Origin of the sequence: Vibrio sp., assembly GCF_050299255.1 — a bacterium.
GTDB lineage: Bacteria > Pseudomonadota > Gammaproteobacteria > Enterobacterales > Vibrionaceae > Vibrio.
The window spans coordinates 1-57,671 of the sequence record NZ_JBNKVP010000018.1; the positions used below are offsets into that span (position 1 = coordinate 1).

Below are 57,671 nucleotides of genomic sequence, written 5' to 3' on the forward strand. Positions count from 1 at the left end.
GATACAAAAAGTATCGAAATAAAATGAGAGGTGGTTTATGAGCCAATCTATTGTGTTACCTAAACGATTAGAAGTGGGAGAAGGTGCGATCAATGCTGCCGGCGCGGTGGCATCCGAGCTGGGCTGTCAGCGTGTACTGATCGTCTCGGATCCTGTGATGTCTGAACTCGGTCAGGTTGAGCGCCTGAAAACGATTATCCTTGAGGCTGGAATTGAAGCGGATGTGTTTACCGACACCATTCCCGAGCCCACGGAAGCCTCCATTCTTCCTGCGGTTAATAAGGCGATTGAAGGTCACTACGACGGCGTGGTGGCACTCGGTGGCGGCAGTGTCATCGACAGTGCAAAAGCCATTGCCCTACTGACCAACTCGCCCGGACGAATTCGCGATTACAGCGTACCGAATATTGTCACCAGCCCGATCATTCCTCTAATCGCCATCCCGACCACCGCGGGCACCGGTTCTGAAGTAACCAAAGTGACCATCATTACCGATGAGAGCAATGATGAAAAACTGCTTTGCATGGGACCTGGCTTGATCCCGTCTGCGGCCATCATCGACTACGAACTGACCATGACCGCACCGCAGCGGATTACTGCAGACACGGGAATCGATGCGCTGACCCATGCCATCGAAGCCTATGTCAGCGGTAAAGCCGGACTGTTTACCGACCAGCAGGCTCTGATGGCCATCAGGCTGATTGCCCCTAACCTGCGTGAAGCGGTCGGCAATCCCGATAACAGACAAGCCAAAGAACAGATCATGCTGGGGGCCACATTGGCCGGCGTGGCGTTTTCAAATGCCTCGGTCGCCTTGGTTCACGGCATGAGCCGGCCGATTGGCGCCCACTTTCATGTCCCACACGGTATGAGCAACGCCATGTTGTTACCGACAGTGACGGAGTATTCCATCCCGGCAGCCAAGGCCCGTTATGCCGACTGTGCCAGAGCGATGGGGCTGGTTGACGCCAAAGCGAGTGATGACACGGCGGTTGACGTGCTGCTTACCGAGCTTAAGCAGATCAACCTTGATTTGGGCGTGCCGTCGATGAGCGATTTCGGCATCGATAAGCAGGCGTACTGGACCAGCCTGGACGTGATGGCCGAGCAGGCGCTGGCCTCAGGTTCGCCGAACAACAACCCGCGGGTACCCGATAAAGAGACCATCGTCGAGCTGTACAAAGCTGCCTGGTAGCCAACAACCGGACCGAATCAATTTCAACACAAGGATGAAACCATGATTAGCAATTTTATTAATAACCAGTTGGTCGAGAGCCAATCAGGACGACAGTTACCTGTGTATGACCCAGCCACCGGCGAGGTGCAGAATCATGTGACTCTGTCTGACCGGGCTGAGGTAGCCGCGGCAATAGAACAAGCGGAGCAGGCGTTTAAGACCTGGTCGGTGACCACGCCACTAAACCGGGCCCGGGTGATGTTTAGATTTAAAGCGTTACTGGAACAGAATCGCAATGAGTTAGCTGAAATCATCAGCCGCGAACATGGCAAGGTATTCAGCGATGCGCTCGGCGAGATCACCCGCGGTTTAGAAGTGGTCGAATTTGCCTGCGGCATCCCGCACCTGCAGAAAGGTGAACACAGCCTGAATGTGGGCACGGATGTCGATTCACACTCGCAAATGATGCCTCTGGGTGTCGTGGCGGGCATTTCACCATTTAACTTCCCGGTGATGGTACCGATGTGGATGTTCCCGATCGCCATCGCCACCGGCAATACCTTTATTCTTAAACCTTCTGAGAAAAACCCGTCGGCACCTTTGTATGTTGCCGAGCTGCTGAAACAGGCCGGGCTTCCCGATGGCGTGTTCAATATCGTTCAGGGCGATAAAGAAGCGGTGGATACCCTGCTGCAGGACGAGCGAGTTCAGGCGATCAGTTTTGTCGGTTCTACGCCTATTGCCGAATATATCTATGCCGAAGGGGCTAAGCATGGTAAGCGCGTCCAGGCGTTGGGTGGGGCCAAAAACCATATGGTGGTGATGCCGGATGCCGACATCGATGGTGCGGTGAATGCCCTGATGGGGGCGGCGTATGGTGCTGCCGGTGAGCGATGCATGGCAATCTCAGTCGCGGTGGCGGTAGGTGAGGGCACTGGTGATGCGCTGGTTCGCCGCTTACAGGATAAGCTGGCCACTCTGAAAGTAGGGCCTGGTTATGGTCAGGAGATTGAAAATGATATGGGGCCGTTGATTACCGAGCAGCATAAGCAAAAGGTCTGTTCCTACATCGAAAAAGGGGTTGAGGAAGGGGCTCAGTTGGTGGTCGATGGCCGCAGCGTCGACATTGCCTCATCCAGTGCCGGCTATTTTGTTGGCGGTAGCCTGTTTGATGGTGTGACCGACCAGATGACCATTTACCGCGAGGAAATTTTCGGCCCTGTCTTGTGCGTGATGCGGGTCGATAACTACCAGCAGGCCCTGAACCTGATCAATAACCATGAATACGGCAACGGGACCGCAATATTTACCGCCGACGGCGACACCGCCAGAGACTTCGCCGCCAAAGTGCAGATAGGCATGGTGGGAGTCAACGTACCTATTCCCGTGCCAATGGCATTCCACAGTTTCGGCGGCTGGAAGCGGTCGTTATTTGGCCCATTGCATATGCATGGCCCAGACGGTGTGCGCTTCTTCACCCGCATGAAAACCATCACCACGCGTTGGCCTGAGTCGAACCTGAAAAGCGGCTCAACCTCAACACTGAAAGCAAACACGGAAGCTGAATTCGTCATGCCGACGATGAAATAGGAGATTGACGTGAGGAGGTGCGATGTCGGGTTGCTTTAGTTGGTAGCGGTAGGGTAAGTCATCCTGTCCTCTTCATGTTTTGTAGGTGCTCACTTTTGTTGCAAAAGTGAGCTTATTTTAATGACCACAAAAGCAAGGAGAAGGCGATGAAAGCCAATAGGTTGATAGAGTCGATAAAGACTTGGCGTCGCCCTGTGATAAGCAGTGTTATAGCGGGACTATGCGGTGCATCGTTTCTGTCGGCGGCAAATGCCGCCCAGGGCCCCGGATTGGGTAACCTCAACTACGGTTCTACAGAAGCATTCACCCATGTATCAAGCCCGTTAATTGATGATACGACCAATATACTGCCGCCGGATTACCCCGGGCGCAAGCACTATGGCGTGAATGTAATGACCATGCTCAATGGCTATATGGTGGGCGTTTTTGCCCCTGACAGTGGCGGTGGCCCTGGCGGATGGATCGCAATGGATGTGTCCAACCCCAAATCGATGCAACTGGTCAAAACGGTTTACGAGCCAGATCTGGCCGAGGCCACCCGCACGGGAGACGGGCTAAGGACGGCCGAGTTCAGAGAGCCACACTCGTTTGGTTTGGGTGAAAACAACACCATTGCCATTCAATCAGGTAAAGGTATTGAGATATGGGATTGGTCGGATGTGGCGAATCCCATTCGTTTGTCTAAGCTGGAAATTCCCGGCGTTAATTTTGGTGACTACAACAATGTCTCCTGGCAACTGTTCTGGCAGGCACCTTACCTGTATGTTTCCCGGGGCAACGCTGGTCTCAGCATCGTCGATACCTCGGACATGGCTAACCCGGCATTGGTGAAAACGGTACCGACCTCTACTCTGGGTGGGTTTAACGTCGGCCCGGTATTTGCGCTCGGTAACCGGATGTTTATTTCCAGCATGGAAGGGACGGCGGGCTTCTCAATTCTTAATATCGATGACCCGACCAATCCAACCGTCGTCCGTACGGTCAGTTCATTACCGGAAAAATATTACGCTTCTTGCTGGGACGGTAAGTATGCCTACTTTGGTGCGCGCAGCACCAGTGATTCGCTGCGAATTTACGATACCACCACTAACCCGATCAGTCTGGTAAACGACAAGCTCACCGGCTATCAGAACCTGTACTGTAACCTGCAAGACAATAAACTGTTTCTGGGTAATCAGGACGATATCGCTATTTTGGATGTAAGCGATATCAATAATATCAGCGAGTTAGGCCGTAGTTCACTCAATGCTGCCAGTACTAATACCGACCATGGCCAGGTGTTTCCATTTGGTAACCTGGTTTGGGTGGGTAACGACCATGGCTCAGGTAGCGGCTTGATAGCACATCAGAGCAGCCCCGATACAACCCCTCCTTATATATCGGCTGCGAACCCGGCATTTGATGCGACGTTACAGCCATTAACTACCCGGGTGGGGGTTGCACTGTCAGACAGTGTGTTGATGGAGTCGGTCAATGCGACCACATTTCGCGTAGCCAAACTCGGTAGCAGCAGTGCACTGCAGGGCGAATACAGTACCAACCTGGGTTTTGTCCATTTCACCCCCTCGCAACCGCTAGAGGCAGACAGTATTTATGTTGTTACCCTGGAAGGGGTGACAGACTTTGCCGGCAACGCTATGGCTCGTACCGAGTATCGGTTCGCGACCGGTTCTCAGGTCGGTCATGATGTGACCGTGACGGCCACAGACGAAGTACCTTTAGGCAGTGGTGCAACGTTTACAGCATCCACCTCGCCACTACTGGGCGGAACCATTGAGTACTCCTGGAACTTTGGTGATGGAAGTGCTTCAACACCATTTTCAACCAGTGGTGGCACAACCCATTCCTACAGTGAGCCTAACCATTGGTCTGCTGTCGTGACCATTCGGGAAACCACCTCTGACGGTGTGTTCGAAAGCAGTAAATCGGTGCCGATCACCGTCTATCGTCAACCTACCTCTACGGCACCAACCACGTCTTCGACGATTATCGAATCAGGCAGTCTGATCATTGCGGTCAATGAGGACAATGACAGCGTCAGTGCCCTCAGCAATGTCAGCCCGTTTGACAAACAATGGGAAACCCCAGTAGGCGATCAGCCGAGAACCGTGGCGGCGGCACCTGATGGTAACCTCTGGATTGCCAACCAGTCTGATGCCAGCATTACCATTCTGAATGCCAGCGGTCAGTTGGTGGACAGTATTGCCTTGCCACGAGGTAGCCAGCCTTACGGTGTGGTATTTGCCCCCGATGGCAGTGCCGCCTTCGTGTCCTTGCAGGCCAGTGGTCAGTTAGCCAAAATTGATCCGGTCAGCAAAACCGTGACCGCGACCGTTGATGTCGGCCATAGCGCCCGGGGTATTGCCATTGACAGCAGTTCTTCCCAGGCTCTGGTTACCCGGTTTATCTCACCGCAATCCTATGCGGAAGTGGTGGCGGTAGATGTCGCGAGTATGACCATCGACCAGCGCTATCAAATCGCCAAAGATACCACTACGCTGGACGGCCCGGATCGCAGTCGTGGAATTGCAAACTATCTCTCGTCAGTGACCATTTCGCCGGACGGGTACAGTGCCTGGTTACCTTCCAACAAGGCCAACGTTGACCGGGGGCCATATCTTGAAGGCGATAACACCAGAAAGCTGACATTTGAAACCACGGTGCGGGCGGTGGTGAATCGATTGGACCTGAATACGCAAACTGTGTCTGCGGGGGCTCTGGACCTCGATAACCGTGCTCAACCTAAAGCTGCAGTATTCAGTGAGCTGGGTGACTATGTGTTTGTTGCGATTGAAGGTCAAAACAGCATAGAAATCCGCAGTGCGTACAACTTAAACCGTGCCGGGGAGATATTTGATACCGGGTTGGCACCTCGTGGTCTGGTGTTATCCGGCAATACCTTGTTTGTTCATAACTTTATGTCGAGAACCGTTTCTGTCCATGATGTCAGCGAGTTCCTTGCCACCAAAGGGGACATTTCAACTCTGGCGCAGATCTCACTGGTCGACAGTGAAACTCTGCACCCAAGGGTACTCAAAGGTAAGCAAATCTTCTACAACGCGGCGGATGCGCGCATGACCCAGGATGGCTATATCTCCTGTGCCAGTTGTCATGCTGATGGTGACAGTGACCAACGGGTCTGGGATTTCACCGACCGGGGAGAAGGGCTGCGCAATACCATTTCGTTGCAGGGTAAGACAGGTACCGGTAACGGCCGTGTACACTGGACTGCCAACTTTGACGAAATTCAAGACTTCGAAAACGATATCCGTTATGCGTTCGGCGGCAGAGGGTTTATGGTCGATGCGCTGTTTACCTTGTCTGAAGATCCACTCGGTAGCCCGAAAACAGGTCGAAGTGAAGATCTGGACAACCTGGCGTTTTACGTAAGCAGCCTCAATCAGTTCCCGGAGAGTCCTAACCGGGACGCAAGCGGACAATTGACGGCAGAAGCGCAAACCGGTGAAGCGCTATTTAGCTCTAAGGGGTGTGATAGTTGCCACTCCGGTGCTTATTACACCGACATGCAAAGGCACGATGTAGGTACCATCACCGCGTCATCAGGTCTTGGTATCGGTGCGCCGCTAGCGGGAGTCGGGTTCGACACTCCTAGCCTGATTGGTGTCTGGAATAGTGCGCCATATTTCCACAATGGTCAGGCGGCAACCCTGGATGACGCGTTGCAGGTCGGTTCTGAACACTCAGTTACTGACAGCCAGGAAAGGGCAGCGCTGGTCGCATACCTGCAGCAGATAGAGTATGAAGGCCCGGAGATTGTCGTCACAGATCCACCGCAAGCTACCAGCTATGTTTACGTCAGTGATTTAACCGAAACGTCCTCTACCAACGGCTGGGGGCCGATAGAGAAAGACAGCAGCGTTGGCGAAAATTCAGCGGGTGATGGCCGGACCATATCGATTGGCGGTAGTCAGTTCGATAAGGGGCTGGGGGTGCATGCCTATTCTGAGGTGACCTATAACTTGGCTGATGCTGACTACAATCAGTTTACCGCGTTTGTCGGGGTCGATGATGAAACCAGTAACTCAGGATCGGTGGTATTTGAAGTCTGGCTGGATGACCTGATGGCGTATCAAAGCAGCGTACTTCGAGGCAGTGATGTGGCAGAGTATGTCGAGGTTAATATCAGCAGCAGTGCTCAGGAACTGAAGCTGATTGTCACCGATGCCGGCGACGGTGTCGGCAGTGACCATGGCTCATGGGGGGATGCGAAGTTAAGGATCCCGAGTGAAGGCGGTTCGTCTGCGGTTCCAGGACTGTTCTACGGGACTCTGTCGGGCAACATCAACGAAACCGATGCCAATCCAAAAACCACGATTACCACCAGTTTGAGTGAGACAGAAGATGCCATAGCGGGCAACACGACTGAGGTGTATTCCGGTTACATTTATGATGCCGACGGTCAGATCTCGTTTAGTGAAAACAACGATGACAAGACTCGCCTTTGGATCGATGGCCAGTTAGTGCTCAGCAGCGATCTCTGGAATGACCGGGTTTCGACCGCCAATCTGGATTTAACCCCAGGCTGGCATCAGTTTGAACTCAGAATGAGTAACGGCAATGGAGGCAGTGGGGCCCATACGGGTTATGCCTTTGCCTATGACCCTGATGGTGGGACTAACTGGATTCACCCGTCGGATAATGGTTCCGGTAATCTGTTTATGACCGAAGATCCGGGCAGTGCGCCCGACCCTTCCAGCAGTGTCTATCTCAGTGACTTACAGGAAGACTCTTCAACCAATGGTTGGGGTCCGATTGAAAAAGACACCAGCAACGGGGAACAGAGTGCAGGGGATGGTGTGGCGATCTCTATCGGCGGTCAGACGTTCGCTAAAGGCCTGGGGGTTCATGCTGCCTCCGCCGTGGTCTATTCGTTCTCTGCCGGCCAGTACCGTCAGTTTACTGCATCGGTTGGTGTGGATGATGAAGTGGGCAATGCTGGCTCGGTGGTATTTCAGGTTGAGTTGGATGGCCAGTTGTATTTCCAGAGTTCAACTTTAACAGGCAGTGACTCTGCGGAAGTCGTGTCGGTCGATATACCATCAGATAAAACGACCCTGACGCTGAAAGTGAACAATGCCGGTGATGGTAATGGCAACGATCACGCCAGTTGGGGAAATGCGCAGTTACATGGTAATTGATGCTAATAAGGGCTTGCAGGTGCAAGCCCTTACTTTATCTGCGCCAGCTAAAGTTGCGTTTGAACAGCAAAAACAATACGCTAACTCAGGTATGCCGTTATTTGATTCAGGGAAATAGACAACTCTATGGCAATTTCCAGTTCCACTAAAGGATCCACACTCGATCGGGTTTTACAGCTGCTGGCCATCGTCGCGCAAAAACGGGGTCAGTTAGACAGAGAGTTGATCGCGCAGCAGATGAATATGCCGATAGCCTCTGCCAACAAGCTGATCAATCAGCTCATCAAGTTGGGTCAGTTGCAGGAGAACATTGTCGGCCGGGTTATTGCCGGGCCTGAGCTGCAGTCTCTGTCGCACGATATTCTTAAGAACCAGCGCTTTTCAGAACAACGGTTGGCGGTTCTGCAGCGTTTGTCGGACTCTATCGGCGAAACCTGCGGGATATCGGTGCCAAACGGAATCGAGATGATCTATTTCGAACGGGTCAATTGCAATTGGCCGCTGCAAATCAACCTGGCGGAAGGAAGCCCAGTGCCTATTGCTGCATCGGCTTCGGGCAAGCTGTATTTGTCTTCGCTGGAAGAAGATATTCGCCGCAACGTGATTTCGCATATGGGGCTAAGTGAACTGACACCGAAAACCATCACCAATGAGCAGCAATTTCTGGACGAACTGGCACGGATTTACCAACAAGGGTTTGGTGAAGACAATGAAGAGTTCGTTGATGGTATGGTTGCCGTGTCCGTGCCAATCGGTACTAATGAGTTTAATTTTGGTTATCTGTTCTGCCATGCGCCCAGCTTTCGCACCTCAATGGAAAAGCTGCGCACCTTCGTTCCTGAGATGCGTTCAGCAGCTAATGACATCCTTCAGTTCACCTTGGGAGAACTTGGTGTAACGCCTTAACCAAACTGTTTTTTCATGTCTTGATAGACGGCTTCCAGGTTCTGCTGGGCTGAACGCAGGATAGGTAAGTAGTTTTCCAGATCAGAGACATTTTTACGGCTTTTCGGGCAATGACAGAATAGCGCCGCCATAAAATGACCGTACTGGTCAAACAGTGGCAGTGCGATAGCCACCATGCCGTCGATGAACTCTTCGTCGTCAACACTGTAACCGCGTCGTTGGATCTGGCTCAGCTCTTTTTTAAGCTGCTGCCGGTCTGTAATGGTATTTTTAGCGCATTGAGTGAGTTCTATTTTGCCCAACACCCGGCGCAGTTGTGGCGGGGTCAGAGTGCTTAAAAACAGCTTACCGCTTGCTGATGCCCATAAAGGCGTTGGAAAACCCACCGGGATAACAATCTGCAACGGCCAGTTGGTTTGAATGCGGTCGTAGTAGATCATGTGCGGGTTGGGGTCGTCTTTGGCCAGCGCCAGGCCACAGGTTTCTTCCAGTTTACGGGATAAACCGTGCAGTATCGCCTGCCTTTGCAACTTATGTTGATTGGTCCATTTGACATCCAGCGCGATGGACAACAGCTGAGAACCCGGAAAAAAGTGCCCGCGTTCATCGGTTTGTACATAGTGGGCGTCTTCTAACTGTTGCAATAACCGGTGGCAGGTCGGTTTAGGAATACCAGACTCAAAGATGATATCGGAAGCGGGGATGGGAGACTTCGCTTCGCCAATCTGTTTGATGATGCTGATCAGCCGATCAACCGAGTTTGCTTTTTCTGACACCTTTGATTCCTTGTAAAAGCGGCCCGGGGCACAGACGACGGTTACCGCCCGGGGAGCAAGGCCTATAATCCCAAACTCTTAATTGGGTTTCAACTGGTTAGAGGCTCAACGCTTGGTTGCCAATTATTGAGTAACGCAGAATTTACCCTGTTCTCTGGTTGACCTAGTGTCGGGGCATCCAGTATTAACAGCTCACCAGATTGTGGGTAGCACTTCGCTTCCTCATCGCTCAGTTCAAAGTCTGCGGTAGTGACAAACAGGGTTTTGAACTCCGGACCACCAAAGGTACAGCGAGTTGCATGTTTCACCGGCAAGTCTATCTGTCCGAGCATGTTGGCATCCCCAAGCAGATTGGTTGACGGCGCGTAGTAACTAATGATTCCCCCCTCCCAGTGGCAGACATACAGGTTGCCTGATGCATCGACACACAAGCCGTCGGGGAAGCCCAATGACTCGTCGAACTCAACAAAGACAGATTTGTCCAGAATCTGGCTCATGGTGTCATCTAACTGATATTCGTACACTTTCCTTTGAAACATATTCGAGCAGTAGGCCCGCTTAAGGGTTGGGTTGAACGCTATACCATTGGCAACACTAAAGCCACTATCCATAGTAAGGATGCCATTGTCGGTTAGCTGAAAAAATTGACCATCGGGTGCTTCCAGTTGCGCAAAATTCATTGAGCCGAACCACAATTGGCCGGTTGGCGACGCGACGGCATCATTGAGATGCAGCTGCTCTGTCTTGGCGCAGGGATCGGCTATCGCAGTGAATTGGTCAAACCGTGAAGAACAGTAGTATAAACCCTGCTTACTGGCGCAGAGCCAATGGCCATTGTCACACAAGGCGATGGCAGTGATGTCAAAAGGCACGCGAAAACGCTGTACAGTTTTATTTTCCAGAAAGTATTCAAACACTTCCTGTCCGGCGGCTTCAATCCATACTACGCTTTGAGTGTCATTCTTCCATATCGGTGATTCGCCAATTTTGGTGTTAATTCCAGTTAATGAAAACATAACAACTCCGACAATAAGTCAAATAATGATACCAATAGTATCAATATAAGGTATTTTGATTGTTGTGTTTGAAGGCAATGACAAAATTGTGAGCTTAAGCTGAGAGAGCTAGCCGAATTAAGCCAGTTCGGGAAATGCCAACATCAGTGACACGAAATAGAACAGGGATTGTTTTTTACCATATGGCGTTTATTGGACATAGGCTACTAGCGCTTTAGAGTAAGTTAGAATAGTCTTAATTATCAGGTCGTTAAAAAGAGCAACCAAGTTATGTCAGCTGCCGAAAAAGCTTCTAGAAAACTGAGTGTCGTTATTATTTCCGCTGTGCTTGCCATTTGGCTTTACAGCCTGTGGGCGGATCGCGTCGCGCCAATTACCGGTAACGCCCGGGTACATTCGTATTTAGTCAGAGTCGCGCCGGAAGTGTCGGGCAACATTATTGATGTGGGTGTTACCGATAACCAGGTGGTGGATGCCGGCGAAATGCTGTTTCAGATTGATCCCAGAAACTACCAGATCGCGCTAGATACGGCTCAGGCTAACCTTGCCATTGCCGGCCAGAATATTGGCGCCAGCACCGCCGCGGTTGAGGTTGCCCAGGCTCGCGTGGTCGATGCGTTGGCCGCGCGCAATAACGCCAGAGAGCAGGCGCGAAGAACGGCGGAGTTGGCGGCACGCGGGGTGCTTAGCCAGGCAGATTTAGATAACGCCAATGAAGCGAAAAATCGCACCCAGGCAAATTTTGAAGCAGCAGAAGCGTCACTGTTGCAGGCAAAACAGAACCTGGGCCCGACTGGCAGTAATAACCCCCATATTCTGGCGGCGATGGCAAACTTAGAGAAAGCTCAGCTTGATCTGCAGAAAACCAAAGTGCTGGCACCATCACGAGGAATTGTAACCAACTTACAGTTAACCATTGGTCAAACGGCGGCAGCGGGGTCACCACTGTTGACGTTTATCGACCCTCGCAGCGTCTGGATTTCCGCTCTGGCGAGGGAGAACTCCATTGAGCATATCCGCCCGGGGCAAACGGTGAAAATTGTCCTGGATGCCCTGCCAGGAAGAGTGCTGACCGGTAAAGTCGACAGCATTGGCTGGGGTACCGGCGGCAGTAACGACATTGACCCAACCACCGGTTTTCTGAATGCAAATTCCGCCAATATCAGCCCACAGCGCTACCCGGTTAATGTTGTGTTCGATGATACCTCCACGTTGTCCAACATCCGCTACGGCTCTCAGGCAACCGTGGCATTTTATACCGAGCAGAGTACGGTTGGTGAATGGCTGGCCGGTGTTTGGATGAGAATCTTGAGTATCTGGACTTATGTTTCGTAGTGCCGCGAACCCGATTATCCGTTTGGTCTTTGGCCCGACGTTATTGCTGTTTTATTTAATGTCGCAAGGGGCATTTATGCCTGTGCTGGCGCCGATGTTTGTGGTGATCCTATTGACCAGCATGCCTTCGAAGCCGCCACTCGATCTGATGCTGAAGCTGTTAGCGGTTATTGTGCTGGTCAGTCTTGTCATTACCTCTCTGGGTGAAGCACTGCTCGATACGCCCACCGGGTTCGGGCTGTTTTGCTGGTTGATGCTATTTTGGAGTTTCTACCGCAGTCATCAGGATCCCAGAGACATGCTGGCGACGTTTGTGATGATATTTGTGATCATTACCAGTGTGGTGAACATTCAGTATGGGGTGTCCATTTCTAGCTTGCCGTTGGTGATGCTGGAAACCTTTGTCACCGCGCTGGTGGTGACTTATGCCAGCTATCTGCTGTTTCCAGGCGACGAGCAGGACATATTGCCCGATGAACAGGCCATGGAGGGGGCACAACTCCATTTAGGCCTGATAGCGTTTAAGACCACAGCCTTACTGCTGGTGTTGTTCGCGTTAATCGGCACGGAAAGTTCCCAGTCACTGCTTATCGCGATTACCATTGCCAGTATGATTAAGATCCCTGTCTCCCGCGATCAACGCATATTCAGTAACAACCGCTTGGTGGCTACAACGCTCGGTATTCTGATGACCATTCCCATCATGCTGTTACACAGCGCAGGGCTACCCACCTGGGTATCTTAGGAGTTACCTGCTTTATGGGCCTGCGTCTGGCCGGTTTTGCCATTCGGCGCCAATGTCGCATCAGTATCTACCAGTTACTCTTTACCAATTTTATCGTGCTGGTGAATCAGATTATGACTTACCAGGGCAGTGAGCCATTATCGGCAGAAGTGACGCGTTTAGTGTCGATTAGCCTTGCGATTTTGGTCGGAACGGTAATCCTCAACCTGACCAGTACCCCGGCAACACTCGCCAAGACAGACTAGGATGACAGGCACACGGTCTGTTCGGCTTCCGCCACCATCTGTTCTTGTTGCTGCAACAGGTACATGGCGCGGTAGCGACCGTGGTCTATCGCCATCAGCTGGCGGTGGCTACCCTGTTCAACCAGGTGGCCTTTTTCCAGTACCAGAATGTTATCGGCGTGGTGGATGGTCGACAAACGGTGCGCCACCACAATCAACGTCACTTTTCCGCGCAGATCGTTAAGGGCGCGCTGCACCACTTGTTCCGTTTCGCTATCAATATTGGCTGTCGCTTCGTCCAGTAGCAGAATCTTAGGTGAACCGGCCAGTGCGCGGGCAATGATCAATTGCTGCCGCTGACCAGTTGAAAGCCGGAAACCCCCTTCACCAAGCTGGGTTTGATAGCCGTTGTTCATCGCGCTGATCACATCATGCAGATGCGCCTGCCGCGCTGCCTGTTCAACCGCTTGCTGGCTGAGCCCTCGTCCCATATCGATGTTATCGAACACTGTGGTTGCCAGCACAAATGGCTCCTGGGGAATAAAGCCAATTCCCTGGCGCAGAGTGTGCTGGTGGTACTGATCGATCTTGTGCCCGTCAATCCGGATGCTGCCGGACTCAGGCTGATAAAAGTTCAACAGCAGATTAAGCAGGGTCGACTTGCCGCTGCCGGTATGACCGACGATGGCATAGAACTGACCGGCATCCACCCGGGCATCGATTTCGTGCAGTACGGGTTTGTCTTTCTGGTAGCTGAACACCAGTTTTTCAATGCTCAGGTTGCCTTGCTCGATCTCGCTCCAACAGGCTTTGTCATGGTGAGTTGACGGCTCCTGCATCAGTTCATAGACCCGATCGCCGGCGACGATTGCCTGCTGATACATGCTGAAACGCTGGGTGATTTCGACTAACGGCTCACTGAATCGGCCCAGGTAGTTGAGGTAGGCATACAGCACGCCAACTTCGGCCACACCTTGCACCACCTGCAAACCAAAAAACCACACTACGCCACCCAACACCAGTATGCTGAGCAGGTTGATAGCCGGACGCAGCAACAGCGAACCAATGGTGACCGACTTCAGCCGCGTGGCGTAGTAGTCGTTATTAATCTGTTGATACTGATCGTACTTGGCCTGTTGTTGGTTGGTGGCCTGGATCACCGTCATACCGCTGATCGATTCGTTCATGGTGGCGTTGATGTCAGAGCGCAGCTGACGGCTTTCGGTCACCGCTTTAACGCTGAACTTCTGGTAGAGATAAATCAGCGTCACCACCGCCGGGATCAGCATCAGCGCGACCAGCATTAGTTGCAGGTCCAGAATCGCCATCGCGGTTAATATCCCAATCAGCAGGATCAGGTTGGCCAGAATGTTAGACAGAAACTGCACATAAATGTCTTTGATAGACTCGGTATCGTTGGTGATGCGGCTGACTAACTGACCGGTACGGGCATAATCAAAGAAGGGCACCGGCAAAGTTAACACGTGCTTAAACAGCCTTTTGCGAATGTCGAGTACCGCATTGAGCGCAATGTCGAGAAAACGCAGCGTCTGTTTATACCTCAGATAAGTACCGGCCAGCACGGAGATAATAAACAGGCTGATCACGCCAACCACAGGCCAGGTCGGGTAGTGGTTCTGCATCACGAATTCATCGATAAAGACTTTACTCAGCATCGGGCCCAGCACATCAAACCCGGTGGCAAGCACCACCAACAGCAAGGTTTTCAGGAACAAGGTTTTTTCGGCAAACACGTAGCTCATCAGCATTTTGACCGAGCCGGAACTGCGTTTCTCTGTTTTGTTTGTTCTGCGGTTCATTGCAGTTCACTCTCCATCGCTTGTTCCATCTGTTGATAGGCCGCCATTCTGGCGTACCAGCCATCCTGGCGGATAAGCTCCCGGTGGCGACCTTTTTCAATCACGTCGCCGTGGGCCAGTACCACTATCTGGTCGGCGCGTTCGATGGCCGACAACCGGTGACTGACCACAATCAGGGTTTGCTCCCGGCGCTGTTGTAAGTGTTCAATAATGAGTTTTTCGGTTTTGATGTCCACCGCGGACAAGGCATCATCCAATACCAGAATGGGAGCCTGGCTGATCAGTGCCCGGGCAATGGAGATACGCTGGCGCTGGCCACCGGATAGGGTGACACCACGTTCGCCGACCAGAGTCTGATAGCCGTCGGGGAACTGCATAATATCTTCATGTACCGCCGCCAGCTTGGCCGCCTGGTGAACCTCATCGTCCGAGGCTCCGCTGCGGCCAATGCGAATGTTCTCCATGATGCTCATGCTGAACAGGAACGCGTCCTGCGGCACATACGCATACAAATTGCGCAGCCTGCTGAGCGGAATCGATTCAATCGCCGTATTGCCAACCTGGATACTGCCGTGTTCCGCTTCCCAGTAGCGCATCAGCAGGTGCAATAAAGTTGATTTGCCCGCGCCGGTCGCCCCGGCAATACCCAGAACCTGATTTTGTGCCAGATGAACGGAGATATTGCTCAGTGCGGCTTGTTCGGTATCGGGATAATGGAAACTGAGCTGATCAACGGTGATGTCGTAGCCTTGGGGCTCGGATTTACCCTGGTCGCTGATGGAATCGGGCAGGTTGAGTAACTCTTCCAGCCGGCCGATAGCCGCGTTACCACGTTGCAGGATGTTCATCAGCCAGCCAAAGGCGTACATCGGCCAGATCAGTTCAGACAGATAAAGGGTAAAACTGGTGAGCTGACCGACGGTCAGATTACCAGAGCTGATCTGCCAGCCGCCGACCAACATGGCGATAAGCAGTGCCGAGCCCAGACTCAATTGAATAATCGGGTCAAACAACGCCTCTGAACGCTGCACTTTGTAGGTGGTTTGCGCGGCCTGTTCGGCGATGCGGTCAAATTTGCCGGTTTCTATGGCTTCACGGCCCATGGACTTGATCATCCGGATGCCGGCAATGGATTGTTGCGCCTGTTCGTTTAAGGTTGAAAAGGTGTCCAGCGTGTCTTTGAACTGGTGGTGAATCTGGTTAGACAGCCGATAAAACCCGTAGCCCATAAATGGAAACGGCAGAATGGCCAGTATCGCCAGTTGCCAGTCGATGAATACAAACATCATCACCAGCACCAGAATAAAGGTCATCAGGCCATCAAAGCCGGACAGAATCCCTTCACCGGCGGCCATTTCCACCGCATCAATATCGTTAGTGGCCCGCGCCATCAGATCGCCGGTTGAACGCTCGTTATAGAAAGCCTGGCCCTGGCGAAGCAGGCGGTGGTAGAAGCGCTCACGCAGGATATTGCCCAGTTGATAAGAGGTACCAAACAGCATCCGCCGCCAGCCGTAGCGCAGCAGATAAACCAGAATACTGACGCCCAAAAGCGCAAACAGATAGTATTCTGCCTGAGAAAAATCTCTGGTTTCCAGCAGCTTATCTATTGCGCTGCCGATAAACCAGGGCACTGCCATGTTGAGCATTGCGACCGTAAACAGCATCGATAGTGCTATCGCGTAGGTAAACTTGTGCCGGCGGAAAAACCACTTTAAATATTGAAATAGCTGCATGAATGTTGGTCCAGACGAGACAACGAAACGGGATTAATCGGTGTTTTCACAGTGCCAGACCTGAGAGGGTGCTGAATGTTACTCAGGAATACGATCCGGGTTCGTTAGTTTGGTTTTGAGCAATATTAGCGCAACCTACTGATCGGATAAATACATTCACCGGGTTGATTTGTCCCTGCGGTACGAATAGGCAAGAAATAAACAAAAATGACCACATAGCAGGGTACGGTTGCCATGTTGAAAGGGGAAAAAAGCTGAATGCCGTATGTTGATCGGGGGAGCTACAGCATTCAGCAAAAATCGGCCTGGCGGCGGATGCACCGCCGGCACTTAACGCATCTTCAGCCAGTGAAGGTAGGAGTGTACCTCTTTACCCCCGGAGATAATTGGGCTTGCGGTACTAAGCCACAAGCTTTTACCCTCCAGTTTGACCTTACGTGGCTGGGTTTGCCCTGTCCAGTTGGGAAACAGTGAAATAAACATGGTATGAGTCAGTGAGTGCGTCTCCTCATCGACATCAAACGGACCGGTGTAGGCGATGTACGAGCTGGCTTCGTTGGCGAGTTCTTTTTCGCTACCCTTGAACCAGTCACCTGATGCGAAATGCGGTCGGTTCAGTGTGGAAATCTGCGCTGACATGTAGCCATCCGGAGTGTACATAATGATGCCTTTTGGCGACTTGCCAAACGGGTAGATGGGCTCAGAACCATCGAGCGGTTTTTCGACATACGAAACCAGCGACCAGGCACCGATCAATTGCTCAAGTAATGATGTGGGCTTTGTCATGGGGTGTTCTCCACGTGGGTATAAGGCGCGATGCAACATGCCTGCTGTGAATCCATATTCTTTCGCGGCGTGGCTTACTCTACCTACCACAACAGTTATTGAACAAATCGTTTATTATTATGACAGTGATAATTCTCATGGATACCTCATGAACTTAAGCCGAATCGATCTCAACCTGCTGGTGTCACTGGATGTGCTGCTAACTGAATGCAATGTGACCCGAGCTGCGCAAAGGCTTCACCTCAGCCAGCCGGCGATGTCGGCTCAGCTAGCCAGATTACGAGAGCTGTTTAATGACCCGTTGTTAGTGCCGCTCAAACACCGGCGCGGTATGACGCCAACCAGCAGGGCGCTAATGTTGCAATCTTCGCTGCGTTCGGCCTTGAAAACACTTGGCGCAGTTGTGGAGAGCGAATTAACGTTCGACCCGGCTAACGATACCCGGCGATTTCATGTCGCGTTTGGCGACAGTGCCGCGGCGCTGTTTTGCGTGCCGTTAATTGCCGCGCTGGCTGAATCCGCAGGCCCGGGAGTGCAACTTGCCTGCAGCATCAGTGCCCCCGGCCAGATAGCTGAGCAGATGGAGCAGGGCACTTTTGATCTGCTGGTGGAATCGTTTCGCGAAATACCGGCCGGGCTTATATCCACCGTATTACGCGAAGCCCCTTTTGTCATGGTGCAGCGCAAAGGTCATCCTCGAGGTAACAAACCACTCGACATTGATAGTTATTGCCAGCTACATCACGTCGTCGTACCACCTGAACATGGTCGTTTCCAGGGCTATATGGACGACTATTTGCGGGCGATGAATCGCGAGCGCAATATAGCGATCGCCGTTCCGCAGGCCGCGATGGTTCGCGATATACTGCTGACTACGGATTATGTTTGTACTGTGCCGGATATGCTGCTTAATCAAGCTGAAGATGCGTTAGAGAGATTTTCGCTGCCGTTTGATAATGACCCGTATCGTCTGTCGTTAGCCTGGCACCCTCGTCTCAACCTTGACCCTTCGGTACGTTGGCTGCGTGACCAGATCACCGCCCTGGTGTAATAGTGTTGCCTGTTCAGACGGATTCGTTTTCGGCCGTCATGCTATTCTGATGGTCACTGCTGTTACGGTGTATTCGGTAGATGGTGACCAGATTGGTAACAATAAAACTGGCTTCTACCAGCGACCCGCCAATAGAGCCCAGCCAGATGTTGTGGCTAACCCAGCAGACAGAGTTAAACAGTATCAGCGCGCGCAGGGTAATGCCCTGTTTGCAAAACAGCGCCCAGGTTGCGACGGACGAACCTACCACGGTGAACAGTTCCAGAATGTGACTGACATTGGGCAGGGTCATTAGCCACATCAACGCCAGGAAAAACCACATCACCGCTTTGGAGCGCAGTTTAATCGAGGCAAAGCTGCGTATGCCATTAATGGCCACGCCAATGGCCGCGACGGTCGCGCCCATCAGGACAAAGTGGACACTCATTACCAGACAAAAGGCCACCATCTGATAACGAAAATTAAGATCGTCTTTTTGCCAGAAAGCTATCACGCCAATCAGAAATGCCGCGCCGCCAACCAGTTGTGCCAGCCAATCTTCCAATGTGTTACTCCAAATAAAAAACAGCCCTGTGAGCCGGGCTGTTATTGGGTTGAGCGGGCTTAACTGACCAGGGCTACCGCTTCACGGGTCAGGCGGGCGATTTGGTCCCAGTCACCATTTTCGACCAGTTTTTTGTCTACCATCCAAGTGCCGCCGCAGGCCAACACGCGAGGGATCGCCAGGTAGTCGCGAACGTTAGCGGGGTTAATTCCGCCTGTCGGCATCAGTGAGACATCGGTGTAAGGGGCCAGCAGAGACTTAACCATGTTAATGCCGCCGGATGCTTCGGCAGGAAAGAATTTCAGCGTGGTCAGGCCCATTTCCAGTGCAGCCTCGATATTGGACGGGCTGTTAACGCCGGGCACGATATCGATGCCGATATCCTGGCAAGCTTTGACCGTGTTCGGATTAAAGCCCGGAGATACAACAAAGGTTGCCCCAGCCTGTTTGGCTGCGATCACCTGCTCGCGGGTTAGCACCGTACCGGCACCAATCAGCATCTCTGGCTGAGACTCGCGCAGCAAGCGAATGGCTTCAGCGGCAGCATCCGAGCGGAAGGTAATTTCAGCCCCTGGCAGGCCATTCTCAGCCAACACTTTACCCAGAGGGACGATATCTTCGGCCTTGTCGATGGCGATAACAGGTATAATTTTAAGTTCGCTAAGCTGTTGTTTTATATTAGACATTGAGATTCCTTAATAAGCTTCAAGTGCTGCTTGAGTATGGGTTTTGGCAATGATGGCGCCACGGTGCTGAATCACGGTACCCGCCATGGCATTGCCGCGCTGGCATGCGTGAGTAAGCGTTGCCCCGGCCAGGTATGCGGACAAAAATCCACCATTAAATGAGTCACCGGCAGAGGTGGTATCCACGACATTGGCCACCGGTTGCGTGGTGACAATATGAGCCGGTTGACCCGCTTGTTGGGCTAAACAGCCATCTTTGCCGGTTTTAACTACCGAGTTCTTAACACCCAGTGAACGCAGACGCTTTAGAGTTTGCTGTGGTGTTGCATCGCCCCATAGCTGCTGTTCATCATCGAAGGTGACCAGGGCCAGATCGGTGATCTGGTACATGGCTTCATAGATAAACCTCACCGTTGCCTGGTTATCATCTGGCCACAGCGCCGGGCGGAAATTGCTGTCAAAAGCGATTTCAACGCCACTTTTTCTGAGCTCGGCCAATAGGTTAAGCAGTTCGACCCGGTCATTTTCGGGCAATATAGCCAGGGTGATACCACTTAAAAACACCATGTCAACCTGGCTTAATGCCTTCTTAACCCGGCTAAAATCAGGGTGCTGCAGCAGGTATCTTGCAGCAGACTGGTTGCGCCAGTATAGAAACGTGCGCTCGCCCTGATCATCCAACTGGATCAGATACAGGCCGGGCGTGCGCCTGGTATCGCGCAGTACCATGCTGGTGGCGAGCCCTTCTTGCTGCCAATGCTTTAGCATACCGTCGCTGATAGGATCTGTGCCCAAAGCGGTAACGTAGGAGACCTTGATCGCTTTAGGATCGGGATTAACCTGACAACCGCGGCGTAAGTACACCGCGGCATTCAGCGTATCTCCGCCAAATGTCTGATGCATAGCGCCGAACGGCTTACCGTTCAGCTCTATCATGCATTCGCCAAGAATTGCGATGTGTTTCATCCGTTATGACCTCGCCTCAAAATAGCGTTTGGCGTTTCCGAAACAGATGTTTTCAACCATGTTACCCAGGAAAGGCAGATCATTCGGTGCTTCGCCATTTTCTACCCACTGGCCGATCAAATTACATAAGATCCGGCGGAAATATTCATGACGGGTGTAAGACAGGAAGCTGCGCGAATCGGTCAGCATGCCAACAAACTGGCTCAACAGGCCCAACTGTGAAAGCTGCTCCATTTGGCGTTGCATACCGTCTTTCTGATCGTTAAACCACCACCCGGAGCCAAACTGGACTTTGCCGGCAATACCGCCGCCCTGGAAGTTGCCGATCATAGTGGCCAGCATTTCGTTGTCTCTAGGGTTGAGGCAGTACAGTATGGTTCGCGGCAGCTCATTGGTCTGGTCCATTTCATCCAGCAGATGCGCCAGTTCAAACGCGAATGGGCGATCGCCAATTGAGTCAAAACCTGCGTCCGGACCAAGCAGTTTAAACATGCGGGTATTGTTATTACGCTGGGCACCGATGTGCAGCTGCATCACCCAACCCAATTGCGCATAGCGTTTACCCAGCCAGACTTGAACGGCAGTGGAGAATTGCGCGCATTCCAGTTCGGACAGGGTTTCGCCACCGAGCTTGCGACTCAGGAGCTGGTCAAGGGCTTGCTCAGACGGAATGGCAGCATAGCGAACCACTTCAATACCGTGATCCGCGGCGCGGCAGCCGTGCTGGTCAAAATGGGCCAGACGCTTATCCAGCGCACTAAGCAGATCGGCAAAGCGCACAATTTCGATGTCGGCCACTTGTCCCAACTGTTGTAAATAATCAGCAAAGCCGTCCAGTTCGATTTTGAACGCTTTATCCGGGCGCCAGCTCGGCAGCACTTTGATATCAAAGCTCGCATCGTTGGCGATGGCCTGGTGATGCTCCAGCGAGTCAACCGGGTCATCGGTTGTCCCTGCCATCACCACATTCATTTGCTGCATGATCCCGCGGGCGGAAAACTCAGCCGTGCTCAACAGCTCGTTACCCTGTTGCCAGATGCGCTCCGCGTTATCGGGGCTAAGCAGCGTATTGGTAATGCCAAACGGTCGGCGCAATTCCAGATGGGTCCAGTGATGCAAAGGGTTGCCCACAGTCAGAGGGACGGTTTTCGCCCAGGCGAGAAACTTGCGGTAATCACTGGCACCACCAGTGATTAACTGTTCATCAATTCCCGCAGAACGCATACCACGCCACTTGTAATGATCCCCGGCAAGCCAGATTTGGGTCATGTTTTCAAACTGGCGGTTTTCCGCCACTTCAGCCGGATTAAGGTGACAGTGATAATCATAAATCGGCTGGTGGACCGCGTAGTCGTGGTAAAGGCGGCGAGCGGTTTCATTCGTCAGCAAAAAATCTTCACATAGAAATGGTTTCATCTTACTTTCCCCCATTACAGCGCGGCGACGGTGGCACGAGCACCTTTATCCAGTAGTGACTGGTAGGCTGAACTCACCGCATCGATAACGCGGCTATCTTTACCCAACTCACGTGGGAAGATGGCTTCAACCGACAACAGGGCAGGGACGACAGAGACATTCAAGCCATGCTGATCACAGATGTCGCGCAGGGATTCGGCCATAGGATCACGCACGTCGATTGGGTTACCTTGCTCATCAACACCAGCGATATAGCGCATCCAACCGGCGATAGCCGTGGCTACCCAGCGAAAATCTGAGTCGTTGGCCAGGTGGTATTTGAGGCTACCGCCCATTCGCTGAGGAATTTTCTGGCTGCCATCCATCGCGATCTGCCAGGTACGGTGTTTCAGGCTAGGGTTGATAAAGCGGTCGATCAACAGGGTCGCGTAGCTTTCCAGGTTGGTCCCTGCCGGCATATTGAGAGAAGGAGCTTGCGCTTTCATCATCATATCAAAAGCGGCTTTGCGATAGCCTTCATCGGTCATGGTATCGGAAATATGCTCGTAGCCGCCAAGGTAGCCCAGGTAGGCCAAGAATGAGTGGCTGCCGTTCAGCATACGCAGTTTCATTTCCTCGTATGGTACGACGTCGGCGACAAACTCAGCCCCAGCGACATCCCAGTCCGGGCGTCCGGCGACGAAGTTATCTTCAATCACCCACTGGCGAAACGGCTCACAGGCGATACCACACGGGTCGAAGACGCCAAGCAGGGATTCGATCTCGGCCAGCGTATCATCGGTTGCCGCCGGCACAATACGGTCGACCATAGTACAAGGGAAGGTAACATTGGCTTCGATCCACTGAGCGAAATCAGCGTCCAGTAACTGAGCAAACTCAAGAATCGCCGCTTTGGCAACATGGCCGTTTTCCTGCACGTTATCGCAAGACATCACGGTGAAGGCCGCTAATCCGCGTTGATGACGAAGTTTCAGCGCCTGAACGATATAGCCCAGAGCGGATTGAGGCTGCTCTGGATTGGCCAGATCGGCCTGTACCAACGGATTATTTTTGTCCAGTTTGCCGGTAGCCGGATCGGCGCAGTAACCTTTTTCGGTGATGGTCATAGAGACGATGGCCACCTGAGGTTCGGCCATTTTTTCCAGTACTGTGTTTTTGCCATCGAGTGTTGGGTGTAGAGACTCTGTCACCGCGCCAATCACTTTCACCTGGGTGGAGCGCGCCCCTTTTTCTGCCACCGAATAGAGATGGTTCTGTTCGCGTAGTGATTCGATCAGTGATTCGCCACCAAACAGGTTGACCTCACAAATGCCCCAGTCGCTGCCAGTTTTTGCCAGCATTTCGTCAGTAAACAACGCCTGATGTGCGCGGTGAAAGGCACCAAAGCCAAGATGGACGATCCGGCTTTTAAGTGCTTCACGCTGGTAGTCTGGCCACTGAGTTTGGTCATTTAGCGTTGAATTGGAGATGTTTTTCATTCTTTAAATCCTTTTTCCCGCCACGCTGTACGTGGCGGGTTTATAAGTAGTGGTTAGCAGATGATCAGTAGCCAAGAATCAGGTTTGGCAGGAACAAACTCAGTTCTGGAATAAAGGTGACGGCCAGCAGAGCGGCAATCAATGCGCCGTAAAATGGCAGTAGCGGTTTAATCACTTTATCGATGGAGATATTGGCGACTGAACAACCGATGAATAGTGCACTGCCCACTGGAGGGGTACAGATACCGATCGCCAGGTTAAACGTCATCATGATGCCGAAATGCACCGGGTCGACACCCAAATCCAGCGCGATAGGCAGGAAAATCGGTGTGAAAATCAACACGGCTGGAGTCATATCCATAAAAATACCGACAATCAACAGGATGATGTTAATGATCAGCAGAATCATGAGTGGATCTTCAGAGACCGCCAGTAGCGCATCGGCAATCATGTACGGGATATCCGCATTGGCCATCGCCCAGGACATGCCCATGGAAGCGCCGACCAGCAGCAACACGATAGACGTGGTGACGGCAGATTCCAGTACAATCTTTGGAATGGTTTTCCATGGTACTTCACGATAAATAATGACTGCCAGGATAAAGGTGTAGACCACCGCGATGGCCGAGGCTTCGGTTGCCGTGAAGATTCCACCGATAATGCCGCCCATGATCACGACGATCAGCATCAGAGAAGGCGCCGCTTTGAGGAACGTGTCCCAGACCATGGCAAAAGTGGGTTTTTCCGCGACAGGGTAACCACGTCGTTTGGCAATGAAACCCGCTACCAGCATCAGGCTGAGGCCCATCAGAATACCGGGGATGTAACCCGCTAGGAATAGCGCAGCGACTGAAGTACCACCCGACACCAGAGAGAACACAATCAAAGTGTTACTCGGCGGGATCAGTAGCCCTGTTGGACAGGAGGTGATGTTTACTGCCGCAGAATAGTGTTCGTCGTAGCCATCTTTTTTCTGCAAAGGTGACATCGTTCCGCCAACTGCCGCCGCAGAGGCTACCGCTGAGCCGGAAATGGAGCCAAACATCATGTTGGCCATTACGTTTACGTGCGCCAGTGAACCTGGCAGGCGTCCGCCCAGTACCTTGGCAAAGTTAATCAGGCGAACCGCGATACCACCCTGGTTCATTATGTTACCCGCCAGGATAAAGAACGGGATGGCCAGTAAGGCAAAGTTGTCCAATCCAGCGGCCATGCGCTGCGCCACCACGGCGATGGCAGGTTCAAGTGGTAAGCTCAATAATATAGTGGCCAGAGAAGACAGCCCGATTGCAAATGAAACCGGTACACCAATCGTTAGTAAGACAGCAAAGCTGCCAAATAATGTAAGAATTACTTGCCAATCCATTGTGGATTCCTTTTATTAATCGATTTGTGAATCGGTGATCAAAGCGCCACCACACATAAGTTTTTTAACCCGCTCATAGAAGTACACGGCCGAGTAGAAAATCATCAGTGCGCCGCTTATCGGTAAGCAGAAGTAGATGTAACCCATCTCTAGACCGAGAGCCGGTGTGACCTGGCCTGTGGCGAGGGTTTTGCTTGCCAGTTGTATTCCGCCGTGAACCAACACGATATAGGCAAACAAGGCAATCGCGAATTGGATAACCAGCTCGTTGATGAGCTTACGTTTGCCCTTTAGCTTCATTGTCAGCAGGTCAATCGCCAGGTGGCGTTTTTGCCCGGTGGTGTATGCGGCACCAATTAACGCAACCCACATAAACAGGTAGCGGGCAAGTTCATCGGTTACTGTGCTTGGTTTACCAATCACATAGCGCGAAATAACCTGCCACACCACACAAAACACCAGAAAGCTGGAAAGTGACACCGTGAATAGGGCCAAGCCTCTATTTATATACCGGACTATTCGATTCATTATCGTTCCCTTTAAGTAAAGATAACTCACTCTATTATCGTAATTGGTATGCCAAAGTGAGTGTGTTGCCCTGTGTTGCATACACAGATTCTTTTAAACTGGGTTGGATTATATGTAGCTTATATTGATCTTCATGTGACAATGCTCACATTAAGATTGGTTAACCAAATTGGTCAACCAAAGTGTGACAGGTGTCATCAATTTGTCATTATTGGTTTGACCGTGACCAGGATGAGTGGAAAGATGCCTCCAGAACAAGCGAGAACCCTACAAATTGGAATACCAATTCACGGAGAACAATAGAATGTTTAGAAACAAAACCCTACTTTGCACTCTGGTCGGTGCTGCTCTTAGTCTTGGCGCAACCGCCTCTGCTTATGCGGCGACTACACTGAAACTCAGCCATAACCATCCTCGTGACCACGCGGTACATAAGGCGATGGATTTCATGGCAAAAGAAGTAAAAGAACTGACGAACGGTGAAGTCCGCATCCGTATCTATCCAGATGCACAGCTAGGCACCCAGCGCGAATCGATGGAACTGATGCAAAATGGTGCATTGGACATGGTGAAAAGTAATGCCGCTGAACTGGAAGCATTTTCGCCAGCGTATTCGGCCTTTAACCTGCCGTACCTGTTCCGCGATAAACAGCACTATTACAACGTAACTGATGGTGAGATTGGCAGTGAGATTCTGAACTCATCTCGAGATAGTGGCTTTATCGGTGTGACCTATTATGATGCCGGCGCCCGTAGTTTTTACACTTCCAAGCCAATTAATACACCAGCCGACCTCAAAGGGATGAAAGTCCGGGTGCAACCAAGCCCGACCGCCATTGCTATGGTGAAGTCTCTGGGCGGAAACCCAACCCCTCTTGCTTATGGTGAACTGTACACCGCTTTGCAACAGGGTGTAGTGGATGCAGCGGAGAACAACATTCCTTCATTCAGCTTAAGCCGTCATAGTGAAGTGGCTAAGTTCTTTAGCATGGATGAACACACCATGGTGCCTGATGTTCTGGTGATTTCGACTAAAACGTATGATGGCTTGACCAAAGAACAGCAGCAGGCCCTGGCGAAAGCAGCAAAAGATTCATCAGAGTATATGAAGCAGCTGTGGGCTGAATCAGAAGCTAAAGAACGTTCGAAAGCCGAAAAGATGAATGTGACCTTTGTGTCGCCGGATAAAACCGCATTTGTACAAGCTGTCCAACCTATGTATGCAGAGCTGGAAAAGTCTAATCCAGACCTGAGCACTTTGGTGGACCGTATCAAACAGGTGCAGTAATTAAATTTCTTATATAAAAGTTAAGGTGTTGCCACAATTGTGGAACTATAGGTTGACCAATTTTTAAAGGTCATTATTATTGGCTTGATTAGTTGATGGAAATGATTGCACGATTCCCCATGATGCCTTTTGAACCCAAGCGTGCCTATCAAGAGATAGGCCTAGTACTCAGACAGCAGCTTATTGACGGCCACTATGTGGTTGGTGACAGGTTGCCACCAGAGCGTGATATTGCCGAACGCCTGAATGTCAGTCGTACGGTTGTGCGTGAAGCCATTATCATGCTTGAGCTAGAAAACTTGGTGGAAGTGAAAAAAGGCTCGGGTGTCTACGTCGTTAACATTCCGTCAGCTAACAACAGTCGTGAAAATGTGATTAGTGACGATGCTGGTCCGTTCGAGATGCTGCAAGCCCGGCAACTGCTGGAAAGCAATATTGCCGAGTTTGCCGCTACCCAGGTAACCCCGGGAGACATCCTGAGAATGCGTGCAGCGCTTGAGCTGGAACGTCAGGAACTCGCCGGTGGAACCAGCGAGCATGCGGGTGATGAGAAGTTTCACATGTGTATTGCAGAAGCAACTCAGAACTCAGTGCTGGTGGATATGCTTAAGCAAGCCTGGGAACGGCGTCAGAATAGCCCAATGTGGAAAAAACTACATTCCCATATTGGTGGAGTCGACTATCGCGAAGAATGGCTGGACGATCATGCCAAAATCCTTGCTGCTCTGCAGCGCAAAGACCCTATAGCGGCCAAGAATGCTATGTGGCAACACCTGGAAAACGTCAAACAGCGCCTGCTGGAGTTGTCTGACGTAGATGACCCGAACTTTGATGGATACCTGTTCAGTTCCAACCCGGTAGTGATGCTGGGTACTAAATAAGAACAACAGTTAACCCATTAATAACTCGGTTAAAATAACGTAACTACAACCGTAGTTACACCCAGATAAAAGTCGTTATTGCACTTTAGCTTGAATAATTTGAGCGGGATAAGTGCGTCTTAAAAAAGGTGAGTGTCATGGAACAAACTTGGCGTTGGTATGGACCCGGTGACCCGGTCTCATTGGATGATATTAAACAGGCAGGAGCAACCGGAATTGTCACTGCGTTGCACCATATTCCAAATGGCGAAGTATGGACTAAGCAAGAAATCCTCAATCGCAAAGAGATCCTGGAAGCCAAGGGATTTAACTGGTCTGTCGTCGAGAGTGTGCCAGTTCACGAAGAAATTAAAACTCGAACCGGTGCGTACCAGACCTGGATTGAGAATTATAAACAGTCGCTGATCAACCTGGCGGAATGTGGCATAGATACCGTGTGTTATAACTTTATGCCGGTACTGGACTGGACCCGCACCGACCTGGAATACCAGCTGGCTGATGGTTCAAAAGCCTTGCGATTTGACCAGATTGAATTTGCAGCGTTCGAGCTGTTTATTCTTAAGCGCCCAGGCGCCGAAACAGAATATTCAGAGCAGGAAATTGCCGAGGCTCGCAGCCGATACGAATCGATGAGCCAGGCTCAGGTCGAAAAACTGACCGCCAACATCATCGCCGGTTTGCCGGGTGCTGAAGAGGGCTATACCTTAGACGAATTCCAGGCGAGGCTCGATACCTACCAAGGCATTGATAAAGAAAAGCTCCGTGAACATATGGTGCTGTTCCTGAATGAATTGATGCCGATTTGCGAGCAGTATGGCCTGAAGCTGGCAGTACACCCGGACGATCCACCACGCCCGATTCTTGGATTGCCACGTATCGTCTCGACTATAGAGGATATAGAAGCACTGGTTACTGCCGTTCCGAGCAAAATGAATGGCATCACCATGTGTACCGGTTCGTATGGTGTACGTGGCGACAATGACCTGGTACATATGATTGAAAGCTACGGTGAGCGCATTTACTTTACCCATTTAAGGTCGACTCAGCGGGAAGATAACCCATTGAGCTTCCATGAAGCGGCTCACCTGGATGGCGACGTTGATATGTACAATGTCATTAATGCTCTGCTGAAAGAGGAAAACAAGCGCGAACAAAACGGCGATACCCGTCGTATCCCAATGCGCCCAGACCACGGTCACCAAATGATTGACGATCTGAAAAAGCAAACTAACCCAGGCTACTCATGTATTGGTCGCCTGAAAGGTTTGGCTGAGATCCGTGGGGTTGAACTGGCGCTGAAGCGGGCGTTTTATACCAAATAATCGACAAACAGTTAACTAAGGCCGGTTCGTGCTTCCCCTCATGAACCAGGCCTATTGTTCCTTGCCTTTCTCTTATCAAGAGTTGATTACTGTTCATCAGTAATCGACTCTGCGTTTCCTCTGCTTACCCCCGCAATATCCCACGACACACTAATTGGTTTTCCAATTTTTTTGATGTGAAAATTCATAAATAAATGTATTTAAACTAAATTAATTCTCAACCATTTGAGGTGAACGCGGTTTTGTTTGTTGTTTTATTAATATTGGTCGATCAATATCATAATTTGGTTGTTTTTTGGTTAACCAATATGAATTGATGAGTACAATGATGTTGAGTTCAATAACAAGGACGAAACAAAACAATGAAAACCTTTTACCTTACCTCTACTGCATTAGCTGTGCTTCTCGCTGGCTGTAATGATGACACCGTGGTCTTTCCTGATAATCAGGCGAGGCTGGATTCTCGAACCGTTGAGATAATCAGCAAAGACGGCTACCAATTTAAAGACTTGAATAAAAATGGTCGGTTAGACGTCTACGAAGACTGGCGCCTGCCAGTCGCCGAGCGTGTGGAAGACCTGGTGAGTCAAATGACGCTGGAAGAAAAAGTCGGCATGATGCTTATCGATACGATGAATGCAGGGGCGTACGGCAAGCTAAACGCTACCCATGTCAATTACATCGACGACCAGAAAATGACCCGCTTTATTTTCCGCAATCCGATCTTAACCCAGCAAGAACTGGATGCGATGGACCCTGCTGACCGGGACCCTGGCGGTGCCACGGTGGGAGGCCGCGCCAGTGCCCCAATTTCCCCGTATGAAGCTGCCCAGTATATGAACTCAGTACAGGAAATGAGTGAGGGGACTCGTTTGGGTATTCCGGCGTTATTCAAATCCAACGCCCGTAACCACATCGATCCCAACGCCAAGCCTGGAATCAACGTTTCTGCCGGGGCACTGTCTGAATGGCCAAAAGAAGCGGGATTAGCCTCTGCTGCGCTCGGTGAGGGCAACATGGAACTCATTGAAGAATTTGCCCAAATCATGAATTCCGAATGGAAAGCGATGGGTTTGCGAGGAATGTACGGTTACATGGCCGACCTGTCGACAGAGCCGCGCTGGTATCGTGTGCATGAAACCTTCACTGAGGATTCCGATCTGGCGTCTGATATTATTGCGACACTGGTCAAAAAGCTACAGGGGCCTGAAGTAAGTGCCGAAAGTATTGTCCTGACTATGAAACATTTCCCGGGCGGCGGTCCGCAGTTCCTTGGACTGGACCCACACTATTTGGCCGGGCAGCATCAAAGTTACCCAAGCGGTATGTTTGACTACCACGTAAAACCATTTAAAGCCGCGATCGACGCCGGGGTGGCAGCACTGATGCCATATTACGGCATCGTCGGCGGCGGTGAATGGAAACTATCCGACCTGGCGTCAGGGGTGACAACCGCGCCCGATGGCACCAATTTGCATGTGGGGACCGACAAAGACACGGGAATAGACCTGGCGCTCGGTGATGTCGTGGCTGATCGGGTGCAGGATACGGTTCGAGTGCCATTTAACCGCTACAGTACTACCGTTGGTACCCCAGCTGGCAATGTAGGAATCGCTTTTTCCAAAGGCATTCTGGATGACTTACTCCGGAAGGAGCTGCAGTTTAAAGGCGTGATCAACTCCGATACCGGCATTATTAACGAACCGAACGTTGGCTTACCGGATCACCAGACAGTGCAGAATAACCGTGCCTGGGGCCTGCAGGACAAGTCAAAGAACGAGCTGTTCCAGACTGCCATTGATGCGGGTACCGATGTATTTTCTGGATTCCACAACAACTCCGATGTACTGGATGTGGTCAAACAGGGGCTGGTTTCCGAGCAACGTATCGATGAGTCGGTAAGACGCCTCCTGACCGTGCAGTTTGAACTGGGTCTGTTTGAAAACCCTTATGTCGATCCGGTTCGCGCTGAATATGTCGTCGGTAACGCTCAATACCAAACTAAAGCCCAGCTCGCACAACGTAAATCGATTGTTCTGTTGGACAACAAATCTTCGTTGCTTCCACTGCCAAGTGGTGATGCGGCGGCCAGCAAAAAACTCTATACCATGGGGGTTAAAGAGGGCGTTGCGGAGAAATTTGGTTATCAGAACGTGACCGTGGGGGATTCGTCCCAGGTGACATCTCGTCCTAGTGCGGCCGGCCATGATTACGCGCTGATTCGGGTGCGGGTCACCAACAAAAATACCGGTTTACTGGTGTTCGGTGGCGCGAAATTCAATCAGGTCGATATTCTGGACTTCTCAAGTATGGCCAATGCTGACAGCTGGGAAATCAGCCCGTCACTGGATGAAATTAAAGCCGTCATGAGTGAAGTGGGCGCGGAAAACACTGTTTTGTCGGTATACTTCCGTCAGCCATTCGTGTTGGATGACGCCAGCGGTATGAAAGATGCTGGTGGGCTGCTGGCCACCTTCGGTGCCCGGGACGAAGCCTTGATGGATGTGGTTACCGGTCAATTTGCTCCAAACGGCAAACTGCCATTTGCTCTTGCCAACAGTGCCGATGCCATCATCAGACAAGCGTCCGACGCACCAGGATATGCTGATGAAGATACCCTGTATCCGTTTGGTTATGGTTTGAGCTACTAAGACAACGTTGACTCAAAGGAGTGATAACAGCCAGAGCACCAGTTTCTCTCTCTGGCTGTTAGACGAAGTAAAAAACGCCAGCTTTTAGACACCGGCGTTATTTTTTCAAAGCGGCGCGTGGCTTACTGACGCCCGCTGCACCAGGACCGGCATAAACAGGTTGTGATCTTTGCCCTCACTGTCCGGTTCATTGGCCAGTTGTAAAGAGAGTTTAACCGCTTCATTAGCCATCACCTGAATAGGGTAACGGATGGTGGTGAGGCGAGGGTAGATGTGCCGGGCGATATCACCATCGTCAAAGCCGATGATCGACATCTGCTCCGGAATACGAATGCCGTTTTCCTGTAACAGCACCAGGCAACCTGCCGCCATGTAATCGTTGTAAGTCGCAATGGCACTGATGGGGGTATTCTTGGCCAGCAGATTGACCATCGCCTGCTCGCCGCCGGTTTCATCCGGTTCACCGTATTCTATGTATTCATCTCGCGGCTCAATGCCGTAATCCCGCAGTGCATCCAGGTAGCCTTCTTTGCGGTCATGGGCATCGTCAATGTCGTGGCTGGAGCAGATATAGCCGATGTGTTTATGGCCGTTGCGAATCAGGTGTTCGGTGGCCATGTAGGAGCCTTTGCGGTTGTCCAGTGCCATACAGCGAGCGGCGATAGCCGGCACCATACGGTTGATCAATACCAGACCGGGAACTTTCTGCGCCAGCTCTGCCAGTTCTTCGTCGCTCATCCCTTTACTGTGAATCACCAGGGATTCACAGCGGCTGTTCAATAGCAGGTTGATCGCATTACGTTCTTTGTCGGCATCATGATAGCCACTGCCAATAAGCAGCTGTTTTTCCTGAGCGCTGGCAACAGTATCAATCGCTTTAACCATAGTGCCAAAAAACGGCGCAGAGACATCGCCGACCACTACACCAATCGCATTGGAAGATTTGCTCACCAGCGCGCGGGCATTGGCGTTGGGCCTATAGCCTAGCTTTTCCATCGCAGCTTTTACTGCCGTGACCGCTTTTTTACTGGTATGGGGGGCATTGTTGATAACGCGCGAAGCGGTGGCGATAGAGACGCCGGCCTCTTTAGCGACATCTTTGATGTTAACCATAGAATCCTCAGGCAAATTGGTTCGGCACATTTAACACTGGAATAGTGCCGAACTCAATTGCGCTATGCCGATAGCAAGCCCGAAATCAAGCTTTTAGCTTTGATCAGCTGCGGATGGGACTACTTTGTCCTGCTGTCGCTGTGACCTTGGCTGATCGGCATCCAACTTGCGATGAATCACCACACAGGCGGTCTGCTTCTGTTTACCGAAGCCGATGATTTGCGTCAGGCTCTCTTTGCTAACCGGGATAAATGCCGAGGCTGCAGCGGCTTGTTTGGACTCGGCATACGGGTCGTGAAAGAAGAAAAACTTATCACTGACGCCGGTCAGAATAATCCAGTGCGGCTCTTTATAGCCGTTGAAGCGGTAGGTGCTGATCAACAGTAACACGCAGGCGCCCGCCGTCACCCACTGTTCCAGCTGGCTGGTTGAGGGCGGTTCTTCAATCACATCGATACCCAACTGTTTGATTTGCTGACAGAAATCCTGATGCACCAGTTCGATCACGTCTTTCTTCTTCTCATCCCGGACACTGTCGATAAACGGCGTAGAGTGAGATTGGGTCCATAACTCAACCTGAAAACCACGCCGGTGCGCCGCCAGCGCTAATCCCTGGCCACTGCAGCCACCGTGACCTGCGGCCATATAGATGGTGGTGGCTTCGCGCCACAGCTGCAGCTCCTGGGTGCGGGACATCTCCTGCTCCGAAGAGAGGGTGGCAAAACTCATTAACAGGCAGGCCGCACCACAGGTAAAAGGGGTGGTCTGGATGTACAGCGGCACCGGTAACAGCAATTTGTCTTTTTTGGGTATCAGCCGCTTTTGCATTCGTAGGCCATTGGCCAGGTCGTCATAATAGTGGATCAGTACTTTTAACGGCCGGTAGCCCAGTTTTTCATATAATTTTCGCGCCGAGATATTGTCTTCGCGCACTTCCAGTCGTAATGTGGTGGAACCGTGGTCGAGTGCTGACTGTTCACACTGCTCAAGCAGTGACTGAGCGATGTGTCGCCCTCTGAATTCTGGTTTTACGGCAATTGAATACAATCGAGACAGTTGTGTTCCCTTGTGAAAAAGCAGTAGTGCATAACCAACCAATTGGTTCTCACAGATGGCGACAAGTACCTGGCTATGAGCGGACTGTAAAAAGCGCTTCATCTGCCTGGGCGAAATCCGATCACTCTCAAACAGCGTCAGCTCCAGCGCGTTGAGATCGTTGAGATCAGTAGTTGTCGCTTGGCGAATTTCCATGGTGGACCCTTACAAGATTGGCGATTGCATCTAGATTAAATAGCAGGAATTCAACTTTTGCTAGAGCTGGATAACAATAAATGGCAAATCTACTTATCGTCACCGACCAAGCCAGTGATTGGCGTCAATATTTTCCTTCAGATCAGGTAATTACCGTTGATAACTACCTAAAATCAGACTGGACTGAATCGAATAAAAATCTCCAGGTGGTTAACTTGTGCCGTGACTACGGTTACATGAGTAACGGCTATTACTGCTCTTTGATGGCAGAAGCACGCGGGCATAGGGTGATTCCGCGGGTGATGGCCATCAACGACCTCACTCAGCCGTTCTTCATCTCGTTAAAGCAGTCGGCATTCGGCAAACATTTTTCCAGGCAAAGCGAGATCCGTTGCAAAATCTACTTTGGCCGGACGCCAGAGCCCGGGCTGGAAAAAGTCGCCCGGCGACTGTTCGAACAGTTTATGGTCCCCATCGTGGATGTGGTGCTGAAAAAACTCGACGACCAGTGGCAACTGACGTCGATCCGTTTCTGTCCGTTTCAGGATCTCAGCGACCCGGAGCAGGACTTCTTCGCCGAAGCGCTGGAGATGTTCTCCCACAAAGTGTGGCGTGCGCCGAAACCGAAGAAAAAGCACCGCTACGATCTGGCGATGCTGGTTGACCCGGATGAAAAAATGCCGCCGTCCGATCCGCCGGCACTGCGCCGTTTTCATCGCGCGGCCAGTCGGCTGGGGATGAATCTGGAAACCATCGGCCCGGACGACATGTCCCGGTTAGGTGAGTTTGACGGGCTGTTTATTCGCGCTACCACCAACATCAGCAACTTTACCTACCGGTTTGCCAAAGCAGCGGAGCAACTGGGGCTGGTGGTGATGGATGATTCTGAATCGATCATGAAGTGCACCAATAAGGTCTTTCTGACCGAGTTGCTGACCCGTAACCAGGTCCCGGTGCCGAAAAGTGTCATCTTGCATGCGTTTGATCCGGGCTGGAAACAGGCGCTCATGGACGCGCTCAGTTTTCCGTTAGTGCTGAAAATTCCCGATGGCGCGTTTTCGCGTGGCGTGGTGAAAGTAAAGGATGAAGCTTCGCTGGAAGCCGAAGCTAAGCAACTGTTTGCCAAAAGTTCTTTGATTCTGGCTCAGGCGTTTATGCCGACCGATTATGACTGGCGCATCGGCGTGATCAATCGCCAGCCTATTTACGCCTGCAAATACATGATGAGCCGCGGCCACTGGCAGATTTACCAGCACCACACCAGCGGCCGGGTGTCCTCTGGCGGGTTTGAAACGCTGGATTTAAAGCAGGCGCCAAAGAATGTAGTCGATATTGCGGTCAAAGCGGCCAATTTGATCGGTTCAGGAATTTACGGGGTGGATTTAAAAGAGATCGACGGCAAAGTGTACGTGATTGAAGTGAATGACAACCCCAGCATTGACCACCACATTGAAGATGCCTTTCTGGCTGATCTGCTCTACGACCGGGTGATGACCGAATTCCTGCGCCGGATTCAGATGCGAGGCTTTTAAGCCTAATTAATCGGCGATTGGTACCGGCGAGCCAGATCCATAGCGGTAACACAAAACCACCACCTCAAGCAGTTGGTGGTTGTTATCAGTAGAATGCCATTGATCAAACGTGCTGTAAGAAAGGCGAACTATAACAACAGTGCGCCGGCGCTGATAAATAGCACGACCAGCCAAACCAGCGGCAACTTGAGCTGTTTAAGCGCATACAGGCCAACCAGAATAAGGGCGAAATCCAAACCACTGGTTACAGCAGAGCTGAAAACGGGCTGATACAGCGCCGCCAGCAGCAAACCCACTACCGCCGCATTAACGCCCAACAGAGCGCCGCCAACCCTAGGCATTGCAGCCAGCGTTTGCCAATGCTTCAGCACTCCCAGCAGCAACAGAAAGCCGGGCAGAAAAACCGCCAGCGTGGCAAGCAGCGCACCCAGCAGCGGCGACTGTGGCAGCATGGCGTAACCCAGGTAGGTGGCAAAGGTAAACATGGGGCCGGGTACTGCCTGGGCGGTGGCGTAGCCGGTCAGGAACGCATCTTGTGGCAGCTGTTGGCCGACAATGTTTTGCAGCAGCGGTAACACTACATGGCCGCCACCAAACACCAGGCTGCCGGCCTGGAAAAAGTCGTTAAACAGGCTCAATGCCGGAATGTAACCGGCGAATAGCGGTAAAGCTAGCAGTAACAACACAAACACGATTAAGGGCGCCCAGGAGGGGCGGAAAGTCTGGTCGGGCAGCGGATTTCCTGCGGCCAGCCAACGACTGCCAATGCCGGCGGCCAAAAGCAAAACCGCAAACTGGCTGATTAGCCCGGGGCTTATCAACAGCACCACCGCGGTAAAGATACACAGGCTGACGGTTAAGCGGCTTTGGCAGAAATTTTTGTACATGCCCCACACGGCATCTGCCACTACGACCACCGCCAGTAGCTTCAGACCATGGACTATCGATTGGAACAGCGCCATATCGGTCAGGCTGGCCGCCAATGACGCCAACAGCAACATGATCAGCACTGAAGGCAGGGTAAAGCCGAGAAACGCAGCGCAGGCACCGGTTAATCCGGCGCGGTGGTAGCCGATAGCGAAGCCGACCTGGCTGGATCCCGGGCCGGGCAAAAACTGGCTCAAGGCGACAATCTGCGCATATTCTTGTTCATTCAGCCAGCGCAGTTTTTCGACAAAGGTGTGGCGAAAGTAACCGATATGCGCCGCCGGGCCGCCAAAGCTTATCCATCCCAGGGCAAAAAAAGTTTTAAATACAGACAGCATGTTCCATCACTCGTTGGTTTTAGCAGGAGCACTGTAAGTAAAGCCGAAGATTGTTGCAATTTGATAGTATTTACAAAATGTTAAGCAGCACCCAGTCCCCGTTTACCGATAGTCAAACTGGCCTTTCACCCGCGCGGTAATAAAGTCGACCGCCGCTTTCACTTTAGGGGTGGCATAACTGGATTTTTGATACAGCATATATACCGCCAACTGCTGATTTTGGGTAATGTTGAGTGGTTCTGGAAAAGTCAGTTCCAGCAGTTCACCCGTGTCCAGACTCGGCTGCAGTACCCAGCGGGGCATCATCAGAATACCAGCCCCTTCAATCGCCCTGCGAAGCAGCCATTTGCCGTTATTGGTGGTCAATACGCTGGGGGCCGACACCTCCTGCCACTGGCCGCGAATTTCACTCAGCCAGGGGGTGGGGCCAATCGGCGTTTTAAAGTACAGCCCGAGGTGCTGCTTTAGTTCCGTTGTACTGGCTGGGGTGCCGTTCTCTGCCAAATACCCGGGTGACGCTACCGGAACAAACTGGTTATCCATCAGTTGAATTGCCACTACCCGTTCATCCGGCGCAAAGCCGCCACGAATGGCGATATCGACATCATCCCGGCCGAGTTTGGACAGCTCGTCGCTGAGCACCACATCCAACTCAACGTCAGGGTAGAGGCCGGAGAATTCATCCATCAGCGGAATCAAAATATTCTCGCCAAAGCCGACCATGGAACTGATCTTTAGCCGTCCGGTCGGGCTGGTCTGGTAATCTCGTACGGCCTGGTCGCACTGTTCCAACTGCTCAAGCAATCCTGAAACCTGCTGCAGGTACTGTTGTCCCACTTCTGTCAGTGCCACGGTGCGGGTGGTGCGAGTCAGCAACTGGGCACCCAGGCTGGCTTCCAAATCGGCAATCCGCCGCGATACCGACGATGCCGGCACATTGAAGCGCTTGGCCGCGGCGGTAAAGTTGCCTGCTTCTGCTGTGGCGGTGAAGTACTTAAGTGCTCTGAGTTGATCCATCGTTGACTCATTGTTGCTTTTAAGACAATAGAGTTTAGCATTTTAGCCGCTATATCTTGCAAAAAATATGGTTAATATGGTGCTTACAAAACAGAAAACATCCATATCAGGAGATAGTCATGTCACGCTACACAGAAATTTTGCTTAGCCAACGTCCCGATGGTAACCCAATCGGTCCTCAGCTTTTTCAGGTGGTAGAAAAGGAAATCCCTACCGCTGGCCCGGGTCAGATTCTGGTGAAACAGACCCATATGTCGCTGGATCCGGCCATGATAGGTTGGATGAGCCCGGACACCGAAAGTTATATTCCACCGGTGGAACTTGGCACCGTGATGCGCTCCAGTGGGGTGGGTGAAGTGGTTGAATCAAACCATCCGGATTTCGCTGTCGGCGATAAAGTGATGGGCATGATGGGCTGGACCGAGTACCTGCTTAGCAACGGCAAAGGTATCAACAAAATTCAGCCTGGTGTGGATGCCGAAATGGCGCTGTCCGTGTTCGCTCTGCCAGGTTTAACCGCCACACAAGGGCTGTTTAATGTCGGTAAACCGAAACCGGGTGAAACACTGGTAGTGACCGGTGCGGCAGGTTCGGTTGGTTCTCTGGTGGGTCAGCTTGCCAAAGCCGACGGGCTGCGCGTAATCGGCGTGGTCGGCAGCGATGAGAAAGCGGATTGGATCGTCAATGAACTGGGCTTTGATGGCGCGATAAACTACAAGTCAGACAACCTGGAGCAACAACTGGCTGAGCTAACTCCTGATGGTGTGGATGTGTTCTTTGAAAATACCGGCGGCCCGATCCAGCACCATATCTTCAACCGGATGAACGCCCACGGTCGTGTGGTGGTGTGTGGGATGATTGCTGATTACGTCGCGGAAACTCCGGCACCTGGCCCGAACTGGATGCAGGTAATTAAAAAACGTCTAACCATCCAAGGCTTTACTATGCCGGATCATTTTGGTGACGTGCCTGCACTGTTGGCAAAACTGACCCCATACGTAATGGCAGGCAAAATCAAATATCGCGCCCATACTATTGAAGGGTTGGAAAGCGCGATGACAGGGCTTAACCTGTTCTTGAGCGGCGAAAACAAAGGTAAGTTGATCGTCAAACTTTGAGTTTGCCAGTTGAAGAGCTACTCGCCTTACCAGTGAGATTAGTTTGACGGGTTAAGTCAAAGCGCCACCGAAAAATAACGGTGGCGCTTTTTTGTCGCCCGCCAAATTGCCCCATTGGCAAAAAATGTGTTCATCCGGATAAATCGGGCTATTCGTCTCGTTTTTAGTTTCCGATAGATTTCGCCTTGCAAATAGATGCTGTTATCCAATCAATAACAATTATCCAACAATAACTTCCGTTGTTTCAGTATGCCATTCGTAGGATAATGTGACCTCTTTCCCACTCTGCTCAGAGAATATTATGCTTGCGCTTTTAGAAGCCAAAAAGGCTGGCTTATTGCGGCCGCAACATTGGCTAAATAACGTCGTCGCCGGGGTAATTGTCGGGGTCATCGCATTGCCATTGGCGATGGCATTTGCCATTGCCTCCGGCGCAAAACCCGAACAAGGCCTGTATACCGCGATAATTGCTGGCTTGTTTGTGTCTATTTTTGGTGGCAGCCGCCTGCAAATTGCCGGGCCGACCGGGGCTTTTATCGTGGTGCTGTCCGGAATTACCGCCAATTACGGTATCGAAGGTTTGCAACTGGCCAGTTTAATGGCCGGGGTAATGCTATTGCTGCTCGGCCTGGCGAAAATGGGCTCAATTATCAAGTACATTCCGGATCCGGTGATTGTGGGTTTTACCGCCGGGATCGGGGTGATTATCTGGGTAGGTCAGTGGAAAGACTTCTTCGGTTTACCGGCGATCAGCGGTGAACATTTCCACATCAAGCTCTATCACATACTGCAAGTGTTCCCCCAGTTTCATCTCACCACAACGCTACTGGCGGTATTTTCGTTGCTGCTGGTCATCTACGCGCCAAAAATTGCGCCGCTAAAACGGGTTCCAGGCCCGTTGATTGCTTTGATTGTGGCAACGCTACTGCAAGTAGTATTTGAGTTTGATGGAGTGAGAACCATTGGCACTGCGTTTGGCGGAATCCCACAAGGCCTGCCGGAATTCGCCCTGCCAGAAGTCACCTGGGCTAAATTGATCGAACTGATTGGCCCGGCGTTTACCATTGCCATGTTGGGAGCAATTGAATCGCTATTATCCGCCGTGGTCGCAGACGGCATGGCAGGCACCCGGCATGACTCCAACCAAGAGTTGGTTGGCCAGGGGCTGGCCAATATCGCCGCGCCTCTGTTTGGCGGATTTGCTGCAACCGGGGCGATTGCACGAACGGCAACCAATATTCGTAACGGCGGTACCAGCCCGATTGCCGGTATCGTTCACTCGCTGACCGTGGTCCTGATCCTGCTGCTGCTGGCACCTTACGCCGTGCACATTCCGCTGGCGGCACTGGCGGCAATCCTGTTTGTGGTGGCATGGAATATGAGCGAAGCCAGGCACTTTGTGCGCATGATTCGCCGTGCACCGCGAGCCGATGTGGTGATTTTGCTCATCACCTTTGGCCTGACGGTATTTGCTGACCTGGTTGTGGCGGTGAATATCGGTGTTATCCTGGCAACACTGCACTTTTTACGTCGTATGGCGTCGAGCGTCGAAGTTCGTAAGGCGACTGATCAGGAGCTCGAGCACGAGTTTGCCCAGGCAGGGCTGGTGGATTTACCGCCCGGCGTTTTGGTGTTTTCCGTTGAAGGTCCGTTCTTCTTCGGCGCCGTTGAAAACTTTGAGCGCGCGTTAGCCGGTACCCACACCGATCCCAAGTACCTAATCATCCGCTTAAGATGGGTACCATTTATCGATATTACCGGTCTGCAGACGCTGGAAGAGGTGATTGGCGATCTACATCAACGCGGGGTCACTGTGATGCTGTCCGGAGCTAAATCACGGGTTAGCGCCAAACTCGCCAAAGCAGGCATCATAGAGCTGATTGGGGCAGAGCATAACTTTACCAATTTTGAACAAGCGCTGCGCTCACTACAGCAGTCGGGCGATGTTAGCGACGAAAGCCTGCCGGTGCAGCAAATTGCGGCCGATGATTCAATCAAATCCCTGTTGCAATCCACGCCGGAAGATAAGCCACAATAACCGACTCTACATAGTGTGCGCCGTAATTCCTGAGCAGATAATGACTCGGGATTACGGCGTTTTTTTTTGTGGTTACGAACCGCTTTTGTTACTGGGAGGCTGTTTCTTAAATAGGTTGTCCATCAGCTCCATCGGCATGGGAAATAAGATGGTGGAGTTTTTCTCACCGGCGATTTCCGTCAGGGTTTGCAGATAGCGTAATAAGATCGCGTTTGGCTCTGCCGCCAGACGGGTTGCTGCCTCAACCAATTTTTCTGATGCTTCCATTTCCCCGGAGGCGTGGATGACTTTGGCCCGCCGGACCCGTTCGGCTTCCGCCTGTTTAGCAATGGCGCGGATCATGGTTTCGTTCAGGTCGACGTGCTTAATTTCAACGTTAGATACTTTTATGCCCCAGCCATCGGTACGGGAATCCAGGATCGACTGAATATCCGCATTCAACATGTCCCGGTTGGCCAGCATTTCATCCAGATCGTGCTGACCCAACACCGATCGCAACGTGGTTTGCGCCAGTTGTGAGGTGGCGGCCATGTAATCTTCCACATTGATGATCGCTTTTTGGGAATCGACCACCCGAAAATAAAGCACCGCATTGACCCGAACGGAGACGTTATCCCGGCTGATCACATCCTGAGTGGGTACGTCCATCACCACGGTACGAAGGTCTACCCTGACGATTTGTTGGATCAACGGAATTACAATGATCAATCCCGGACCTTTAACTTTATCAAACCGTCCCAGGAAGAAAATAACGCCACGCTCATATTCGCGCAGCACGTGAAACATCTGAAATGCAATCACCAGGACCAGTACTACAATCAGTACCGGCGTTAGCATTTCACCACTTAACATTAGCTCTTTCATTTTTTCTTACTCCCAGATACTTTCTGCACCCGTAAGGTCAGGCCATCGACGGCAGTGATTCGCACCCTATCCCCGCGCTGCAGGGGTTGGTCAGAAATGGCAGCCCATCGTTCACCTTCAATGTCGACAAATCCCTGCTTGGTAAAATCTTCTGCGACGATAATCTCATAGCCGATCATCGATTCCATTCCGCTTACCACCGGACGTTTGCGCAGGTTCCAGAAACTGCCCAGGACAAAAACGATGAACGCGGTTGAGGCAAAGGCGATGCTGTAGATGAGTGTCATGGAGATCTGTAATTCCGGAATGTCGCTATCAATAACAAAAATGGATCCCAGTACGAACGCGACTACCCCGCCAAACCCGAACAGACCGAAACTGGGTACCATCGATTCGGCAATCAATAATGCGATCCCGACCAGCATCAATCCCAGCCCGACGTAATTGACCGGTAACAGCTGGAATGAATAGAGCGCAATCAGTAGCGAAATCGCGCCGATGATTCCGGCGATACCAAAACTGGGGCTGTAAAACTCCAGCAGCAGGCCATACACACCGATCATCATCAGGATATAGGCGATGTTGGGGTCGGTGATGGTGGCCAAAAATTCATTGCGCCAATCTGGTTGGCGGCTTTCCAGCTCAGCATCGGCAAAATTGAGCACCCGGTTACTATCGTGAACTTTTATCGCCAGTCCATTGAGCTTATTCAACAGGCGCTGTGGGTCGTCCGCGATCAGGTTGATCACATTGAGTTCCAGTGCTTCGGTCGATGAAAGTGTGGCTGCTTCACGCACAGCTTTTTCAGCCCACTCAACATTTCTACCCCGAAGTTGCGCTAATGAACGGATATAAGCGATGGAATCATTGAGTATCTTTTTCTCCATTGCGGTGGGTTCGGATGCTTTCTCTTTCTCGTCATCACCCCCACCACCGGGACCGCTGATGTTGACCGGAGTTGCTGCACCCAAAGTGGTGGCCGAAGACATGGCCGCGATATGGCAGGCATAAAGGATATAAGTACCGGCACTGGCGGCTCTGGCACCTTGAGGGTAGACCAGACACAGGATGGGAACGTCAGAGGCTAGGATCTGCTGGTTGATGTCGCGCAGGCTGGAAACCAGTCCACCCGGAGTATCAATGGTGATAATTAGTGCCGGAATATTGCGCAGAGCATTCGCTCGCTTGATTTCGCTAATCAAGTAGTCGCCCACAGCGGGGCCAATAGCCCCACTGATAGTTAAAACCGGTACAGTTTTGGATAACGGCCTATCAGGCTCTACCGTGTCATCAGCGTACGGTGTGGTGAGTCCGAACAGGCAACTCAAGGTTATCCCTATCAGCCAACGATACATCTGATTATTCCACAATGAGATACCTTATCAGTGTAGTTCAAAATAACGGATGTCAGATAACCGGTGAAGCAATAGCCAGGCCGTTGGTATTAGGAACTTACCGAGGGCCAAGCGATGGGCGGCCGCTGAATTGCGCTCAAAAACAGCCAAAAACAAAGGCCGCTCAAGGCGGCCTTTAACAGGTAATGCATATTGTTGTGACGCAGGAGTAGGTTAGCGTGCTTTTTGTTTATAACGGTCAAAGATAACCGCGGCCAGCAGGATGGCACCACGTACTACGTACTGGGCAAACGGGGACATATTGAGCAGGTTCATGGCGTTTTCTACTGTACCCAAAATCAGTACCCCGGCGATAACGTAAGAGACTTTACCGATACCACCTTTGAGCGATACGCCGCCCAGTACACAGGCTGAAATGACCACCAGCTCAAAACCGACTGAGGTCATTGGCTGACCACTGGTCATACGCGCCGCCAGTATTACCCCGGCCAAAGCAGAGATAAAACCAGACACGGTGAAGATGATCATCTTGGTTTTTACCACGTTCACCCCGGCCAGGCGGGCGGCTTCTTCGTTACCACCAATGGCAAGCGTATTGCGACCGTAAACGGTGCGGTTCAAAAGGAAAGCAAATACTGCAAAGGTGATAATCGTCAGCCAGATTGGGGTTGGGATCCCTACAAAGCTGGAGTTACCCAGGGCGAAGAAGCCCTCTTCGGTGATGCCGACCGCTTTACCGTCGGAAATGATGTAGCCAAGGCCGCGAGCGATCTGCATGGTGGCCAGGGTGGTGATCAGCGCGTTAATTTGTAGTTTGGCAATCACAAAGCCGTTCAGCAGGCCAAAGGCCATACCAGACAACAGACCGGCGCCGATACCCAGTACAACGCTACCGGTAGCGTTAATGGCCACGGCGGTAACTACGCCGGAGCAGGCAATGACCGATGCGACCGACAGGTCGAGGTCACCACAAGCAAGGCAGAACAGCATGGCGCAGGCCACCATACCACTCATCGATATAGCCAGACCCAGCCCTTTCATATTGACGAAAGTGGCGAAGTAGGGCACGAACAGCGCGCAAAGCACAAATAATCCCAGAAAGACGATCAGCATGCCAAATTTGTCCCACAACTGGGCAAAATTGAATGACGATTTCTCGGCTTGAGGGGTTTCGATTTTAGTTGAACTTGTTAGGGACATAATGCATTCCTTACTATTAAGCCGCAGATTTATCTTGACCTAGCATTGCCAAGCTCAGAGCTGTTTGTTCTTGAAATTCGTGACGTTGTAACTCTCCGGTGATCTGGCCGTCTTTCATCACCATCAGGCGATCGGAGATCCCGAGTACCTCTGGTAAGTCACTGGACACCACCAGTACCGTTACGCCGTTTTCCGCCAACTGGAAAATCAGTTCATAGATTTCCGATTTGGCGCCCACGTCAATGCCGCGGGTAGGTTCATCGAGCAGAATGACGCTCATGTCGGTTGATAGCCAGCGGCCCAAAATCACCTTCTGCTGGTTACCGCCGGAGAGCTCGCCCATCAACTGTTGCAATGATGCTGCTTTTACATTCAGAGCCGCCTGCTGCTCGCTGGCATTTTTGCTTTCCCAGCCAAAGTCGATCAGGCTGCCCCATTTGAGGTGCCACGGCCGGGCGCTGACGTTGGTGTTTTCTTCTACCGACATAATCGGCAGCACCCCGTCGGCTTTACGGTCTTCCGGACACAGGGTAATGCCGGCTTTGATGGCATCGGATGGCTTACGGATTTTGATCTCCTGGCCATGCATAAATATCTGACCAGCAGTCGGTTTTTCGGCACCAAATATCAGTCGGGTTAGCTCGGTACGCCCGGCACCCACCAGGCCAAACAGGCCCAGAATTTCGCCCTGGCGGATATCAAGTGAGACCGGCGCGGTTAGCCCGCGGCCCTGCAGATTGTCGACCCGCAGGCCGCTTTCACCATGCTCGCGAGGGCGGTAGTTAAAGATGTCGTTGATTTCCCGGCCGACCATCAGTTCTACCAGACGGTCGTGGGTCAGTGTCTTGAGCGTGTCGAATGTCTGAACGTGTTGGCCATCTTTGAAAATCGTGATGGCGTCACACAGGTTGAAGATTTCTTCCATTCGGTGTGACACATACAGAATGATTTTGCCGGCGTCACGTAGCTCGCGGATCACCTTAAACAGGTTCTCGATTTCACGCTGTGACAAGCTACTGGTCGGTTCGTCGAACGCGATAATGTGGGCGTTGCGACTCAGCGCCTTAGCTATTTCGACCATTTGCCATTGGCCGATAGAGAATTCTTTTAACGGACGTGATGGGTCAAAGTGTTCCCCCAGACGTTCCAGTTGCTGGCGGGCATTTTTGTGCAGGGTTTCGGTATCCACTTTGCCATTTTTAGTTGGCAACTGACCGAGAAAAATGTTTTCCGCCACACTCAGTTCCGGGACCAGGTTCAGCTCCTGGTAGATGATGGCAATCCCTTGTTCAAGTGACTGGGTTGCATCGGCGAAGGTCAACGACCGGCCGTTAACGATCAATTCGCCTTCTGTGGGTTGGTGCAGGCCGCTGAGGGTTTTCAACAGGGTTGACTTGCCGGCCCCATTTTCACCCATCAGTGCGTGAACACTGCCGCTGTGGGCCGTAAAGCTGATGTTATTAAGCGCCTTTACTCCAGGAAAATGCTTGGATATGTTACGAAACTCTAGATAAGAAGGTGAATCTGCCATAATTTTCTCTCCGTATTGTTGCAAGTGGCGCCAGGGGGCCAGCGCCACTTTCATACGCCTACAGGCCTTTTTTCTCCAGTTCTTGTCTGAAGTTATCGCGAGTGATAAGGACAACATCGGTCACTTCCACAAATTTCTTAGGCTGAACGTCTTCGGTTACCCATTGGTAGAGTGATTCAATACTCTTGAAGCCGTGTACGTCCGGGCTTGGCAGCAGTGAACCGTAGAAGCCGGTTGCTTTCGATTTAGCCAGTTCGTTAACCGCGTCCACGCCATTGATTCCGATGCCGATCACATCGTTGGCAGCAAAGCCCTGACCTTCTGTCGCGCGGATACCACCGAGTACGGTGTTATCGTTCATGCCGACAACCAGCCACTGTTTGACGCCTGGGTACTGAACCAGCAGTGAGTTAGCAGCATCCAGTGCACCTGGGATATCGTTGGTTTTGGTTGGTACGCGGTAGATTTGTCCTGCTGGGAAACCTTTTTCCTGCAGTGCTTTCAGTGAACCTTCTACGCGGCGACGCGCAGTGTCCAGTTCGTCGGCAGTAATGGCCATTACGCCAGTAGTTGATGCGTCCCAACCACGTTTGGTCATTTCCGCGTATAGTTCAGTGCCCTGACGGTAGCCGATTTCGCTGGCGGCCATCATTACCAGAGGTACATCTGTCATTGGCTCACCTTTGGCGTTCAGGAACTGATCGTCCACGGTGATCACTTTCAGATCATAGCTTTTTGCTTTGGCCATGATCGCAGGCCCCAATTTCGGGTCTGGGGTACAGATAACGAAGCCTTTCGCGCCACTGGCGGCAAGCGTGTCAATCGCGTTGAGGGTTTTTTCGCCGTCAGGCACCGCCATTTTAATCACTTCAAAACCGTATTGTTCACCGGCTTTTTCCGCAAATGACCATTCAGTTTGGAACCATGGTTCTTCTGGCTGTTTAACCAGATAACCTAACTTCAAGGAGTCGTCACTGGATCCAAAAAATGCGTTCGCAGTACCACTCATCAGAGTGACGCCCGACAGCACAGCAGTAGCTAATAATTTTTTTAGTTTCATGTTTTATCCATCCAATGGTAGGTAGGGTTGATTTTCACTATTCATATTTGTGAATGTTTTAAGACAAAGAAGTGACCAAAATCACAGCAAGAAAACGTAGCGATTATGTCCATGCATTTAGCAGCAACCGCTATGAACTGAGTCGCAAATTAATAGCCATTATTAGAGTTAATAGACTAAACGTGCCGTTTTAACGGTATTTTGATGGTTTTTATCAGTGACTTTCCCATGTTTGGTATCCGTCTGCTTTTTTATTGTGCAGGCCACAAAAAAAGTCACCTGACGTTTTTGTCCATAATTGTAGCGTTCATGTTCATGGTTGCTACGGTGCCCCTCCGCTATAACAAATAACAGTTTGTTGACCAAATTGTGGAGTAGTCATGGATCACGCACACACTCAATCAAAACATGTTATCGGCTTAGACTTCGGGTCTGATTCGGTACGTGCACTTATTGTCAATGCCGAAACCGGTGAGGAAGTCAGTTCCGGTGTCGCTTACTACCCAAGATGGATGGCTGGCCAGTACAGCCAGCCGGATATCGCGCAATTTCGTCACCACCCGCGCGATTACATTGAATCGATGACCAACGCCATTCAGGAAGCTATTGCTACCGCTCCGGTTGGTATTGCCCCTCTGATCGCCGGTATCGGTGTTGATACCACAGGGTCAACACCAGCACCGGTTAACGAGCAGGGCACCGTTCTGGCGCTATTACCGGAGTTTGAACAGAATCCGAACGCTATGTTCATCCTGTGGAAAGACCATACCTCGGTCGAAAAAGCGGATTTGATCAATGAACTGGCTCACTCCGGTGACTACATCGACTATACCCGCTATGTTGGCGGCGTTTATTCCTCTGAATGGTTCTGGGCCAAAGCCGCTTGGGTCAGTGAACAGGATGCTGAAGTCGCCAAGCACGCCCACAGCTGGGTTGAACTGTGCGACTGGATTCCCGCGCTGCTTTCCGGTAACGAGCACCCGGACACATTCCGCCGCGGCATCTGTGCCGCTGGCCACAAAGCCATGTGGCATGAGAGTTGGGACGGCTTGCCAGATGACGCTTTCCTTAGCGCCATTTCGCCAACCTTGACGGGTATGCGTGAGCGGATTAACGGTCCGGTGTTTACCTCAGATCAACTGGCGGGCAATTTGTCCAGAGAGTGGGCCGCGAAACTGGGACTGAATGAAGGTATTGCCATTGCCATTGGTGAGTTCGACTGCCACATGGGTGCAGTCGGCGCCGGCGCCGGCCAGAACGACCTGGTTAAAGTCATTGGTACTTCCACTTGCGACATCTTGATGGTCGATGCAGATGAGATTGGCGATCGCACTATTCACGGCATCTGCGGTCAGGTGAAAGGCAGCGCCCACCCGCAACTGATGGCTTTGGAAGCCGGTCAGTCCGCCTTTGGCGATGTTTATGCCTGGTACAAGCGTTTGCTGCTGTGGCCACTGCAGGAGTTTGCCAAACGTAATCCCGATGGTGCCCTGCTGATTGATGAAATCAGTGAAGAAATCCTGCCGATGCTGGCAGAAGCCGCAGCCGGTTACGAATTCAGCGCTCAGTCGCCAGCCGCGATGGACTGGCACAATGGCCGGCGCACCCCATACGCCAACCAACGCCTGAAAGGCGCGGTGGCCAACCTGAACCTTGGCAGTACTGCCCCGGCACTGTACGCCGCGCTGGTGGAATCGACCGCCCATGGTGCCAACGCAATCGTCAATGCGTTTGTCGATCAGGGTGTCAGTGTGGACCGGGTAATCGCGATAGGTGGCATCTCACTGAAATCGCCCTACGTGATGCAGATGTGTGCCGATGTGATTGGCCGCGACATTCTGGTGGTGGAATCTGAGCAGTGCTGTGCGCTGGGCGCGGCGATTTTCGCTGCTGTCGCGGCAGGCATTCACCCGGACACCAGCAGCGCGCAGCAAGTGATGGCCAGTCCGCTGGCGCATGTTTATCAACCAGACCCAGCCAAACAGTCGCTGCGAGATCAGCGTTACCAGGTGTATCGCGAACTGGGGGGCCATATTGAGCAGTTGGCGGAATATCATCAGGCGCAGGAGCAGCAATCATGAGTGAACAGACACTGCTTAATCCAGTATCGCTGCAGGCGGATCGCCTTGCGCAACTTCGCCAGCAGGTGTGGCAGGCCAATATGGATCTGCAGCGCCATGATCTGGTGACTTTTACCTGGGGTAACGTATCCGGCATCGACCGTGAATCCGGCCTAGTGGTGATAAAACCAAGCGGCGTGGAATACCAGGATCTCAGCGCGGAAAACATGGTGGTGGTGGACTTGGATGGCAATGTGATTGAAGGCGATTTGAAACCGTCCTCCGATACTGCCACCCACCTGGCGTTATACCGCGCTTATCCGGAAGTGGGCGGCGTAGTGCATACCCACTCACCGCACGCGACTTCCTGGGCACAGGCTGGTAAGGCGATTCCCGCTTTGGGCACCACCCATGCCGACTATTTTTATGGCGACATTCCCTGCACCCGCGCCCTGACCGATCAGGAGATTGCCAGTGATTACGAACTGAATACCGGTTTGGTGATCATTGAAACGGTGGCTGAGCAAGAGCCGCTGGCCAAACCCGGCATTGTCGTGAAAGAACACGGCCCATTCAGTTGGGGCAGCGATGCCGATAATGCGGTGCACAATGCAGTGGTGATTGAACAAGTGGCCAAAATGGCGCTGCAAACCCTGCAAATTAATCCTGCCGTTAATCAGATTAACCCTGCGTTATTAGACAAGCATTATCTGCGTAAACACGGCGCTAACGCCTACTACGGACAAAATAGTGCAGACAAAAAATAAGGATTCAAAATGAAAGTATTTACTGATAAACAAGTTTGGTTCGTCACCGGTTCTCAGCATCTCTATGGCCCGAAAGTATTGCAGATCGTAGCGGCCAACAGCAATGAAATCGTCAACGGCTTAAACCAGCTTGAAGGTATTTCGGTGCCTCTGGTTGATAAAGGCACGGTGAAAACACCGGACGAAATCCTGGCGGTATGTCAGGCGGCGAATAACGACCCAAGCTGTGTTGGGCTTATGTTGTGGATGCACACTTTCTCACCAGCCAAAATGTGGATTGCCGGTCTCAGCCAGCTCAATAAGCCGTTTGTTCACCTGCACACGCAATTCAATGCCGCGCTGCCTTGGGACGACATTGACATGAACTTTATGAACACCAACCAGAGTGCCCACGGTTGTCGCGAATTCGGCTTTATTGGCAGCCGGTTGGGTATCGATCGTAAAGTCGTCGTGGGTCACTGGCAGAATCCTGAAGTGCACTCGCAGTTGGATGACTGGTGCCGCGCCGCGATAGCTGTGGATGCAGGTAAGTCATTGAAAGTGGCCCGTTTTGGCGACAACATGCGCCAAGTAGCGGTGACCGAAGGCAACAAGGTGTCTGCTCAAATCCAGTTTGGCTATGAAGTGCATGGTTACGGCCTGGGTGAACTGGCCGAAGCGGTCAATCAGGTCAGCGATGCCGATGTCAATCGCCTGCTGGATGAGTACGCGTCCAGCTACGTGCTTGCCCCTGAACTGTATGACAACCGCGAGCTGAAAACACTGATGGTACAGGAAGCGCGCCTTGAGCTGGGTATGGAGCAGTTTCTCACTTCAGTGGGGGCCAACGCCTTCACCAATACCTTTGAAAACCTGACTGGCCTGACCAACCTGCCGGGATTGGCCACCCAGCGCCTGATGGCGAAGGGCTTTGGTTACGGCGGGGAAGGTGACTGGAAAACCGCGGCCATGACCCACATTATGAAAGTGATGGGACAGGGCCGAAGTGGCGGTACTTCCTTTATGGAAGATTACACCTACAACTTTGGTGGCCAGAGTCAGGTTCTGGGCGCTCACATGCTGGAAGTGTGCCCGAGCATCGCCGCCGACAAGCCACGACTGGAAATTCACCCGCACACCATTGGTTGTAAAGCCAATATCCCGCGCTTGATCTTTAGCGGCCAACAGGGCCAGGCGCTAAACGTGTCAGTGATCGACCTGGGCAATCGCTACCGCATGCTGGTTAATGCGGTGGATACCGTGACGCCACCACAATCACTGCCAAATCTGCCGGTCGCCCACGCGCTGTGGCAGCCTCAGCCAAGCCTGGAAACGGCCGCAGCGGCCTGGATCCACGCTGGCGGTGCGCACCATACTACCTATAGCCAGGCAGTCACGCTGGATATGCTGGCTGACTATGCCGATATCACCGGTATCGAAATGGTCGTCATCGATAGCCAGACCCAGTTACGTCAGTTCAAAGCGGATTTGCGCACCAACAGCGTCTACTACCGTCTGCAGGCTGGTATCTAGCTCCCGTGCTCCCCTTTTGCCGTCCTTTGAAAGGGGAGCTTTTTTTAAAGGGTTATATTTTGACACAACAAACCGCCGTCGCAGCTAGCGATGTTTATCTCTATCATCTGGGGTGGACACTGCGTATTGCTCCCAGTGACGCTCAGCAGTTTCAACTCTGGCGCGACCAGACTCTGATGTTTTCAGGCCGGTTAGAGATCCTCAAAAACCGGCAGGAATTGTCTTGTGAGATGGTTAACTGGCAGTTTCGCACTAAGACCGACCGTCTTGAGCAGTGGGGCCAACTGCATGACGGTGAAACGCTGTCGCTCAACATGAATTACCGCTTCACCGATGAAGCGCTGGTTATTGAGTACCTGGCGCGAAATGCGGTGCCGATCCGCCTGGACGTGCGCCATCATATCAACGCCAGTGAACAAGCCGAACACAGTTTTAGCGCAACAGTCACTGACCAGACCGCACGGGACAATCCGCCCCACAGCACGGAAATCTGGGGCAACATGCCGCAACCGAAACGGGTTCCACCGTCTTTATCACATAATCAGCCGTTCAATGAGGCATTCAGTGCCAAACAGTGGATAGTATTGTCTAAACAGTAAATAGTATGAGTGAGTTAAGGCGCGCACATAGTGATGCTTAGGCTAATCTTACTCACATTTGGCAAGGCCACGTAAACTGAAATTTTTATGCAGAACAGCGATCCACTAAAACCCGGATATAACTTTGATGCCCACCTGGTGGCCGGTCTAACGCCGATCATCGAAGGGGATGAACTGGATTTTGCCATCGACCGTCCCAACGGTATGAAGGGTTATATTCTGAACATTACCAGCCAGGGTGAGGGCACAGTCTTCGCCGATGACAAAGCGTTTGATGTTAAAGCGGGCGATTTGCTGCTCTTTCCACCCGGTGTCACTCACTATTACCACCGTAAAACAGATTGCGCTTCCTGGTTTCACCGCTGGATCTATTTCCGTCCCCGGGCGTTCTGGACCGATTGGTTAACCTGGCAGGAGCAGCGTGATGGGGTATTTGTCACCCGCGCTCTGGATGAGCAGACGATGCAGTACATCGAAAGCCTGTTTGTAGATATTGAACTGGCCGCCAAATCGGATGCGCCGTATCGCGATGACCTGGCGATCAACTTATTGGAACAACTGCTGATCCGCTGTAAAACCGTGCAGCCGAATGTAGTCAGTAAGCCGATTGATCCCAGAGTGATTGAAGCAATGAACTACATGACTCAGAACCTCAATCAGGAATTTACCCTAGAAGACATTGCCGCGCATACCTGTCTGTCGGCATCGCGACTGGGTCATCTGTTTCGGGATGAAATGCAGATGACCGTCACCCAGTGGCGGGATGATCAGCGTATCAGCCGAGCTAAACAGTTGTTAGTGACCTCGAACTACTCGGTGAATCGAATCGGCCGGATAGTGGGTTACACCGATCCGCTCTATTTTTCCCGGGTATTTAAACGGAAAGCGGGCGTAAGCCCCAAAATGTACCGCGAACAGATCACCTAAGGGTGCATTGCGTTTCATTGCATGGCAGACTGGTTATAAGGATCTACTGTCAGACAAGGAGCAAGTCTTGGTTCAATTAAGTCCGTTACTTCAGGATCATGCGGAGCAAATCAGCAAATTAGGTGTGGCTGACAGTCAGCTACCTTACGTAGGCACTACCGAAGAGATACTGGCGACCGTTAGCCTGGATGTTCAGCCGCATGTCATTTGCCTGGACGGCGAAGTGGTTGGCATGTTTTTGGTGGATACCTGCTACTCGGCAGATTATGAGTTTTGCCGCCATCCGGCACTCGGCTTTCGGGCGTTTTTTGTCGATCATCAGTTTCAGGGACAAGGCGTGGCGAAAGCGGCACTTAAGCTATTGCCTGAATACCTTGCCGAGCGTTACCGCGATTTTCATCAGGTCTACCTGACCGTCAATTGTAAAAACCCCGCGGCATATAACTGTTACCTTAAGGCCGGTTTTGAAGACACCGGTGACCATTACCACGGTGGTGCAGCCGGCCCGCAACATATTATGTATCGCCAGTTCTAGTTGAAATGGGTTCTATTCGTCGCCGCGGGTTTCTGCTGGGTTAGCAGCGAAGCGGCTGGTTGCTCACATCCAGTGTGTTAGACTTGCGACAAACCAATCAATAACTCATCTAAGATGCGACACCTGAAAACGGATATTCATCCTGATATCGAACACCTTGACGACAAGATAATTCTTAAGCGAAACGCCACCCGGGCAATCGTGGTTGATGGTGAAGAGATACTGGTACTCTATACCGAGCGTTACCACGATTACAGTTTACCCGGCGGCGGCCTGGAAGAGGGCGAAGATATCATCGCCGGTATGGTGCGGGAGCTAGAAGAAGAAACCGGGGCAAGGAATGTTCACCAAATCAAACCGTTTGGCATGTATGAGGAGTTTCGTCCCTGGTACAGAGAAGACGCCGATATTTTGCATATGCTGTCCTATTGCTACCGGTGCAAAGTTGACCGCCAGCTGGGCGCTCCTCGTCTGGAAGACTATGAGCAAAATAACGGCATGCGTCCGGTGTGGATCAATATCCATCAGGCCATTATTCACAATGAGCAGACGATAGCCAACAGCGACAAAAAAGGCATGAGTATCGAACGGGAAACCTATCTGCTGCACCTGATTGCTAAAGAGTTACTCTGATCACTGTGCTGTGGCAGACACATCCGAGGCGTCCAGTGCAGCACGGTAAGTCAGCACACTATTAAAATCACGCCACAGACTCACAAACCGCTTGTTACGGCGTGGTTTGTGGTGAGATTTCTTCTATACTTACCCAACTGATTGAATTATTAGTAGTAATTATTTATATATTAAATACAGGGACGACAATCAAAACCTGTTCTGGGGGAACATGTTAATGGGAAAAATAACGCAGTTGACGCTCGCGGCGATGTTACTGGCCTGGGGAACGACCAGCGCTGCTAAAGTGATTGAAACAACCAGCCTGGTGGGCTTTGGCACGGCTAAGTATGCTGCCGATTTTCAGCACTTTGATTATGTAAATCCGAATGCGCCCAAGTACGGCAAAGTGACTTATGGACAGGTAGGAACCTACGACAACTTCAACCGTTTCGCATCAAGAGGAGTGGCGGCCGCGGCGACCGGCGAGTTGTACGATACGCTGATGTATTCCCCCAGCGATGAAATCGACTCCTATTACCCCCTGATCGCCAGCAAAGTGCGTTACTCCGATGATTACACCTGGCTGGAGCTAGACATCAATCCTAAGGCACGTTTTCATGATGGAACGCCGATCACCGCCAAAGATGTCGCCTTTACCTTCAAAAAGTTCTCGACTGAGGGGGTGCCGCAATACCGGGTTTATTACAAAGACATCAAATCGGTCACTGCCAAAGATAATCTGACCGTGCGGATCGAAATGGCGACCCCAAACCGGGAGAAAATGTTCAGCTTTGCTCAGTCGACCCGGGTGTTACCGGAACATTTCTGGAAAGACCACAATCTGGCCGAGCCATTGCCAGAGCCGCCAGTCGGCAGTGCCGCGTACAAAATCACCGAGTATAAATCGGGTCAGAGCGTGACTTATGGCCTGGTGGACGATTACTGGGCGGCGGATTTGCCGGTGAATGTGGGACGCAATAATTTTGCCCAGGTTCAGTACGACTACTACCGTGATGACACGGTGATGCTGGAGGCTTTTAAAGCGGGTGAATTCGACTTGCGTCAGGAAAGTTCCGCCAAGTTCTGGGCTAACTCTTACACCGGGGTAAATTTCGATAAAGGCTACATCATTAAAGAAGAAATCCCGCATCAGAAACCAGAGGCGACTCAGGCATTCGTGTTCAACACCCAGTCGGAGATGTTTAAAGATCCGAAAGTTCGTGAAGCGATAAATTACGCGATGGACTTTGAGTGGATGAACAAAAACATGTTCTATGATCAGTACACCCGTACCCGCAGCTACTTCCAGAACACTGACTATGAAGCCAAAGGGCTGCCGTCTAAAGAAGAGCTGGCGGTAATGGAAAAATTCAAAGGCAAGATCCCTGAGCGGGCGTTCACGGAAGAATATCAACCGCCGGTCACCGACGGCAGCGGCCGGATCCGCAAGCAGGCCAGAATTGCGTTCAAACTGCTCAAAGAGGCGGGCTGGGAGCTGAAAGACAAAGTGATGACCCACACCACTACCGGTCATCCGTTTGAATTTGAACTGCTGATCTACAGCCCGACCACAGAGCGTATCGCGATTCCGTTGCAGAAAAACCTGCAACTGCTTGGCATCAATATGAAAATCCGCACCGTGGATACCACTCAGTACATCAAACGGCTGCGTGACCGGGATTTCGATATGGTCTCATCGGCCTATTCGGAAAATCCGTATCCGAGTCCGAACTTAATGATTGTCTGGAACTCCAACTATATCGATTCGACATACAACACCGCCGGTGTCATGGATCCTGTCATCGACCAGTTGACGATGGATATTGCCCAAAACCAGCAGCATCCGGAGAAGCTGTTGACGTTAGGCCGGGTACTGGATCGGGTACTGCAATGGAATTTCTTTATCATTCCGCAGTGGCACATCAGCCAGTACCGAGTGGCCAGTTGGGACAAGTTTGAGCGGCCAAAGACCATACCGAAATATGATCTGGGCGTAGACACCTGGTGGGTGTCAAAAGAGAAAGCAGCAAAATTACCGGAAAAACGCCGGTAAGAGGGAAATATGGCAGCGTACATTGTCCGACGGCTGTTGTTGGTGATCCCCACCTTGTGGGCGATCATCACCATCAACTTCTTTATTATCCAGATAGCGCCGGGTGGCCCGGTGGAACAGGCTATCGCCCAGCTCGAAGGGCACACTTCCGGGATCATGGAACGGTTTGCCGGTGGCGGCAGTGAAGTGAACACCGGTAGTCCCGGCGGCGAGGAAGCGAACGGCACCGGCTACAAAGGCTCACGCGGTCTGGACCCGGAAGTGGTGGAGGAGATCAAAAAACAATTTGGTTTCGATAAGCCGATGCACGTGCGCTACTTTGAAATGCTGAAGAATTACATCACCTTCAACTTCGGTGAAAGCCTGTTCAAAGGTGGCAATGTCATCGATCTGATAGTCGAACGACTGCCGGTGTCGATATCGCTCGGGCTGTGGAGTACCCTGATCATCTACCTGATTTCGATACCACTCGGTATTTTAAAAGCGATTCACCACGGTTCCCGCTTCGATGTCTGGTCCAGCGCGATGGTGATTGTTGGCTATGCGATCCCCGGATTTTTGTTTGCTATTATCCTGATCATATTGTTCGCCAGTGGCAATTACTTCAGTTGGTTTCCCCTGCGTGGGTTGGTGTCGAGCAACTTCGACCAGTTAACCTGGTATCAGCAGGTTATCGATTACTTTTGGCATTTAACCCTGCCGATTATGGCGATGGTGATCGGTGGTTTTGCCACGTTAAGCATGCTGACCAAAAACTCGTTCCTGGATGAAATTAACAAGCAGTACGTGGTGACCGCCCGTGCCAAAGGGCTGGATGAGCGCAGCATTCTGTATAAGCATGTATTTCGTAACGCGATGCTGATCATCATTGCCGGATTCCCCAGTGCTTTTATCAGCATCTTTTTTACCGGCTCAATGCTGATTGAAGTGATGTTTTCGTTAGAAGGGATCGGTTTACTCGGTTTTGAATCGACCATCCAGCGGGACTATCCAGTGGTATTTAGTTCGCTTTACATCATGACACTGCTGGGACTGATTCTGGGCATCATTTCCGATCTGACTTACACCTGGGTTGACCCAAGAATTGATTTTGAGGCGCGCTAGTATGTTTTTTCGCTCCAAACGCAGAGCCAACCCACTCAACCAGGCCCGCTGGCAACGGTTTAAATCGAATAAGCGCGGGCTGTGGTCACTGTGGCTGTTTTCGGTACTGTTTTTTCTCAGCCTGTTCGCAGAATTTATCGCCAATGACAAACCACTGCTGGTCGAATATCAGCAGCAGTGGTATCTGCCCATCTTTAATCAGTACGCTGAAACCGAATTTGGTGGCGAGTTCGCCACCGAAGCGGATTACACCGACCCGTACGTGATCGAGTTGATTGAAGAGCAAGGTTATATCATCTGGCCAGTCATTCGATTCAGCTACGACACCATCAATTACAACATTACCGGCACCGTGCCTTCTGCGCCGGATGATATCAACTGGCTGGGGACGGATGACAAAGGCCGGGATGTTCTGGCGCGGATTATCTATGGTTTCAGGATATCGGTGCTGTTCGGCTTTGTGCTAACGATAGTCTCCAGCGTGATCGGCGTGCTGGTCGGGGCCAGCCAGGGCTACTATGGCGGGTTGCTGGACTTGCTTGGCCAGCGTTTTATCGAAGTCTGGTCCGGTATGCCGACGCTGTTTTTGCTGATCATTTTGTCCAGTTTTGTCGAACCCAATTTCTGGTGGCTGCTCGGTATTATGGTGCTGTTCAGCTGGATGAGCCTGGTGGGCGTGGTGCGGGCTGAATTTCTGCGCTGCCGTAA

Annotated in this window: 45 protein-coding genes and 1 pseudogene (1 of these 46 running past the window's edge); 25 read left to right on the forward strand and 21 right to left on the reverse strand. The window is 51.7% G+C overall.

Annotated elements, in window-relative coordinates:
* Positions 1-37 precede the first annotated feature (37 nt).
* The 4 genes from ACQY6F_RS07335 (at position 38) to ACQY6F_RS07350 (ending at position 8,832) form a co-directional block, all read left to right on the forward strand.
* Positions 38-1,195: an iron-containing alcohol dehydrogenase gene (locus ACQY6F_RS07335; protein ID WP_428773304.1), complete on the forward strand. Its 1,158-nt coding sequence runs from the start codon at positions 38-40 to the stop codon at positions 1,193-1,195.
* 42 nt (positions 1,196-1,237) lie between these two features.
* Entirely contained in the window at positions 1,238-2,767 is a 1,530-nt protein-coding gene (locus ACQY6F_RS07340; RefSeq protein WP_428773306.1) for a CoA-acylating methylmalonate-semialdehyde dehydrogenase, read from the forward strand.
* A 146-nt stretch (positions 2,768-2,913) separates the two neighbouring features.
* The gene (locus tag ACQY6F_RS07345; protein WP_428773308.1) at positions 2,914-7,926 is read left to right on the forward strand and encodes an NPCBM/NEW2 domain-containing protein; all 5,013 of its coding nucleotides are present in this window, start codon (positions 2,914-2,916) and stop codon (positions 7,924-7,926) included.
* A gap of 126 nt (positions 7,927-8,052) precedes the next feature.
* Entirely contained in the window at positions 8,053-8,832 is a 780-nt protein-coding gene (locus ACQY6F_RS07350) for an IclR family transcriptional regulator (RefSeq protein WP_428773310.1), read from the forward strand.
* On the opposite strand, the gene ACQY6F_RS07355 is transcribed toward ACQY6F_RS07350, so the two are convergent.
* Positions 8,829-9,608, reverse strand: coding sequence for an IclR family transcriptional regulator (locus tag ACQY6F_RS07355; protein WP_428773311.1), 780 nt, complete (start codon positions 9,606-9,608; stop codon positions 8,829-8,831). The two genes, ACQY6F_RS07350 and ACQY6F_RS07355, sit on opposite strands and share 4 nt — an antisense overlap.
* Positions 9,609-9,697: 89 nt before the next feature.
* Complete coding sequence (locus ACQY6F_RS07360) at positions 9,698-10,624, reverse strand: SMP-30/gluconolactonase/LRE family protein (RefSeq protein WP_428773312.1); 927 nt, start codon at positions 10,622-10,624, stop codon at positions 9,698-9,700.
* A 270-nt stretch (positions 10,625-10,894) separates the two neighbouring features.
* On the opposite strand from ACQY6F_RS07360, the gene ACQY6F_RS07365 reads away from it, so the two are divergent.
* Genes ACQY6F_RS07365 through ACQY6F_RS07375 form a run of 3 tightly spaced genes read left to right on the forward strand, consistent with a single transcriptional unit; the run spans position 10,895 to position 12,949 of the window.
* The gene (locus ACQY6F_RS07365) at positions 10,895-11,959 is read left to right on the forward strand and encodes an HlyD family secretion protein (protein WP_428773313.1); all 1,065 of its coding nucleotides are present in this window, start codon (positions 10,895-10,897) and stop codon (positions 11,957-11,959) included.
* A complete protein-coding gene (locus tag ACQY6F_RS07370; RefSeq protein ID WP_428773315.1) occupies positions 11,949-12,704 on the forward strand; it encodes a DUF2955 domain-containing protein in 756 nt (251 codons plus the stop codon). Before ACQY6F_RS07365 ends, ACQY6F_RS07370 begins: the two co-directional genes overlap by 11 nt.
* Before the next feature lie 14 nt (positions 12,705-12,718).
* On the forward strand, positions 12,719-12,949 hold the full coding sequence (locus ACQY6F_RS07375) for a hypothetical protein (protein WP_428773316.1): 231 nt from the start codon (positions 12,719-12,721) through the stop codon (positions 12,947-12,949).
* Here the strand turns inward: ACQY6F_RS07375 and ACQY6F_RS07380 are convergent.
* From ACQY6F_RS07380 to ACQY6F_RS07390, 3 genes are all read right to left on the reverse strand, one after another.
* Positions 12,946-14,748, reverse strand: coding sequence for an ABC transporter ATP-binding protein (locus tag ACQY6F_RS07380; protein WP_428773317.1), 1,803 nt, complete (start codon positions 14,746-14,748; stop codon positions 12,946-12,948). The genes ACQY6F_RS07375 and ACQY6F_RS07380 overlap by 4 nt on opposite strands.
* Complete coding sequence (locus ACQY6F_RS07385) at positions 14,745-16,484, reverse strand: ABC transporter ATP-binding protein (protein WP_428773318.1); 1,740 nt, start codon at positions 16,482-16,484, stop codon at positions 14,745-14,747. Before ACQY6F_RS07385 ends, ACQY6F_RS07380 begins: the two co-directional genes overlap by 4 nt.
* Positions 16,485-16,814: 330 nt before the next feature.
* Positions 16,815-17,270: a lipocalin-like domain-containing protein gene (locus tag ACQY6F_RS07390; protein ID WP_428773319.1), complete on the reverse strand. Its 456-nt coding sequence runs from the start codon at positions 17,268-17,270 to the stop codon at positions 16,815-16,817.
* Between the two features lie 148 nt (positions 17,271-17,418).
* On the opposite strand from ACQY6F_RS07390, the gene ACQY6F_RS07395 reads away from it, so the two are divergent.
* A complete protein-coding gene (locus ACQY6F_RS07395; protein ID WP_428773321.1) occupies positions 17,419-18,321 on the forward strand; it encodes a LysR family transcriptional regulator in 903 nt (300 codons plus the stop codon).
* 13 nt (positions 18,322-18,334) lie between these two features.
* Here the strand turns inward: ACQY6F_RS07395 and ACQY6F_RS07400 are convergent, their stop codons facing one another.
* The 7 genes from ACQY6F_RS07400 to ACQY6F_RS07430 all read right to left on the reverse strand — a co-directional run bounded on the left by ACQY6F_RS07400 (position 18,335) and on the right by ACQY6F_RS07430 (position 25,305).
* Positions 18,335-18,865: a YgjV family protein gene (locus ACQY6F_RS07400; protein ID WP_428773323.1), complete on the reverse strand. Its 531-nt coding sequence runs from the start codon at positions 18,863-18,865 to the stop codon at positions 18,335-18,337.
* A 59-nt stretch (positions 18,866-18,924) separates the two neighbouring features.
* Entirely contained in the window at positions 18,925-19,551 is a 627-nt protein-coding gene (locus tag ACQY6F_RS07405; RefSeq protein ID WP_428773324.1) for a bifunctional 4-hydroxy-2-oxoglutarate aldolase/2-dehydro-3-deoxy-phosphogluconate aldolase, read from the reverse strand.
* Between the two features lie 9 nt (positions 19,552-19,560).
* The gene (locus tag ACQY6F_RS07410) at positions 19,561-20,517 is read right to left on the reverse strand and encodes a sugar kinase (RefSeq protein WP_428773325.1); all 957 of its coding nucleotides are present in this window, start codon (positions 20,515-20,517) and stop codon (positions 19,561-19,563) included.
* A gap of 3 nt (positions 20,518-20,520) precedes the next feature.
* Positions 20,521-21,933 (reverse strand): glucuronate isomerase, encoded by a 1,413-nt coding sequence (gene uxaC / locus ACQY6F_RS07415; protein WP_428773326.1) that lies wholly within the window; start codon positions 21,931-21,933, stop codon positions 20,521-20,523.
* 14 nt (positions 21,934-21,947) lie between these two features.
* Positions 21,948-23,411: a mannitol dehydrogenase family protein gene (locus tag ACQY6F_RS07420; protein WP_428773328.1), complete on the reverse strand. Its 1,464-nt coding sequence runs from the start codon at positions 23,409-23,411 to the stop codon at positions 21,948-21,950.
* 64 nt (positions 23,412-23,475) lie between these two features.
* Entirely contained in the window at positions 23,476-24,777 is a 1,302-nt protein-coding gene (locus ACQY6F_RS07425; RefSeq protein ID WP_428773329.1) for a TRAP transporter large permease, read from the reverse strand.
* A gap of 15 nt (positions 24,778-24,792) precedes the next feature.
* Positions 24,793-25,305 carry a TRAP transporter small permease gene (locus ACQY6F_RS07430; protein WP_428773330.1) on the reverse strand — a complete coding sequence of 171 codons (513 nt, stop codon included), beginning with the start codon at positions 25,303-25,305 and terminating at the stop codon, positions 24,793-24,795.
* Positions 25,306-25,609: 304 nt separating this feature from the next.
* On the opposite strand from ACQY6F_RS07430, the gene ACQY6F_RS07435 reads away from it, so the two are divergent.
* The 4 genes from ACQY6F_RS07435 (at position 25,610) to ACQY6F_RS07450 (ending at position 31,447) form a co-directional block, all read left to right on the forward strand.
* Positions 25,610-26,593 (forward strand): TRAP transporter substrate-binding protein, encoded by a 984-nt coding sequence (locus ACQY6F_RS07435; RefSeq protein WP_428773332.1) that lies wholly within the window; start codon positions 25,610-25,612, stop codon positions 26,591-26,593.
* A 95-nt stretch (positions 26,594-26,688) separates the two neighbouring features.
* Positions 26,689-27,474: an FCD domain-containing protein gene (locus ACQY6F_RS07440; protein WP_428773334.1), complete on the forward strand. Its 786-nt coding sequence runs from the start codon at positions 26,689-26,691 to the stop codon at positions 27,472-27,474.
* A 137-nt stretch (positions 27,475-27,611) separates the two neighbouring features.
* Positions 27,612-28,796 (forward strand): mannonate dehydratase, encoded by a 1,185-nt coding sequence (gene uxuA / locus ACQY6F_RS07445; RefSeq protein ID WP_428773335.1) that lies wholly within the window; start codon positions 27,612-27,614, stop codon positions 28,794-28,796.
* A 362-nt stretch (positions 28,797-29,158) separates the two neighbouring features.
* Complete coding sequence (locus ACQY6F_RS07450; protein WP_428773337.1) at positions 29,159-31,447, forward strand: glycoside hydrolase family 3 N-terminal domain-containing protein; 2,289 nt, start codon at positions 29,159-29,161, stop codon at positions 31,445-31,447.
* A 105-nt stretch (positions 31,448-31,552) separates the two neighbouring features.
* Here the strand turns inward: ACQY6F_RS07450 and ACQY6F_RS07455 are convergent, their stop codons facing one another.
* Both ACQY6F_RS07455 and ACQY6F_RS07460 read right to left on the reverse strand, forming a co-directional pair.
* Complete coding sequence (locus ACQY6F_RS07455) at positions 31,553-32,560, reverse strand: substrate-binding domain-containing protein (RefSeq protein ID WP_428773339.1); 1,008 nt, start codon at positions 32,558-32,560, stop codon at positions 31,553-31,555.
* A 93-nt stretch (positions 32,561-32,653) separates the two neighbouring features.
* A complete protein-coding gene (locus tag ACQY6F_RS07460) occupies positions 32,654-33,811 on the reverse strand; it encodes a peptidase C39 family protein (RefSeq protein WP_428773341.1) in 1,158 nt (385 codons plus the stop codon).
* Between the two features lie 80 nt (positions 33,812-33,891).
* Here ACQY6F_RS07460 and ACQY6F_RS07465 point away from each other — a divergent pair, with 80 nt between their 5' ends.
* On the forward strand, positions 33,892-35,343 hold the full coding sequence (locus ACQY6F_RS07465; RefSeq protein ID WP_428773342.1) for a RimK family protein: 1,452 nt from the start codon (positions 33,892-33,894) through the stop codon (positions 35,341-35,343).
* 128 nt (positions 35,344-35,471) lie between these two features.
* On the opposite strand, the gene chrA is transcribed toward ACQY6F_RS07465, so the two are convergent.
* Together chrA and ACQY6F_RS07475 are read right to left on the reverse strand one after the other, a co-directional pair.
* Positions 35,472-36,608, reverse strand: a complete 1,137-nt coding sequence (gene chrA, locus ACQY6F_RS07470) for a chromate efflux transporter (protein WP_428773343.1) — start codon at positions 36,606-36,608, stop codon at positions 35,472-35,474.
* Between the two features lie 102 nt (positions 36,609-36,710).
* Positions 36,711-37,625, reverse strand: a complete 915-nt coding sequence (locus tag ACQY6F_RS07475; RefSeq protein ID WP_428773345.1) for a LysR family transcriptional regulator — start codon at positions 37,623-37,625, stop codon at positions 36,711-36,713.
* A 119-nt stretch (positions 37,626-37,744) separates the two neighbouring features.
* Here ACQY6F_RS07475 and ACQY6F_RS07480 point away from each other — a divergent pair, with 119 nt between their 5' ends.
* Both ACQY6F_RS07480 and ACQY6F_RS07485 read left to right on the forward strand, forming a co-directional pair.
* Positions 37,745-38,743: an NADP-dependent oxidoreductase gene (locus tag ACQY6F_RS07480; protein ID WP_428773347.1), complete on the forward strand. Its 999-nt coding sequence runs from the start codon at positions 37,745-37,747 to the stop codon at positions 38,741-38,743.
* 301 nt (positions 38,744-39,044) lie between these two features.
* A pseudogene (locus tag ACQY6F_RS07485) lies at positions 39,045-40,664 on the forward strand (SulP family inorganic anion transporter); the annotation flags it as partial.
* A 189-nt stretch (positions 40,665-40,853) separates the two neighbouring features.
* Here ACQY6F_RS07485 and ACQY6F_RS07490 read toward each other — a convergent pair.
* The 5 genes from ACQY6F_RS07490 to ACQY6F_RS07510 form a co-directional block, all read right to left on the reverse strand.
* Positions 40,854-41,645: a slipin family protein gene (locus ACQY6F_RS07490; RefSeq protein WP_428773348.1), complete on the reverse strand. Its 792-nt coding sequence runs from the start codon at positions 41,643-41,645 to the stop codon at positions 40,854-40,856.
* A complete protein-coding gene (locus tag ACQY6F_RS07495) occupies positions 41,642-43,000 on the reverse strand; it encodes an NfeD family protein (protein ID WP_428773349.1) in 1,359 nt (452 codons plus the stop codon). The genes ACQY6F_RS07490 and ACQY6F_RS07495 overlap by 4 nt, the downstream gene beginning before the upstream one ends.
* A gap of 213 nt (positions 43,001-43,213) precedes the next feature.
* The gene (araH, locus tag ACQY6F_RS07500; RefSeq protein ID WP_428773351.1) at positions 43,214-44,200 is read right to left on the reverse strand and encodes an L-arabinose ABC transporter permease AraH; all 987 of its coding nucleotides are present in this window, start codon (positions 44,198-44,200) and stop codon (positions 43,214-43,216) included.
* 16 nt (positions 44,201-44,216) lie between these two features.
* Positions 44,217-45,731 (reverse strand): L-arabinose ABC transporter ATP-binding protein AraG, encoded by a 1,515-nt coding sequence (araG, locus tag ACQY6F_RS07505; RefSeq protein ID WP_428773352.1) that lies wholly within the window; start codon positions 45,729-45,731, stop codon positions 44,217-44,219.
* 58 nt (positions 45,732-45,789) lie between these two features.
* Positions 45,790-46,791, reverse strand: coding sequence for an arabinose ABC transporter substrate-binding protein (locus tag ACQY6F_RS07510; RefSeq protein WP_428773353.1), 1,002 nt, complete (start codon positions 46,789-46,791; stop codon positions 45,790-45,792).
* Between the two features lie 380 nt (positions 46,792-47,171).
* Between ACQY6F_RS07510 and ACQY6F_RS07515 the strand changes: the two genes are divergently transcribed.
* The 10 genes from ACQY6F_RS07515 to ACQY6F_RS07560 all read left to right on the forward strand — a co-directional run.
* Complete coding sequence (locus ACQY6F_RS07515; protein ID WP_428773354.1) at positions 47,172-48,872, forward strand: ribulokinase; 1,701 nt, start codon at positions 47,172-47,174, stop codon at positions 48,870-48,872.
* Complete coding sequence (locus ACQY6F_RS07520; protein WP_428773355.1) at positions 48,869-49,618, forward strand: L-ribulose-5-phosphate 4-epimerase; 750 nt, start codon at positions 48,869-48,871, stop codon at positions 49,616-49,618. Before ACQY6F_RS07515 ends, ACQY6F_RS07520 begins: the two co-directional genes overlap by 4 nt.
* 9 nt (positions 49,619-49,627) lie before the next feature.
* Complete coding sequence (gene araA, locus ACQY6F_RS07525) at positions 49,628-51,130, forward strand: L-arabinose isomerase (RefSeq protein WP_428773356.1); 1,503 nt, start codon at positions 49,628-49,630, stop codon at positions 51,128-51,130.
* Between the two features lie 59 nt (positions 51,131-51,189).
* A complete protein-coding gene (locus tag ACQY6F_RS07530; RefSeq protein ID WP_428773357.1) occupies positions 51,190-51,729 on the forward strand; it encodes a hypothetical protein in 540 nt (179 codons plus the stop codon).
* 87 nt (positions 51,730-51,816) lie between these two features.
* Entirely contained in the window at positions 51,817-52,656 is an 840-nt protein-coding gene (araC, locus tag ACQY6F_RS07535) for an arabinose operon transcriptional regulator AraC (RefSeq protein WP_428773359.1), read from the forward strand.
* Positions 52,657-52,723: 67 nt separating this feature from the next.
* Positions 52,724-53,191 (forward strand): GNAT family N-acetyltransferase, encoded by a 468-nt coding sequence (locus ACQY6F_RS07540; RefSeq protein WP_428773360.1) that lies wholly within the window; start codon positions 52,724-52,726, stop codon positions 53,189-53,191.
* A gap of 114 nt (positions 53,192-53,305) precedes the next feature.
* Positions 53,306-53,824, forward strand: coding sequence for an NUDIX hydrolase (locus ACQY6F_RS07545; protein ID WP_428773362.1), 519 nt, complete (start codon positions 53,306-53,308; stop codon positions 53,822-53,824).
* A gap of 250 nt (positions 53,825-54,074) precedes the next feature.
* Positions 54,075-55,859, forward strand: a complete 1,785-nt coding sequence (locus ACQY6F_RS07550; protein WP_428773366.1) for an extracellular solute-binding protein — start codon at positions 54,075-54,077, stop codon at positions 55,857-55,859.
* 9 nt (positions 55,860-55,868) lie between these two features.
* Entirely contained in the window at positions 55,869-56,963 is a 1,095-nt protein-coding gene (locus ACQY6F_RS07555) for a microcin C ABC transporter permease YejB (protein WP_428773364.1), read from the forward strand.
* A gap of 1 nt (position 56,964) precedes the next feature.
* On the forward strand, positions 56,965-57,671 hold the 5' portion of the coding sequence (locus tag ACQY6F_RS07560) for an ABC transporter permease (RefSeq protein ID WP_428773365.1). The gene runs 337 nt beyond the window's last position; 707 of the gene's 1,044 nt are visible here — the first part of the coding sequence; it begins with the start codon at positions 56,965-56,967; the stop codon falls past the right edge of the window.

Excerpts from the sequence above, each read along its gene's own strand:
- ACQY6F_RS07335 (WP_428773304.1), top strand. The coding sequence starts at position 38 with ATGAGCCAATCTATTGTGTTACCTAAACGATTAGAAGTGGGAGAAGGT.
- ACQY6F_RS07340 (WP_428773306.1), top strand. The coding sequence starts at position 1,238 with ATGATTAGCAATTTTATTAATAACCAGTTGGTCGAGAGCCAATCAGGA.
- ACQY6F_RS07345 (WP_428773308.1), top strand. The coding sequence starts at position 2,914 with ATGAAAGCCAATAGGTTGATAGAGTCGATAAAGACTTGGCGTCGCCCT.
- ACQY6F_RS07350 (WP_428773310.1), top strand. The coding sequence starts at position 8,053 with ATGGCAATTTCCAGTTCCACTAAAGGATCCACACTCGATCGGGTTTTA.
- ACQY6F_RS07360 (WP_428773312.1), bottom strand. The coding sequence starts at position 10,624 with ATGTTTTCATTAACTGGAATTAACACCAAAATTGGCGAATCACCGATA.
- ACQY6F_RS07365 (WP_428773313.1), top strand. The coding sequence starts at position 10,895 with ATGTCAGCTGCCGAAAAAGCTTCTAGAAAACTGAGTGTCGTTATTATT.
- ACQY6F_RS07370 (WP_428773315.1), top strand. The coding sequence starts at position 11,949 with ATGTTTCGTAGTGCCGCGAACCCGATTATCCGTTTGGTCTTTGGCCCG.
- ACQY6F_RS07375 (WP_428773316.1), top strand. The coding sequence starts at position 12,719 with ATGGGCCTGCGTCTGGCCGGTTTTGCCATTCGGCGCCAATGTCGCATC.
- ACQY6F_RS07380 (WP_428773317.1), bottom strand. The coding sequence starts at position 14,748 with ATGAACCGCAGAACAAACAAAACAGAGAAACGCAGTTCCGGCTCGGTC.
- ACQY6F_RS07385 (WP_428773318.1), bottom strand. The coding sequence starts at position 16,484 with ATGCAGCTATTTCAATATTTAAAGTGGTTTTTCCGCCGGCACAAGTTT.
- ACQY6F_RS07390 (WP_428773319.1), bottom strand. The coding sequence starts at position 17,270 with ATGACAAAGCCCACATCATTACTTGAGCAATTGATCGGTGCCTGGTCG.
- ACQY6F_RS07395 (WP_428773321.1), top strand. The coding sequence starts at position 17,419 with ATGAACTTAAGCCGAATCGATCTCAACCTGCTGGTGTCACTGGATGTG.
- ACQY6F_RS07405 (WP_428773324.1), bottom strand. The coding sequence starts at position 19,551 with ATGTCTAATATAAAACAACAGCTTAGCGAACTTAAAATTATACCTGTT.
- ACQY6F_RS07410 (WP_428773325.1), bottom strand. The coding sequence starts at position 20,517 with ATGAAACACATCGCAATTCTTGGCGAATGCATGATAGAGCTGAACGGT.
- uxaC (WP_428773326.1), bottom strand. The coding sequence starts at position 21,933 with ATGAAACCATTTCTATGTGAAGATTTTTTGCTGACGAATGAAACCGCT.
- ACQY6F_RS07420 (WP_428773328.1), bottom strand. The coding sequence starts at position 23,411 with ATGAAAAACATCTCCAATTCAACGCTAAATGACCAAACTCAGTGGCCA.
- ACQY6F_RS07425 (WP_428773329.1), bottom strand. The coding sequence starts at position 24,777 with ATGGATTGGCAAGTAATTCTTACATTATTTGGCAGCTTTGCTGTCTTA.
- ACQY6F_RS07430 (WP_428773330.1), bottom strand. The coding sequence starts at position 25,305 with ATGAATCGAATAGTCCGGTATATAAATAGAGGCTTGGCCCTATTCACG.
- ACQY6F_RS07435 (WP_428773332.1), top strand. The coding sequence starts at position 25,610 with ATGTTTAGAAACAAAACCCTACTTTGCACTCTGGTCGGTGCTGCTCTT.
- ACQY6F_RS07440 (WP_428773334.1), top strand. The coding sequence starts at position 26,689 with ATGGAAATGATTGCACGATTCCCCATGATGCCTTTTGAACCCAAGCGT.
- uxuA (WP_428773335.1), top strand. The coding sequence starts at position 27,612 with ATGGAACAAACTTGGCGTTGGTATGGACCCGGTGACCCGGTCTCATTG.
- ACQY6F_RS07450 (WP_428773337.1), top strand. The coding sequence starts at position 29,159 with ATGAAAACCTTTTACCTTACCTCTACTGCATTAGCTGTGCTTCTCGCT.
- ACQY6F_RS07455 (WP_428773339.1), bottom strand. The coding sequence starts at position 32,560 with ATGGTTAACATCAAAGATGTCGCTAAAGAGGCCGGCGTCTCTATCGCC.
- ACQY6F_RS07460 (WP_428773341.1), bottom strand. The coding sequence starts at position 33,811 with ATGGAAATTCGCCAAGCGACAACTACTGATCTCAACGATCTCAACGCG.
- ACQY6F_RS07465 (WP_428773342.1), top strand. The coding sequence starts at position 33,892 with ATGGCAAATCTACTTATCGTCACCGACCAAGCCAGTGATTGGCGTCAA.
- chrA (WP_428773343.1), bottom strand. The coding sequence starts at position 36,608 with ATGCTGTCTGTATTTAAAACTTTTTTTGCCCTGGGATGGATAAGCTTT.
- ACQY6F_RS07475 (WP_428773345.1), bottom strand. The coding sequence starts at position 37,625 with ATGGATCAACTCAGAGCACTTAAGTACTTCACCGCCACAGCAGAAGCA.
- ACQY6F_RS07480 (WP_428773347.1), top strand. The coding sequence starts at position 37,745 with ATGTCACGCTACACAGAAATTTTGCTTAGCCAACGTCCCGATGGTAAC.
- ACQY6F_RS07490 (WP_428773348.1), bottom strand. The coding sequence starts at position 41,645 with ATGAAAGAGCTAATGTTAAGTGGTGAAATGCTAACGCCGGTACTGATT.
- ACQY6F_RS07495 (WP_428773349.1), bottom strand. The coding sequence starts at position 43,000 with ATGTATCGTTGGCTGATAGGGATAACCTTGAGTTGCCTGTTCGGACTC.
- araH (WP_428773351.1), bottom strand. The coding sequence starts at position 44,200 with ATGTCCCTAACAAGTTCAACTAAAATCGAAACCCCTCAAGCCGAGAAA.
- araG (WP_428773352.1), bottom strand. The coding sequence starts at position 45,731 with ATGGCAGATTCACCTTCTTATCTAGAGTTTCGTAACATATCCAAGCAT.
- ACQY6F_RS07510 (WP_428773353.1), bottom strand. The coding sequence starts at position 46,791 with ATGAAACTAAAAAAATTATTAGCTACTGCTGTGCTGTCGGGCGTCACT.
- ACQY6F_RS07515 (WP_428773354.1), top strand. The coding sequence starts at position 47,172 with ATGGATCACGCACACACTCAATCAAAACATGTTATCGGCTTAGACTTC.
- ACQY6F_RS07520 (WP_428773355.1), top strand. The coding sequence starts at position 48,869 with ATGAGTGAACAGACACTGCTTAATCCAGTATCGCTGCAGGCGGATCGC.
- araA (WP_428773356.1), top strand. The coding sequence starts at position 49,628 with ATGAAAGTATTTACTGATAAACAAGTTTGGTTCGTCACCGGTTCTCAG.
- araC (WP_428773359.1), top strand. The coding sequence starts at position 51,817 with ATGCAGAACAGCGATCCACTAAAACCCGGATATAACTTTGATGCCCAC.
- ACQY6F_RS07545 (WP_428773362.1), top strand. The coding sequence starts at position 53,306 with ATGCGACACCTGAAAACGGATATTCATCCTGATATCGAACACCTTGAC.
- ACQY6F_RS07550 (WP_428773366.1), top strand. The coding sequence starts at position 54,075 with ATGTTACTGGCCTGGGGAACGACCAGCGCTGCTAAAGTGATTGAAACA.
- ACQY6F_RS07555 (WP_428773364.1), top strand. The coding sequence starts at position 55,869 with ATGGCAGCGTACATTGTCCGACGGCTGTTGTTGGTGATCCCCACCTTG.